We start from the raw sequence: 43,130 nt of genomic DNA, 5'->3' as shown, positions 1-43,130 counted from the left end.
CCAGGGCACGGACCGGCACCATCCGCCGCCACCTGATCAACATCCCCGCCCGGATCGCCACCGGCGCCCGCCGCCTCACCCTCCACCTGTCCCAACACTGGCCCTGGGAAGCCGACTTCGTCGACCTGTGGACGACGACCGGACAGCGCATGGTCACGTGAACCACACGCTCGACCTGACCGCCCACGACCCGAAAGAACCTTGGAGACCCCGCACCGGTCGGCCACCCGGCGATCACCGCTGCCTGCGTCCCGAAGAAACACCCGGAACCCGCCCGACGCCCGTGAGCAGAATTCACGCGGTGGATCGAGGTTCAGCGCTTGCTGCAACTGCGCCTCGGCTTCGGCAAGGCTTCCCTGTTGCAGCAGGAGCGTGCCCAGCGATGCTCGGACACTGGCGACGTTGCGGTGGGAGCTGCCAAGCACGGTCTCCTGGAGGGCCAGGACATTGCGCACCTCGGATATGGCTTCGTCCGTTCGCCCGACGCGTCCCAAGGCCATGGCCCACTCGTAGTGGGCGTTGAGCGTGATTGGGTGATGTTCGCCGTGGCGCGCAGTCGCCGAATCCAAGATCGACCTGTACTCCGATTCCGCCTCGGTCAGTTCGCCTAGAGAGCGGAGTGCCGCAGCACGGCTGTTACGACCTGCCAACACGTTGGGGTGGTCGTCGACGAGCTGCCTTTTCTGCGCGTCGGTCAGCTCCGCGAAGACCGCCGCAGCGCTCTTCGCGTCGAGCTCCCCTTGTTGTGTGAGCAGTATGGCCATGCTGTGACGCGCGTCGAGCGTCTCGGGATGATCGGGTCCCAGGATGCGTGTCCGAGCGTCCAGCACGGCCCGAATCTCGGCCTCCGCTGCGGTGAACTCCTGTCGCAGGACGAGGGTGATGGCCAGGTTCGCACGAGTGATCAGCGTGGATGGGTGCTCAGCTCCGAGAACCTCTTCTTCCAGTTCGAGAACCTGGCGGAAGACCTCCTCGGCACGCTGGTTCTCCCCCTGATCGCGCAGAGAGATCGCGAATTCGTGCTGGGCTTCAAGGACATCGGGGTGCTCTTCTCCCAGCTCGGCTCGCAGTCCTTCCAGCACCAGTCTTCCCTCGTCCGCAGCTTCACCGAGGCGGCCCATGCCTCTGATGCAGATGGCACGACCGTGCCGCGAGCGCAACGTGGTGGCGGCATCGGCGCCGAACAGTCGGGTCTCATGACGGATCACCTCGTCGTACTCGCGCTCCGCCTCCTCTAGCTTTCCTCGCTGACATGCCACTCTCGCCCGCTGGTAGCGCACGGTCAGGGTGGTGGAGTCTGCCTCCCCGAACTGCCTGACGCACTCCTCCGTAATGCGGTCAAGTTCGGACTCTGCCGCCGTCAGATCGCCCATCTCCTCGACTGCAATGGCCCGGTGCCTGCGGATATTCACCCTGACCCAGGGAGCGGCTTCTGTAGAATCAGCACGCTCCAACGCTTCGTCCGCCAGTTCGCAGGCCGCCGCGTACTCGCCTCGGAAGTGCAGGTAGGAAACAGCGACCCCGGCACCGATCAGCAGGCCGTTGAGACGGTCATCGGCCGTGGTGCCCCATTGAGGCAATCGTCGCAGCATCACCTGCCAGTGCGGGATGAGCCCCTGCCAAGCCGGCCAGGAACTCGGATCCCGCGGATTCTCCATGTAGGGAGTGGCTGTCACCAGCAGATCGGCGGCCGAATCCCATACCTTTCGGTAGGCCCCGGGCTCCGTGAGGAGTGGGGCGACCGACACCTCGGCCACGAGCCGGTGGATCTGGTAGACGGGTTCGGTCGAACCTGTGTTGACCCCGATGAGGCCGAACCTGCGAAGACCGCCCATGGCAGTTCTGATTGCCCGGGGCGGAAGTCTCGCGGGCCACATCGGCAGAGTGGCAATGGCGGAAAGGTTGAGCAGAGCGTTCGGCAGGGAGGCGGTCGGGGCGAAGCAGGACAGCAACTGCAGCAAGCTGCGGGCATGCTCTGTGCCCTGCCGTTCGAGGAGGGACAGGGACAGCTCCCACGTACCGGCAATGGTCCGGCGGGCCCGGTCTTCCTCGTTGCGTAGATCCCCGTGCACGCCCTCGGTCGCGTCGTCAAGGAACAGCGGGGAGCCGTCGAGCACGTCGGAGTATCCGGCGAAGGTCTGTGCTTCGGCCAGTGGATCGCCGTGTGCCATGGCCAGGTATGTGCCCGCCAAGTGCAGTGCAAGGGGCAGGGAGCCCAGCCGGTCGGCCAGAGCCCTGGCGGAGGCCGCGTCCCCTGCCTCACGAGCCAGTTCTTGGAGGACCTGGCCTGCGAATTCGAGTTCCAGGACCTCAAGTCGGTGGAAGCGTGCGATTCGGTCGCCCCAGGATCGCTTGTTGCCGTCGCGCGTGGTGACGAGGACGCCACGTGACATGCCGATCGGGGGCCTGACCCAGCCCGTGGCGTCGGCAAGCGCGGCGCCTGGGCAGGACAGTACGTTGAGATCGTCGGCATCGTCGAAGACAAGCAGCCAGGGGCGGTCCAGGTTCGCCAGATGGCGCCACACCAGATCGGCTGCAGGCCGTCCGCCCTTCTCCCAGGCATGGGCGACGTGCTCGGCCGGGGCTCCGGCGCGGAGAGCCGCCTGCTGCATCCCGTCGGCCACGGCAGCTGCGGATCCGGCCTGGATCCAGAAGACCTCGGCTCCGGCCTTCTTGGCACGCTCGGCTGCGCTCAGGGCGACCGTTGTCTTCCCCACCCCGCCCATCCCGGACAGGACTTGGATACGCGGACCTTCCACGGTCTGTGTGAGGGCCGTCAGGATGCTGTCACGCCCCAGCACGGCCTGCGGAAGCCTGCCGTAGGGAGCCTCTACCGAGCCGAGTGCGAGCAACTCCTGTAAGGATGGGGTGGGGGAGCTGAGGCCCGTGACGTTAACGGTGACCGAATCGTGGAAATGCGCCGCCGGAGCGTTGAGACCCGTGGAGCCTAGGACGCTGTTAGCTGTCGTGTCCCGAGCGGGTTCGGGGCTCGTCGTCATCGTGCTTGCTCGGACTGACCGAATGACATGTGCACCTCACCGTTGAAGGTTCCCCCAGGCGCATTGAGCCCCTGGGATCCGTGCACGGTGTTGGTAGTGGAGCCAACGGGCTTAGCGAGGAGTGACAACCACTCCTCCATCTCACGACGGAACTCAGGGTCGGCCGCGGCCTCACGACGTAGGGCCTCACCAAGTAGAGCGACGGCAGCTGGATCGTTGCTATTTCGCGCGTCTAGGACGGCGACAGCCTGGTCATTGCGCGAGAAGCGGCTCCGGAGACGCTGCCAGAGATCCGTTACGACTGCCTCGCTCAGGCTTCCGCTGGCACCACCCAGCGCCGCAAGTGCCAGCTCGGCCAACGCTAAGTCCATCTGAACCCCCAGGATGTCGATCACCTAATTGCGCTAGGCGCCATTTTAGTGATGAGAAGCCACTTGAGGCTGGTCTTGGCTAAACGGTCGGCCCACGTGCTTCAGCGACTGGTGCGCGTGATCTCGATGGCGGGGGCGCCGAGGGCTTCCTTTACCGCCGTTGGAAGACCGAGTGGAACGGCGCTCGCGGGGCACTTCAGGCGGCCGAGAACGAGGCTGTCGAGCGGGAAGGCCGCAAGCCCGTCGAGCTGCCGCACATGGTGACTCACGACCTGCGGCACTTTTACGCCTCCGCGCTGATTGCCGGCGGCGCGAGCGTCAAGCAGGTTCAGCTCGTCCTCGGGCACGCGTCCGCCGTCATCACGCTGCGGATCTACGCGCACCTGTGGCCGGGCGAAGAGGACCGCACCCGGACCGTCATGGACGCCGTGCTCGGCGGCCTGCGGACCGGGTGCGGACTCGGAGACACTGCAACCAAGAAAATCGCAGGTCAGAGGGCATGATCGAAGATCAAGCCTTCTTCGTCTCCCAGAAGATCTTGTCGATCTGGGCGATGTAGTCCAGAGCCTTCTGGCCGGTGGCCGGGTCGGTCGAGCCCTTGGCGGCCGACAGGGCCTTCAGGGTGTCGTTGACCAGCTGGTGCAGCTCCGGGTACTTCTCGAAGTGCGGGGGCTTGAAGTAGTCGCTCCACAGCACGGAGACGTGGTGCTTCGCCAGCTCGGCGCGCTGCTCCTTGATGACGGTGGCGCGGGCCTGGAAGTGCGGGTCGTCGTTGTCGGCCATCTTTTCCTGGACGGCCTTCACCGACTCCGCCTCGATACGGGCCTGGGCGGGGTCGTACACGCCGCAGGGCAGGTCGCAGTGGGCGCTGACCTTGACCTTGGGGGCAAACAGGCGGGAAAGCATGGAGCAATCCTTCCTCGTGATCGTCTTCTCACAGGGGACATTACTCCGTGGAGGAGTGGATTTGGCGAGTGCCCCCGGGGGCCTAGGACAAAAGTCGGGGGACAGACTGAGACTGGTGGAGGAAGAACCGGGGAGGTGCCGGGTGATGCCGGAGCTGTCGCAGGATGCCGAGCGGGTGGGGGCGCCGCTGCCCTTCGGGGTGGCCGAGGTGACGGGGCCGTCCATGGTGCCCACGCTGTACCACGGGGACCGGCTCCTGGTGCATTACGGGGCCCGGGTCAAGCCGGGCGACGTGGTGGTGCTGCGGCACCCGTTCCAGCAGGATCTGCTCGTGGTGAAGCGGGCCGCCGAACGGCGCGAGGGCGGCTGGTGGGTGCTGGGGGACAACACGTACGCCGGTGGTGACAGCACCGACTACGGGGTGGTGCCCGACGACCTGGTGCTCGGCCGGGTCCGTCTGCGCTACCGGCCGCGCAAACCGGGTCGACGGTCGCCGCTGGCGCTGGTGGGCTGGGCGCTGTCGGCGGTGCGGCCGGTCTTCTCCCCCCGCTCGGCCTCCAGGCGTTTGCGGGCGCGGTAGGCGGCCACGTTGGCCCGGGTGGCGCAGCGGTCGGAACAGTAGCGCCGGGAGCGGTTGGTCGAGGTGTCCAGGTAGGCGTTGCGGCAGGGCGGGGCCTCGCACAGACCGAGGCGGTCCACGCCGTACTCGGTGAGGTGGAAGGCGAGGCCCATCGCGGCGATGGCCGCGTAGCCGGCGGTCGCGTTGGACGGATGGTCGGCCAGGTGCATGTGCCACAGCGGTCGGCCGTCGTCGTCACGGAAGTCGTGCCCGGAGATCTGCGGGCTCACCGGGAACTCCAGCAGCAGCGAGTTCAGCAGGTCGACGGAGAGCGTCTCGTCGCCGCCGTCCGCCGCCTCGAAGACCGCACGCAGCCGGGCCCGGACCGAGCGGAACCGGGTCACGTCCGCATCGGTCGCGCGCCGCGCCGCGGACTGGTTGGCGCCGAACAGGGCGCGCACGGCCTCCACCGAGGTCAGGGTGTCCTTGCCCCGGGCCGGTTCCTCGGTGTTGACGAGGCGCACGGCGTAATCCGAGTAATAGGCCAGTTCCACTTGTAGTCCTTACGTGGTGGCTTTATGGTCGTGTCAGCGGTTGAGTAACAGGCGATCGCGCTTACAGGGTATTACGCGACGTGGGTGAAGGAGCGGGTTCATGACGGACGCGGACACCGGGACCACCACCACCGACTGGCCTGCCTGGCAGGAGAGCTGGGACCGGCAGCAGGAGTGGTACATGCCCGACCGCGAGGAGCGACTGCGGGTCATGCTCGACATGGTGGAGGCCGTCGTCGGCGCCTCCCCGCGCGTGCTGGACCTCGGGTGCGGCACGGGAACCATCACGGCCCGCCTGCTCGCCCGGTTCCCGGACGCCACCAGCACCGGCGTCGACCTGGACCCGGCGCTGCTCACCATCGCCGAGGGCACCTTCGCGGGCGATCCGCGGGCCACCTTCGTGACGGCCGACCTGAAGGACCCCGACTGGCCGGCGGGGCTCCCCCACGACTCCTACGACGCCGTGCTGACCGCGACCGCCCTCCACTGGCTGCACAACGAACCCCTCGCTGATCTCTACGGACAGGTCGCCGGCCTCGTCCGTGACGGCGGTGTCTTCATGAACGCGGACCACATGATCGACGAGACGACCCCCGGGATCAACGCGGCCGAGCGCGCCCTGCGCCACGCGCGCATGAATCAGGCCAAACGGGACGGCGCCCTCGACTGGGCCGAATGGTGGCAGCTCGCCGCCGAGGACCCCGTCCTCGCCGAGCCCACCGCCCGCCGCTTCGAGATCTACGGCGAGCACGCCGACGGCGACATGCCGTCCGCGGCGTGGCACGCGCGCGTGCTGCGCGAGAGGGGGTTCGCCGAGGCCCGCCCGGTGTGGTGCTCCCCCTCGGACACCTTGCTGCTGGCGCTCAAGTGAGACCCGCGGGTCCATGACGAAGGGGCGGTACGGAGATCCGTGCCGCCCCTTCGCCGTGGGCCGTCGCCCCGTGCGTACCCGTGCGGGGTGTCAGAGCACCTTGGACAGGAACGACTTCGTGCGCTCGTGCTGCGGGTCCGTCAGGACGTCGCGCGGGTGGCCGGACTCGACCACCACGCCGCCGTCCATGAAGACCAGGCTGTCGCCCACCTCGCGGGCGAAGCCCATCTCATGGGTGACGACGATCATGGTCATGCCCGACTCGGCCAGGTCGCGCATGACGTCGAGGACGTCGCCGACCAGCTCCGGGTCGAGCGCCGAGGTCGGCTCGTCGAACAGCATCAGCTTGGGGTCCATGGCGAGCGCCCGCGCGATCGCCACGCGCTGCTGCTGGCCGCCGGAGAGCTGGGAGGGGTAGTTCCCGGCCTTGTCGGCCAGGCCCACGCGCTCCAGCAGCTGCCCCGCGCGCTCCCGGGCCTGCCCCCTGCTCACGCCCTTCACCTGTACCGGCGCCTCGATGACGTTCTCCAGCGCCGTCATGTGCGGGAACAGGTTGAAGCGCTGGAAGACCATGCCGATGTCCCGGCGCTTCAGCGCGACCTCGCTGTCCTTGAGCTCGTACAGCTTGTCGCCCTTCTGGCGGTAGCCGACCAGCTCCCCGTCGACGTACAGACGCCCGGCGTTGATCTTCTCGAGGTGGTTGATACACCTCAGGAAGGTGGACTTGCCGGAGCCGGAGGGGCCGATGAGGCAGAACACCTCACCGGACCTGACCTCCAGGTCGATGCCCTTGAGGACGTCCACGGGGCCGAAGGACTTGCGAACACCCTCGGCCTTGACCATGGCGGGGGAGGGCTGCTTCATGCCGTGACTCCCTTCGGGCGGCGCGTGGGAAGGACCGCGGCCTTGAAACGCTGCAGCGGTGTCTGGGGCAGGGAACGACTCGAACCGCGGGCGTAGTACCGCTCGATGTAGTACTGCCCGACGCTCAGGATCGAGGTCATGATCAGATACCAGGCTGCGGCCAAGAAGTACATCTCGACCGGCGAGCCCGCGTTCTGGCCGATGTCCTGGGCCTCCTTGAAGAGGTCGTAGAACTGTACAGCTGAGACGAGCGAGGTCGTCTTCAGCATGTTGATCACTTCGTTGCCGGTCGGCGGCACGATGACGCGCATCGCCTGCGGGATGACGATCCGGCGGAGTGTCTTCGTGTGGCTCATTCCCAGGGCGTGCGACGCCTCGGTCTGTCCCTCGTCGACCGAGAGCAGACCGGCGCGGCAGATCTCGGCCATGTAGGCGGCCTCATTGAGGCCCAGGCCGAGCAGCGCCGCCAGCAGCGGCGTCATGAAGGACGACCAGTAGTCCTTGTAGACCGGACCCAGGTTGATGTACTCGAACACCAGGCCCAGGTTGAACCAGACGAAGAGCTGGACCAGGACCGGTGTGCCGCGGAAGAACCAGATGTAGAACCACGCGATCGACGAGGTCACCGGGTTCTTCGACAGGCGCATCACGGCGAGCAGGATGCCGCCGGCGATGCCGATCACCATCGACAGCACCGTGAGCAGCAGGGTGTTCAGGACACCGTCGATGATGCGGTCGTCGAAGAAGTACTCGGGGATCGCACCCCAGTTGATCTTGCCTTGGGCGAAGGCGTAGACGACCGCGCCCAGAAGGGCGAGCGCGACGACGGCGGACACGTACCGCCCCGGATGCCGGACCGGAACGGCCTTGATGGCCTCCGGCCCGGCGGGGGGCGTTACGTCGGGACCGGTCGTCTTGTTGACGTCAGCAGTCACAGATGGAGCCTTTCAGAGCCACGTCGAACGGGACGGTTCAGGAGCCGCCGTTGATCTTGGCCTCGGTGATCGCACCGTCTGCGACACCCCACTTCTCCACGATCTTCGTGTACTCGCCGCTGTCGATGACTGCCTGGACGGCCGCCTGCAGAGCGTCCCGCAGCTCGGTGTTGTCCTTGGCGACGGCGATGCCGTACGGGCCCGCCTCGACCTGGTCGCCGACGATCTCGAAGTACTTGCCCCCGCCGGAGTTCTTCACTGAGTACGCGGCGATCGGGAAGTCGGCGGAGACGACGTTCGCGCCCTTGGAGCGCATCCGGGTCTCGGCTTCGGGGTTGGTCGCGAAGTCCTCGATCTTCAGAGTCTTCTTGCCGCCCTTCTCGCACTTCTGCGCCTGCTCCTTGGCGAGGTCGTGGGAGAAGGTGTTGCGCTGGACCGCCATGGTCTTGCCGCACAGGTCGTCCCAGGTCTTGATGCCCTGGTCGTCGCCCTTGTTGGTGTAGAGCGAGACGCCCGCGGTGAAGTAGTCGACGAAGTCGACGCCGGCGCCGACCTTCTTGCCGGTGTCGGCGTCGATGCCCTCCTGCCGCTCCTTGGTGTCGGTCATGGCCGACATCGCGATGTCGTAGCGCTTGGATGCGAGACCGCCGATCAGGGTGTCGAACGTGCCGTTCTGGAACTCGAACGTCACGCCGAGCTGCTTGCCCATGGCGGCCGCGAGGTCGGGGTCGATGCCGACCACCTTGCCGGAGTCGTCCTTGAACTCGACCGGGGCGTACGCGATGTCCGAACCGACCTTGATGACGCCCTTGTCGCGGATCGACTGGGGGAGCTTGTCGGCCAGCGGGGCGGCGCTCGTCGACGCGGTGTCGCTGCTGCCCGAGCCGTTGTCCTTGGTCTGGTCACCGCAGCCGGTGATGAGCAGAGTGCCTGCGACCGCGATCGCGCCGACCGCTGCCAGTCGGGACTTGGCGGCGGGGGTACGACGGGTGGTGCGTGCGGCCATGGTGGTTCCTCCGGCGGATGAGTGGAATGCCGATGGGTTCGGCCACTGCCGATGGGGACCGGCAGTGCCGCGGGTCGCCGAGAGCACATGCCTTCGAGTGTCGCGACCTCGTGTGATTACCGCATCTTGCCATTCGGACTGCTCCATCCAGTGGGCTCGCCATGTCAAAATCAGGTAACGGGTGGCGCTCGAACCGCACTGATTCGTTCCATCAAGGCCGGACGGTCTGCGGGAATGCTCCGTTCCAGCCGGAAGATCTCCGGTTCAGGGTGGGGTATCGGTCGCCCGGCCATGGCATTTGCCAGGTCTCGAGCGTTTGTCAAGTGCTTGTCGGGGGCTTGTCCTGAAATTGGTCGATGAGTCCCGGCGCCCGCATGTGACCTTTGCGTTATGGACTCGTCGCCGAAGGCGTCAGTCCGGTAAGAAGGTGCTTTACACCCCTCATCCGGGGATCCAGGGCGCGTGTGCGGCGCGCCCGTCGTGTCTGTGCCCGACGTATCAACCCACCGGGCCCTGCGCGGTCCCGCCCGCTCCTCACCCGGAGCGGCAACCCTCAAACCAAGAACGATTAAGGGGTCAACCAAGTGGCAGCGGAGATTGTCAATCCTCGCAGCGACAGCGAAAGCCGGAACGGTCACACGGAACAGGACGGCGGGGCCGAGCCCCTCGACTCCATCGACCCGGCATTCGCGCTGCACCGCGGCGGCAAGATGGCTGTGCAGGCCACCGTGCCGCTCCGTGACAGGGACGATCTGTCCCTGGCGTACACGCCCGGCGTCGCGAAAGTGTGCAGCGCGATCGCCGAGCAGCCGGAACTCGTCCACGACTACACCTGGAAGTCCTCGGTCGTCGCCGTCGTCACCGACGGTACGGCCGTGCTGGGACTCGGTGACATCGGCCCCGAGGCCTCCCTCCCCGTGATGGAGGGCAAGGCGATCCTCTTCAAGCAGTTCGGCGGCGTGGACGCGGTTCCGCTCGCGCTGAACACCACCGACGTGGACGAGATCGTCGAGACCGTGGTCCGGCTCGCTCCGTCCTTCGGCGGGGTGAACCTGGAGGACATCTCGGCGCCCCGGTGCTTCGAGGTCGAGCGGCGGCTGCAGGAGCAGCTGGACATCCCGGTCTTCCACGACGACCAGCACGGCACGGCGATCGTGTCGCTGGCGGCACTGCGCAACGCGGCGCGGCTGAGCGGGCGGGCGCTGGGCGATCTGCGGGCCGTGATCTCGGGCGCCGGCGCGGCCGGTGTCGCGATCGCCAAGATGCTGGTCGAAGCCGGGATCGGCGATGTCGCGGTGACCGACCGCAAGGGCGTCGTCTCGCGCGAGCGTGACGACCTCACGCCGATCAAGCGGGAAGTGGCGGCGTTCACGAACAAGGCGGGCATCTCCGGTTCGCTGGAGACCGCGCTGGACGGGGCCGACGTCTTCATCGGCGTCTCCGGCGGCACGGTGCCGGAGTCGGCGGTGGCGTCGATGGCGAAGGGCGCCTTCGTCTTCGCCATGGCCAACCCCGACCCCGAGGTGCACCCGGAGATCGCGCACAAGTACGCGGCGGTCGTGGCCACCGGACGGTCGGACTTCCCGAACCAGATCAACAACGTGCTGGCGTTCCCGGGGATCTTCGCGGGGGCGCTGCAGGTGCGTGCCTCGCGGATCACCGAGGGGATGAAACTGGCGGCGGCCGAGGCGCTGGCGTCGGTGGTGGGGGACGACCTCTCCGCCGACTACGTCATTCCGTCCCCGTTCGACGAGCGGGTCGCTCCGGCGGTGACCGCGGCGGTGGCCGCTGCCGCCCGCGCGGAGGGCGTCGCCCGGCGCTGAGGCGCGCGGAGCTGTGTCGGCCCCGTCCTCGGGTGGACGGGGCCGACTGCTTTTCCCGGCGGCCGGGCACACCACGCGGGTCGGGCGCCGGGAGACGGGCGGGGTCTCCGGGGTGCGGTGCGGTGTGGTGGCAAGAAGGCGTGTCTCACAGCGCCGCGTTGTTCCGTCGGGGGGACGGGCGGCCTATCGTCAAGGTCATGTTCGCTGTCTACGCCGCCCGAATCGACCGTGACCAGCCGCTTTCCGGTCTGGAGCTGGGGGAGCGTCCGGCTCCCGAGGCCCGTCCCGGCTGGAGCACCGTGACCGTGAAGGCCGCCTCCCTCAACCATCATGACCTGTGGTCCCTGCGGGGCGTGGGCCTTGCGGAGGACAAGCTGCCCATGATCCTCGGCTGTGACGCCGCCGGCATCGACGAGGACGGCAACGAGGTCGTCCTGCACTCCGTGATCGGACAGACCGGCCATGGAGTGGGCCCGAACGAACCCCGGTCGATCCTGACGGAGCGTTACCCCGGCACCTTCGCCGAGCAGGTCGCCGTGCCCACCTGGAACGTCCTGCCCAAGCCGAAGGAACTGTCCTTCGAGGAGGCGGCCTGCCTGCCCACGGCCTGGCTGACCGCGTACCGGATGCTGTTCACCAACGCCGGGGTGCGGCCCGGTGACTCCGTCCTGGTGCAGGGGGCCGGCGGAGGCGTCGCCACCGCCGCGATCGTGCTGGGGAAGGCCGCGGGACTGCGGGTCTTCGCCACCAGCAGGGACGAGGCGAAGCGGAAGCGGGCCGTGGAACTGGGCGCGGTGGAGGCGCTGGAGCCCGGAGCCCGGCTGCCGCAGCGGGTCGACGCGGTCATCGAGACGGTGGGGGCCGCGACCTGGTCCCACTCGGTGAAGTCGCTGCGGCCCGGCGGCACGCTGGTGATCTCCGGCGCCACCAGTGGCGACCGGCCGTCGCACGCCGAGCTCACCCGGATCTTCTTCCTGGAGCTCAAGATCGTCGGGTCGACGATGGGGACCAAGGACGAGCTGGAGGACCTGCTCGCCTTCTGCGCCGCCACCGGGGTGCGGCCCGTCATCGACGAGGTACTGCCCATGGACCGGGCGCGGGAAGGCTTCGAACGGATGGAGACGGGCGGGCAGTTCGGGAAGATCGTGCTCACGGTTCCGTAGGTTCGCGGCTCTCGGTATGCGCGGTTCCTCTCCACGGCCGGTCCGGATTCCGGGCCGGCCGTCGGAAACGATCACGGGGCCACCCACGAGTCCCTGACGAGGGTCCTGTACGGGAGCGGGTCAGGGCTTCGGGGCGCGCAGGAGGGCTCCGATGTGGGCTGCCGCCGTGGACAGGTGGCGACGGGCCTCGCGGAGCTGGTCCGGGGTGATCCCGTGGTCGCGGGTCGCGTCGCGGATGTCGTCCCGGAACCTGTCCAGCAGCCGGTCCAGGTCCCGCGCGGGGTCGCCGGTGGAGTCCGTGGCGCCCTCGTGCGCCCAGGCCGGGGTGTAGTCGGCCGGGAAGTCCTCCGGGGTCTGGGAGTAAGACGGTCCGGGCGCCGGAGTGCCGCTCTCCGTACCGGTGCGGCCGAAGCCGAAGTCCTTGCCGAACTCGCCCACCTCCTTGACCAGTTCACCCAGCCCTTCGCGCAGGCCGGTCGGCCAGTCGCCGCGTGAGAAGTGGTCCTGCATCTGCTCCTGCACCCGCCGGGCGATGCGCTGCACCTCCTCCTGGGCCTGGGCGGTGGCCCGGTCCTGGGCCTCCTTGGCCTGGCGGCGGGCGCGCTGAGCCTCGTCACGGGCGCGGCGGCTCTCGTCCTTGGCGCGCCGGGCCTGCTCCTTCCACTCCTGCTTGGCGCGTCGCAGCTCCTCCTTGGCAGCCCGCCAGGCCTCCTTCTCACCGAGGCCCGTGAAGTCTCCGGAGCCGGGGCCGGGTTCGGCTCCCGTCCCCGCGTCCCGCCCCTGGCGGGCCTGGCCGGCGGCGGCCCGCATCTCGCGGCGCAGGTCGCCGGCCGCGCCGCGGACATCGGCCTGTATCTCGGCGGCGAGTTCGGCGACCGACTCCCGGATCTCCAGCTCCAGATCGGCCAGCTCACCACTGCGGTCGGTCAGTTCGGCACGGCCGGCGTCCGTGATGGAGTACACCTTGCGGCCGCCCTCGGTGGCGTGGGTGACCAGGCCCTCCGCCTCCAGCTTGGCCAGGCGCGGGTAGACCGTGCCCGCCGACGGTGCGTACAGCCCCTGGAAGCGCTCCTCGAGGAGGCGGATCACCTCGTAGCCGTGGCGCGGGGCCTCGTCCAGCAGCTTCAGCAGGTAGAGGCGGAGGCGTCCGTGAGCGAAGACGGGGGCCATGTCAGAGCACCTTCTTGTCGGTCGTGCCGTCGGTCGTGCCGTCAGCCGTGGTGTCGGCCGGTGCGTCCCACGGCTCGCTCTCCTCCTCGCGGGGCGGGCGGCGCAACAGGGCGATGGAACCGGAGACGGTGGTGGCCCGCAGCTTGCCGTTGCCCGCGCCCAGCCGACCGGTGATCTTGTGGGCGCCCCACTGGCCGTGCACCCGCAGGCCGTCGAAGGCGTTGGAGACGGCGCCGCTCGCCGTGTTGGCCTCGACCTCCGCGTCCGCCGGATCGGGCAGTCGGATCGCGATCTCCCCGGAGACGCTGGCCAGCCGGATGTCGGTGGGACCGTCGGGAGCGAGGTCCACGATCATGGAGCCGCTGACCGAGTCCGCCCGCACGGTGGACCCGGACCCGTCGACCACGGTGAGGTCCCCGGAGACCGAGTGGAACCGCAGGTCACCGGTGACGGACTGGGCCTCGACGTTCCCGGACACCGTGTCCGCGCGGACCGGGCCGGAGAGGGCGACCAGCGTCGTGTCGCCGGTGACTCCCCGCACCACCGACGGCCCTTTGACCCCGGAGACCACGGCCCCGGCACCGACCACCCCCACCTCGACCCGTGTCTGCGTCGGAACCGCCAGCGAGACCACCGCGCTGCGGTGCCGGCCCTTGCGGTCCAGCCACTTGAGGAAGTCCTTCCAGGGCAGGTCCTCGTAGGCCACCGTGAGGGTGCCGCCCTGCTGGGTGACCGTCAGGGGCGGTCCCTCGATCTCGGAGACCTCCAGGCGGGCGGAACCTTCGTCCGTGCCCACCACGTTCACCGTTCCGTTGACGATGCGTACGTGGAGCTCGCTCACCGGCTCGTCGAACGTGAGCTTCGCGGGCTCTGAGACGGACCTTTCGGGCATGGTGGAACCTCCTGGGCCGGACTGCCTGACTAGCCGGACGGCGAGGCGACGGGACGGTCGACCGAGGGTGGTGCCGGCGATGCACACCCGGCATGCGAGAACCCCGACGCGCCATATCGCGTCTCACGTAATTCACGATATATCGCGGCCGGGGAAAGTCAAGACACTCGTTCTGGTGATCAGTCCTCATGCAGGAGGGGCGAACCGCCCCGGTGTGTGGCCATGTCGACGGAACGACCCCAGGCCGGAGGCGGGGCCGGGAGTGGCGAGAGGAGCCGGAGCGGGCGGGGACGCCCCGGTCGGCTCATGGCGCCCTGCGCGACCGAATGTCCCCTGTCCGGCTACCCGGCTACCCGGCTACCCGGCTACCCGTGTACTCGCCTACTCGCCTACTCGCCTACTCGCCTACTCGTCGTCCTCGTCGTCGTCCAGCCGGGCCAGCCATGTCGCCAGGCGCTCCACCGGCACCTCGAAGTCGGGGTTGAGGTCGACGAACGTCCGCAGCTGCTCGGCGAGCCATTCGAAGGTGACCTCCTCCTCGCCGCGCCGCTTCTCCAGTTCCTCGATGCCACGGTCCGTGAAGTACATGAGGACAAGGATATGTGCGCGCAAACGGGCCGGGCCGCACCCCCCGAAGAGGGGGTGCGGCCCGGCCGGGAACGACCCGTGACGGCGTCGGTCAGGCGTCGAACACCTCACGCACCAGCTGCTCCTGCTCGGCCTGGTGCCGCTTCGCGGAACCGACGGCCGGGGACGAGCCGTGCGGACGCGAGATGCGGCGCAGACGCTCGTCGTGCGGGACGTCGGCACCGACGGCCAGGTCGAGGTGGTCGATCAGGTTGAGCGCGATGAACGGCCAGGCGCCCTGGTTCGCCGGCTCCTCCTGGGCCCACAGGTACTTCTCGGCGTTCGGGTACTTCTTGATCTCCGCCTGGAGTTCGGTACCCGGCAGCGGGTACAGGCGCTCGATGCGGATGATCGCCGTGTCCGTGATGCCGCGCTTCTGCCGCTCGGCATCCAGGTCGTAGTAGACCTTGCCGGCGGTGAAGACGACCTTCTTGACCGCGGCCGGGTCGACCGAGTCGTCGCCGATGACCGGGCGGAACTGGCCCGTGGTGAACTCCTCCGCCTTCGAGGCCGCCGCCTTCAGACGCAGCATCGACTTCGGGGTGAAGACGACCAGCGGCTTGTGGTGCGGGTTGTGCACCTGCCACCGCAGGAGGTGGAAGTAGTTCGACGGGACCGTCGGCATCGCGACCGTCATGTTGTTCTGCGCGCAGAGCTGCAGGAACCGCTCCGGGCGGGCCGAGGAGTGGTCCGGGCCCTGACCCTCGTAGCCGTGCGGCAGGAGCAGGGTCACGCCGGAGGTCTGGTTCCACTTCTGCTCGGCCGACGAGATGAACTCGTCCACGACCGTCTGCGCGCCGTTGGCGAAGTCGCCGAACTGCGCCTCCCACATCACGAGTGCGTCGGGGCGGGCCAGCGAGTAGCCGTACTCGAAGCCCATCACCGCGTACTCGGAGAGCAGGGAGTTGTAGACGTTGTACCGGGCCTGGTCCTCGGACAGGTACAGCAGCGGCGTGAACTCGGCACCCGTCTCGCGGTCGATGACGACCGCGTGGCGCTGGCCGAAGGTGCCGCGCTGCGAGTCCTGGCCGGAGAGCCGGACCGGGACGCCCTCCAGGAGCAGCGAGCCGACCGCGAGGGTCTCGCCCATGCCCCAGTCGATCGTGCCGTCCTCGACCATCGCCGCCCGGCGCTGCAGCTGCGGCAGCAGACGCGGGTGGATGGTGACGTGGTCGGGGATGTTGACCTGCGACTCGGCGATCCGCTTGACGACCTCGGAGCTGACCGCCGTGTTCACCGCCACCGGGAACTGGGCCTGCGGCTCCGAGGGCTCGGCGGCCGACGGCTGGGACGCCGCCTCGCGGACCTCGGTGAAGACCTTCTCCAGCTGGCCCTGGTAGTCCTGCAGCGCCTGCTCGGCCTCTTCCAGGGTGATGTCGCCGCGACCGATGAGGGACTCGGTGTACAGCTTGCGCACCGAGCGCTTCTTGTCGATCAGGTCGTACATCAGCGGCTGCGTGAAGGCCGGGTTGTCCGACTCGTTGTGACCGCGGCGGCGGTAGCAGATGAGGTCGATCACCACGTCCTTGTTGAACGCCTGGCGGAACTCGAAGGCCAGCCGCGCGACGCGGACCACGGCCTCCGGGTCGTCGCCGTTCACGTGGAAGATCGGGGCCTCGATCATGCGGGCCACGTCCGTCGCGTACATCGACGAGCGCGAGGACTCGGGAGCGGCGGTGAAGCCGACCTGGTTGTTGATGACGACGTGGACCGTGCCGCCGGTGCGGTAGCCGCGCAGCTGCGACATGTTCAGGGTCTCGGCCACCACGCCCTGGCCCGCGAAGGCCGCGTCGCCGTGGATCACCACCGGCAGGACGGTGAAGTCCGTGCCGCCCTTGCCGATGATGTCCTGCTTGGCGCGCACGACGCCTTCCAGGACCGGGTCCACCGCCTCCAGGTGGGACGGGTTGGCGACCAGGGAGACCCTGATCTGCTCGCCGTCGAGACCGGTGAAGGTGCCCTCGGCGCCCAGGTGGTACTTCACGTCGCCGGAGCCGTGCATCGACTTCGGGTCGAGGTTGCCCTCGAACTCGCGGAAGATCTGCGCGTACGACTTGCCCACGACGTTGGCCAGCACGTTCAGCCGGCCGCGGTGGGCCATGCCGATGACGACCTCGTCGAGACGGGACTCGGCGGCCGAGTCCAGAACGGCGTCCAGCAGCGGGATGACGGACTCGCCGCCCTCCAGGGAGAAGCGCTTCTGGCCGACGTACTTGGTCTGCAGGAAGGTTTCGAACGCCTCCGCGGCGTTCAGCCGGCGCAGGATGCGCAGCTGCTCCTCGCGCTCCAGGTTGGAGTGCGTGCGCTCCACGCGGTCCTGGATCCACTTGCGCTGCTTCGGGTCCTGGATATGCATGAACTCGATGCCGGTGGTGCGGCAGTACGAGTCGCGCAGCACACCCAGGATGTCGCGCAGCTTCATCAGGGTCTTGCCCGCGAAACCGCCGACCGCGAACTCGCGCTCCAGGTCCCAGAGGGTGAGCCCGTGCTCGGTGATGTCCAGGTCGGGGTGCTTGCGCTGGCGGTACTCCAGCGGGTCGGTGTCGGCCATGACGTGGCCGCGGACCCGGTAGGAGTGGATCAGCTCGAAGACGCGGGCGGCCTTCGTGACGTCGTCGTCGTGGGACGCGTCGATGTCCTTGAGCCAGCGGACCGGCTCGTAGGGGATGCGCAGCGCCTCGAAGATCTCGTCGTAGAAGTTGTTCTCGCCGAGGAGGAGGTTCGCGACCGCGCGCAGGAACTCGCCGGAGGCGGCACCCTGGATCACCCGGTGGTCGTAGGTCGACGTGAGCGTCATGACCTTCGAGATGCCGAGCTTGTTGAGGGTGTCCTGGCTGGTGCCCTGGAACTCGGCCGGGTAGTCCATGGAGCCGACGCCCAGGATCACCGACTGGTTCTGCATCAGGCGGGGCACGGAGTGGACGGTGCCCAGGCCGCCGGGGTTGGTCAGCGAGACGGTGACGCCGGTGAAGTCGTTCATCGTCAGCTTGTTGTCGCGGGCGCGACGGACGATGTCCTCGTAGGCCTGCCAGAACTCGAAGAAGTTCAGCGTCTCGGCCTTCTCGATGCCCGCGACGACCAGCTGGCGGTCGCCGTTCGGCTTGACCAGGTCGATGGCGAGGCCGAACTTGACGTGCTCCGGCTTCACCAGGGTGGGCTTGCCGTCCACCTTCGCGTAGTGCCAGTTCATCGACGGCATCGCCTTGATGGCCTGGACCATCGCGTAGCCGATGAGGTGCGTGAAGGAGATCTTCCCGCCGCGGGCACGCTTGAGGTGGTTGTTGATGACGATGCGGTTGTCGAACAGGAGCTTCACCGGGAGCGCGCGCACGGACGTGGCCGTGGGCACCTCCAGCGAGGCGTCCATGTTCTTCGCGACGGCCGCGGACGGGCCGCGCAGCGTCACCTGCTCGGGGCCCTGCTTGGCCTCGTCGGCGGGCTGGGCCTTGGCGGCCGGAGCCTTGGCTGCCGGTGCCTTCGCGGCGGCGGGCTTGGCGGGGGCGGCCTGGGCGGGGGCGGCCTGGGCGGGGGCCGGGGCGGCCTTCGCCGGAGCGGGCACCTGCGCCGGCGCCTTGGCGGCCGGTGCCGCGGCGGCGGGCTGCGGGGCGGAGGGCGGCGCGGGCGCGGCAGCGGGCTGGGCCGGAGTGGCCGGCGGAGCCGTCGTCGTGCCCGCGGTCCCCGTCGACGCGTTGCTCACCGGTGCAGAGGCCTGGGGCGCCCCAGGCTTGTAGTCGGCGAAGAAGTCCCACCAGGCCCGGTCGACCGAGTTCGGGTCCTGGAGGTACTGCTGGTAGATCTCGTCGACGAGCCATTCGTTGGCACCGAAGGCCGCAGCGGGGTTCTTGCCCGCTTGGTCGGTGTCGGTCGAGATGCTCGAGTTACTGGGGGACTGTGGCGACACGGCGTCAACCGCCCTCTTCCGCTTCACAAGATGATGGACAGCGGAAATTAAGGCTACGCCTCCAAGAGCGGGAAGGTCAGGTCGGGCCCGTTCAACGTCGCGTAAGTCACATCTCGGAGGGTGTTTCGGTGTGGGAAATGGCGGGAAACAAGCGTGGTTCCGCTTTTTCGGGCCGCATCAGTCATGCGTCGGGCACGACCCGGCGCACTCGCGACCCGGGTCTTTGCCTGATCACACGTGTCCGGCAGGGCGAACACACGTGGATCTTGTGACTCGACTTCGAACCTTACGTCAACCTGACGCGGGAGACGCTCCCGGAAGAGTGATAAGAATCCGGCAACCACGCTCGGATTCGGCCACCCCGATCCGTCCGCCGTGGAGATCGACGGCCCAGCGGGCGATCGCCAGACCGAGGCCGGTGCCGCCGTCGCTGCCCGGGCCGTGCGGCAGATTGACGCTGCCGCGGTTGAAGCGCTCGAAGACGCGGTGCCATTCGGTCCGCGGAATGCCGGGTCCCTCGTCCAGGATTTCCAGCCGCAGCGAATCCGGCTGCGTTCCGGGCCGTGCCCTGACCGTCACATGGCCGTGCGGCGGACTGTGCTTGACCGCGTTGTCGATGAGGTTGGCGACCACCTGGTGGATGCGCTCCGGGTCGACGTGCGCGGTGAGCTCCGGCGGCGAGACGTCGAGGCGCAGATAGACGTCCGTACGGGTGTGGCTGCCGGAGCCGGTGGCCATGCCCGCGCGCGCGGAGGCGACCATGTTGGCCTCCTTGAGCACGCCGGACAGATAGGGCCACACCTCGAACCGCTGCCGCTTCAGCGGGACGACACCGTTGTCCAGGCGGGACAGGTCGAGCAGCGTCTCCACCAGCCGGCCGAGCCGTTCGGTCTGCTTCAGCGCCGTGCGCATCGTCTCGGGGTCGGCCTCGGTGACGCCGTCGACGATGTTCTCCAGCACCGCGCGCAGCCCCGCGATCGGGGTGCGCAGCTCGTGCGAGACGTTGGCCACCAGCTCCTTGCGCTGGTGGTCCTGGGCCTCCAGCTCGTCGGCCATGACGTTGATGGTCTGGGCCAGATCGCCCAGCTCGTCCCGGCGGTTCTCCCGCACCCGGCGGGTGTAGTCGCCGTGCGAGATGGACCGGGCCACGGCGTTCATGTCGTCCAGCGGCGCGGTGAGCGAGTGCGCCACGAACTGGGTGATGAGCAGCGTGGCGATCATCGAGAAGACCGTGATGAAGCGCAGCTCGGTCTTGGTGTGCACCGCGATCATGGAGAGACCGGTGGTGATCAGCACCGATATGACGACCAGCGCGCCCAGCTTGGTCTTGATCGAGAACGGGCGGACACCGCCCCAGGGACCGTGGTCCCCGGGGCCTCTCCGTGTGGCCGACCGGTCGCTCACGGCGTCGGCGTCTCCAGGGCGTAGCCCACGCCGTGCACGGTACGGATGCGCTCGGCGCCGATCTTCCGGCGCAGCGCCTTGATGTGGCTGTCGACGGTACGGGTGCCGGAGGCGTCCGCCCAGTCCCAGACCTCGGCCAGCAGCTGCTCCCGGGAGAGCACCGCGCGGGGCGTGTTCGCCAGGCACACCAGCAGGTCGAACTCGGTGGGCGTCAGATGGACGTCCTCACTGCGCACCCGCACCCTGCGCTGCGCGTGGTCGATCTCCAGCTCGCCCAGGCGCAGGATGCCGCTGCGCGGTGTGGTGGCCGCCAGGGCCGCCCGCTCCATGCGGCGCAGCAGTACGTGCACGCGTGCCGCCAGTTCCCGCATGGAGAACGGCTTGGTCATGTAGTCGTCGGCGCCGACGCCCAGCCCGACCAGCATGTCGGTCTCGTCGTCGCGCGCGGTCAGCATCATGACCGGCACCGGCCGCTGGGCCTGCACGCGCCGGCAGACCTCCAGGCCGTCGAAGCCCGGCAGCATGATGTCGAGGATCAGCAGGTCGGGCTGCCATGCCTCCGCCGTGTCGACGGCGGACGGACCGTCGCCCGCCGTCTGCACCAGGAATCCCTCGGCACGAAGGCGGGTCGCGATGGCGTCCACGATCGTCGCGTCGTCCTCGACCACCAGGACCCGGCGTTGTGCGCCCGGGGTGGTCGCCGCCGTGCCGTTGTGGGAGGTGTGTGTCTGCTCCATCGCCCGCCCCTGAAGTGTGCTTTCGGGATCCGTGGGGTGATCCGTCCCTGCGCATGACTGCGATTGACGCTTGAATGATCGGCGCCAAGGCAGCAGCGTACGGGGAGCCACCGCGCCTTTGCTATCCAGGGCGGACACCGATGTGCACGACGTCCGGAACGCCCCGGGCAACCGGGACCTCTTCGGTACGCACCTGCTGGAACCCGGCATTACGCAAGGTTTCTTCAAAATCCGGAGACGGCTTGGCCGACCACACCGCGAGTACCCCGCCGGGCCTCAACACCCTTGCGCAGGCCAGGAGTCCGGTGGGGGAGTAGAGCCCTTCGTTGTCCTCGGTGACGGTCCAGTCGGGCCCGTTGTCGATGTCGAGACAGAGCGCGTCGAACGTGTCGGAAGTCTCATTGACGTACGCCACCAGGTCGGTCTCGACGATCGCCGTGCGGGGGTCGGCGAGGGCGCGCGCGGAGATCGCCGAGAACGCGGGCAGCGGGCCCGCGCGGTGCCAGTCGATGACGGCGGGTTCGCGCTCCACCACGGTGATGCGTCCCCAGCGGGGCTGGGCGGCGGCGTGGGCGAGCGAGAAGCCGACGCCGAGTCCGCCGATGAGGACGTGCGGGCCCGGCCGCGGGCCGTGTCCCGCGGGGGTGTCGGCGGCATCGAGTGCGGCCAGGGCGGCGTCGATCAGTCGCCGTTCCGAACGGCCGTCGGAGGTGTCCATCAGGAAGCAGCCGTTCGCGATGATCTGCAGCAGGCTGCCGTGCCGGCGGAGCACCACCTCCCCGTACGGGCCCTCGCGGCGGTCCAGGACTTCGGGAATGTCGTACGGGGTGGTCATGCGTTCATCCTGGCAGCACTTTCCGTTCAGCGGGCCGCAGGGCCATGGGGCCGTGCGGGCCATGTCGTGCGGGGTTCCTTTCTTCGCCCTCGCGAGTGATCGCTGAGAGCGAACGCGGCCCGGGGAACATTCGGTAGCTCACAAGCATTGAGTCGGCATAGCTCAACTTGACTGCCGAAAGGGAGATCATGGCTACTGAGTCCACATCGCTCGCCCTGCCTGTGCTGCCGCTCGACGACGAGGTCGTGCTGCCGGGGATGGTGGTTCCGCTGGACCTGAGCGACTCCGAGGTGCGCGCCGCGGTGGAGGCCGCCCAGGCCGCCGCCGCGTCCGCGCCGGGCAAGCCCCGGGTCCTGCTGGTACCGCGTCTCGACGGGACCTACGCCGGTACCGGCGTCCTGGGCACGGTCGAGCAGGTCGGCAGGCTGGCTGACGGCGACCCGGGCGCCCTGATCCGGGGCCGCAGCCGCGTGCGGATCGGCGCCGGGACCACCGGGCCGGGCGCGGCGCTGTGGGTGGAGGGCACCCGGATCGAGGAGACCGTGCCGGAGCCCCTGCCCGGCCAGGTCGGCGAACTGGTCACGGAGTACAAGGCGCTCGCCACCGCCTGGCTGCGCAAGCGCGGCGCCTGGCAGGTCGTCGACCGGGTCCAGGCCATCGACGACGTCGCCGCCCTCGCCGACAATTCCGGTTACTCGCCCTTCCTGACCACCGAACAGAAGGTGGCGCTGCTGGAGACCGCCGACCCGGTGGCCCGGCTGAAGCTCGCCACCCAGCAGCTCCGCGACCACCTCGCGGAGCAGGACGTCGCCGAGTCCATCGCCAAGGACGTCCAGGACGGCGTCGACAAGCAGCAGCGCGAGTTCCTGCTGCGGCGCCAGCTGGAGGCCGTACGCAAGGAACTGCGCGAGCTGAACGGAGAGGACGGCAAGGACTCCGCCGAGGAGTCCGACGACTACCGGGCCCGCGTCGAGGCCGCCGACCTGCCGGAGAAGGTGCGCGAGGCCGCGCTCAAGGAGGTCGACAAGCTGGAGCGCTCCTCCGACCAGTCGCCCGAGGGATCGTGGATCCGCACCTGGCTCGACACGGTCCTGGAGATGCCGTGGAACGAGCGGACCGATGACAGCGCCGCTTCGTACGACATCCGGGGCGCCCGGGCCGTGCTCGACGCCGAGCACGCGGGCCTGGAGGACGTGAAGGAACGCATCACCGAGTACCTGGCGGTGCGCAAGCGGCGCGCCGAGCGCGGACTCGGCGTGGTCGGGGGCCGCCGCGGCGGTGCCGTGCTCGCCCTGGTAGGGCCGCCCGGTGTCGGCAAGACGAGCCTCGGCGAGTCCGTCGCCCACGCGATGGGCCGGAAGTTCGTCCGGGTCGCCCTCGGCGGTGTCCGCGACGAGGCCGAGATCCGCGGCCACCGGCGTACGTACGTCGGCGCGCTGCCCGGCCGGATCGTGCGGGCCGTCAAGGAGGCCGGGTCGATGAACCCGGTGGTGCTGCTCGACGAGATCGACAAGGTGGGCTCGGACTTCCGGGGCGACCCGTCCGCCGCCCTCCTCGAAGTGCTGGACCCGGCGCAGAACCACACCTTCCGGGACCACTACCTGGAGGTCGAGCTGGACCTCTCGGACGTCGTCTTCCTCGCCACCGCCAACGTCCTGGAGGCCATTCCGGAGGCGCTGGCGGACCGGATGGAGATCGTCCGCCTGGACGGCTACACGGAGGACGAGAAGGTCGTCATCGCGCGCGACCACCTGCTCCCGCGTCAGCTGGAGCGGGCCGGACTCGCCGCGGACGAGGTCGACCTCGACGACGGCGCGCTGCGCAAGCTGGCCGGCGAGTACACCCGCGAGGCGGGCGTACGCACCCTGGAGCGGTCCATCGCGCGGCTGCTGCGCAAGGTCGCGGCCCAGCACGAACTGGGCGAGCGGGAGCTGCCGTTCACCGTCACGGAAAGCGATCTGCGAGGACTGATCGGCCGGCCGCACCACGTGCCCGAGTCCGCCCAGGACCCGGCCGAGCGCCGTACCGCCGTCCCCGGTGTCGCCACCGGGCTGGCGGTGACCGGCGCCGGCGGTGACGTCCTCTACGTGGAGGCGTCCCTGGCCGATCCGGAGACGGGCGCCGCCGGACTGACCCTGACCGGACAGCTGGGCGACGTGATGAAGGAGTCGGCGCAGATCGCGCTGAGCTTCCTGCGGTCGCACGGCGCCGAGCTGGAGCTGCCGGTGGCCGACCTGAAGGAACGGGGCGCGCACATCCACTTCCCGGCGGGTGCGGTGCCCAAGGACGGCCCCAGCGCCGGTGTCACGATGACCACCGCTCTGGCCTCGCTGCTCTCCGGGCGCCTGGTCCGTACGGATGTGGCGATGACCGGTGAGGTCTCGCTGACCGGGCGGGTGCTGCCGATCGGCGGGGTGAAGCAGAAGCTGCTCGCCGCGCACCGGGCGGGGATCACCACCGTGATCATCCCCAAGCGCAACGAGCCCGACCTGGACGACGTCCCCGCCGAGGTGCTGGACGGGCTCGACGTCCACGCCGTGACCGACGTCCGCCAGGTCCTGGAGCTGGCGCTCGCGCCGGCGACGAACGGCGCGGCGCCGGAGGTTCCGGTGGCGGCTTGATCGCCGTCCGCCGCCCGCCACCGGAAGGGCGACGGCCCGGGTCCCGTGAGGGAGGCCCGGGCCGTCACCGCGCGGGGCAGGGGCAGGGGCAGGGGCAGGGGCGGGGTGCGAGGCGGCGGCGTCAGCCGAGCGCCAGCGCCCGCACCCGGTCGACCGTGCCGTTGAAGAGGTCGTGGTCCCCGACCGTCGGCCCGGTCGAGGTGTACTGCCACATCGTGTAGAAGTCCCAGCCCGCGGGCAGCTCACCCGCGGTGGAGGCGTACCGGGCGATCCACAGGGGATTGTCGGCGGCGAACCCGGCGTGGTTCCCGGTGCACTGCTTCCACCAGCTGGTCGCCGTGTAGATCACGGCGTGCCGGCCGGTGCGCTCCCGGTACCGGTCCAGGAAGTCGCGGATCCAGCTCACCATGGCGCTCTGCGACTTGCCGTAGCAGGTGTCCCCGTAGGGGTTCCACTCCATGTCGAGCACGCCCGGCAGTGTCATGCCGTCGCGTGACCAGGCGCCGCCGTTGTCGACGAAGTAGTCGGCCTGGGCGGCGCCGCTCGTCCTGTCGGGGGTCGCGAAGTGGTACGCCCCGCGGATCATGCCGATGTCGTACGAACCGTTGTACTGCTGCGTGTAGTAGGGGTTCTTGTAGTACGTCCCCTCCGTGGCCTTCGCGTAGGCCCATCTGACCCCGCTGTTCCAGAGGGCCGACCAGGGCACGTCGCCCTGGTGGCTGGAGACGTCCACGCCCTCCGTCCAGGCGGTGCGGTGGGTGGGCGCGCCGTCCTGGCCGTCATGGGCGACGACGCCCATGCCCATGTGGGCGGAGCCGCGCGGCGGGACGTCGGGGGCGGCCGCCGTGGCCGCGGGCGTCGCGCGGGGAAGCGCGAGGATCGCGAGCAGGACCGCCGTGACGGTCGTGAACGCGCGTAGACGGGTGAAGCCGGATCTGTGCACGGGCATGACGTGTCTCCGAGGAACTTGGTGCGGGACCCTGAGAAGGGGAAGCAAGGGAGGCGACGCACGCGGACCGCGACGTGAGCCCCGGGGACCCCAGGGCTCCCCAGGGATTCGGAAACCGCCGCCGGGCCGCGTCTGCGAAATACTTGCGGAGCCGTAGCGGCGTCGCCACTCGGCGGGAACACGGACGACCGGGAAAACCGAGGCGGGAACTGACGTGCACGAAGGCGGAAACGGCGGCGCAGAGGACACCTCGTCCGAGGCGCCCGCGAGCGGTGTGGACCAGCCCGGATTCCTCGCTCTGGAAAGGGAGTTGACGGTGCTGCTGCGCCGCGCCAGGGCCAACCAGGGCGAGATGTCCCGCGAGGTCCATCCGGACCTGGAACCGTCCGCGTACGGTCTGCTCGTCCGTCTGGATGAGCGCGGCAAGCAGCGGGCCACCGAACTCGCCGCCTACATCGGCGTCGGCAAGGCGACGATGTCGCGTCAGCTGCACGCCCTGGAGGAACTCGGGCTCGTCACCCGCGAGCCGGACCCCGCCGACGGCCGCGCCTGGCTGGTCGCCCTCACCCCGGAGGGCCGGGACCGGATGAGCAGGGTCCGCGAGGCCCGCCGCGCGCGCTACGCCCGCCGCCTCGCCGACTGGGACACCGGCGAGGTCACGGAACTCGCCCGGCTGCTGCACCAGCTGAACCGCGGGACGGACAGGTGACCGGAGCGCCGTTCGGGGCAACTCGGCACCGTCCGGGGGATGTACGGCACTGTTCGGGGTAATCGGAGCAATCGGAGTGAGCGGGGTGCCGTTCGGGGGGAAGCGGGACACCGTTCGGCGTACCGGAGCGATCGAGTCCGGCGGTGTACGGGGGAGTCCGGCGGCGTACGGGTGAACAGGGTGGCGTACGGGGAGTCAGAACTCCACGTACACCACCGTCGCGTCGTCGTGCGTCTTGCTCCGGCCCAGCACCACCCGGTCCGTGTCCGCCCGCTCCAGGGCCCGTACGCGATCCACCAGCGCCCGCGGCCCCTCCTTGCGGACAAGGGCGAGACACTCCGTCCAGTCGCCCTCGCGGAACTTCTCCACCCAGCGCGCGGCCCCGTCCGTCAGGGCGGCCAGGGCGCGCACCTCGGCACGCGGAAGGGTTCCGGTGACCGCGCGCGCCGCGACCGACGGGTCGGCGGCCGCGGTGAAGAAGCCGCCCTCCTTGTTCCGCACCGTGGCGTCCACCAGTGCGTCCGTGGCCAGGGCCGAACGGGGCAGCAGGGCCAATCGGTCGTCCAGCAGCGGGGTGACCGCCCCGTCGGGGGACTCGACGAGCAGGACTGAGTCGGCCAGCACCAGGTACTCGACGAACTCTGGTGACCAGCGGGCCAGCACCACCGTCGCCTGAGGAGTGCGCGGGTGAGAAAGGTCACAGGTTTCGAGGTGTGCGCCGGCGGTACGCACAAGGGCCCGGGACAGCAGGTCGGCCAGGGGGACATCCGGGAGTGAAACGGTCAGTTCGGCGAGTGCTCCGCCGAGCCGCGCGGTGAACCAGGGGACGGAGTGCCGGCAGCCCGCCCCGTCCCGCGGGGGCGTGACGCCGTCCAGTACGACCAGTGAACCGCCCTGTCCGGAGGCCGGAAGTCCGACACTGGCGAAGTCCTCGTTGGGGCGGTCCGCGTCGCCGGGCTCCGAGGCGAGTTCAGTACGCATTCTCCCAGTCTGCACGAGGCCTCCACAAGGGCAGCCGGAGGTCGGACATGTTCGCTGATTTCCCGGGACCGTGCAGGTCAGTAGCCGATTTTGGGTGGGAATGCCGCGCTCCGGGCGCGCGTGGCGGCGAATCCTGCCATTGGCCGCCGCAGACGTCCAACCGGCCCGCCGCGCACGGCCGCTGCGGGACGTGGCGGGACTTGCCCCTCAACTCGCCTCCGATGTTCACTCCTTCGAGTGGCGGGTCAGGTGATGCGCATCCAGTGCCCAGAGGCGCTGGGAGGGTCGGGGAGCGATGGGGGCGTCTCACGGGCCCAGCGCGGTCGACAGTCCGGGCAGGACGCAGGTGCCTGTCACGAGCAGGGCGTAGACGCCTGATGACGGAGCGTCACCCGGACCCACGGGTACACGAGTCAGGAATGCGAGCACCGGTGCAGAAGACGCGGCCTCGTCGCACAGGCAAGCAGACGGCCCCCACGGGGGACGCCGACCAGAAGCCCACCGTCGGCAAGGGCCGCCCCACCCATGTGCGCAACCGGCTCATCGTGGCCGTCGCGGTGGTGGCCGCCGCGATCGCGGGCGCCGGAACACCGTCCGTGCTGGCGGCCTCCGGGCAACTGAACGACTCCCAGAGCCTGGTGACCCTCGCCGAGCGGACCCAGGACGCCCTGACGCTCGCGCACTCCCTCGCCGACGAACGGGACGAGGTCACGTCCTACATCGCGGCCGGCCGCCCCAAGTCCAAGGCACCCGCCGAACAGGACAGCGCCCGCGTCGACCGCCAGGTCGAGGAGCTGCGCGCCGACACCGGCACCTCCAAAGCCATGCGCGACGACCTCGACGCCATCGCGGCCGTGCGCAGGGCGGCGCTCACCGGCAAGAGCGGCGCGCTCGAGGCGCACCAGGCGTACTCCACCGCCATCACCCAGCTGCACCGGCTCGCCGAGCAGCTCGCGGAGCGGACCCCGCCCCGTGCGGGCTCCGGAGCCTACGCGCTCGCCGAACTGGATTCCGCCGTCCAGCAGGCAGCCGCCACCCGCGGGCTGCTGCTCGCCGCACTCAACGTGCCGAGCACCACCCAGACCGTCATCGACCCGATCACCGGTCTGCCCACCACGTCCACCGCCTCCTCGGACGCCGACACCGAGCGGCGCGACGAGCTGACCGCCGCGGCCCTCCAGGCCCGCCTGCGCTCCGACGCCGCCCTCGCCGACTTCCGCGACACGGCGCCCAAGGCGGCCCGCGCGTCCTACGACTCCACGGTGACCGGACCCGAGGTCGACTCCGCCGAGAAGTACCTCGCGAGCCTCACCGACCAGCCGTCCCTCTCCGGCGACGAACTCGCCACCGACGCCAAGAAACTGGAGGCTGCGCTCACCGCCCGCGTCGAGACGATGCGCGGAGTGGAGTCCGCCCTCTTCGAGAAGCGCACCAAGGACCTCGCCCAGCTGCGCGACGACGACGTCACCGCGCTGGAGATCCACGTCGCCGTCCTCGGCGCTCTCATGCTGCTCGCGGTCGGCGTCGCCACCGCCATGGCCCGCACCCTCACCCGCCCGCTGTCCGTGCTGCGCCGCGGTTCGGCCCGCCTCGCCGGGGCCGAGGACCCGAGCGTCGAAGAGCCGGTCACCTTCACCGGACGCAACGACGAGTTCGCCCAGGTCGTCCGCTCCGTCAACGCCCTGCACGCGCACGCCGCGCAGCTCGCCACGCGGATCGCCACCCTCGAGGCCGACCGCAAGCACCTCGTCGCGCAGCGGCAGCGGATGGCCGATGCCCGCGAGGAGCTGCGCACCGAGCTCACCGAGTCCGCCGCCCGTCTGGAGCAGCTGCGCACCAGCATCGGCGGCACCTTCGTCAACCTGGCGCTGCGCACCCTCGGCCTGGTCGAACGGCAGCTCGGCGTCATCGAGGGCCTGGAGGAGCGCGAGGACGACCCGGACCGCCTGGCCACCCTGTTCAAGCTCGACCACTTCGCCACGGTGATGCGCCGGCACAGCGAGAACCTCCTCGTCCTCGCCGGCGCCGAACACGTCCAGCACGCGGCGGGCCCGGTGCCGCTCGTCGACGTCGTACGGGCCGCGGTCAGCGAGATCGAGCGGTACGAGCGGGTCAGGATCGGCTCGCTGCCGCCGCACGCGCACATCGCCGGGTTCGCCGCCGACGACCTCAGCCATCTGCTGGCCGAACTCCTGGAGAACGCCACCTCGTTCTGCCCGCCCGACCTGCCCGTCGAGATCTCCGGCTGGCTGATGGAGAGCGGCGAGGTCATGCTCTCCGTGCAGGACGAGGGCATCGGCATGGACGGGGAGCGGTTGGAGCGGCTCAACGCCCGCCTGTCCGACTCCGACCCGGAGGCGCACTACAAGCACGAGGGCGAGGACGGCCTCGGACTCGGCCTGTACGTCGTGGCCCGGCTCGCCCAGCGGCACGGGGTGCGGGTGCGGCTGCGGGAGCAGAAGCAGGGCGGTGTCGCCGCGGTCGTGGTCCTTCCCACGACCCTGCTGGCCGCCAAGCCCGCCCCGCCCACCGCCGTACCCGCCTCCGGTTCCGGCGCCGCCGGTGCGGAGCGCGTCTCCCTGCCGGGCGCGGATGCCGAGGCCAACGCCAACGTCCTGCACGGCCGTACGGAGAGCGACGACCCGCTGGTCGCCCTGGCGGAACAGGCCGTACAGCAGCAGCAACCCGCCGCGAAGGCACCGGCCGCGGAGGCACCCGCCGAGCAGGAGCCAACAGGCGACGCGCCGAAGGAGCCCGCGGAGAACGCCCCTGCCGAGGCCGCCGCCGAGCCCCTCGCCGGAGCCGGTGACAGCGACGGCGACGGTGGCCCCGAGGCTGTGGACGGGACGCATCAGCGGCCCGCCGAGACCACCATGGAACTGCTGATCCCGTCGCCCGCGCCCGCGCCCGACGCGACCGCGGCGGCGGACGCGAAGGCCCCGGATGCCCAGCCGGACACCAGGCCCGAGCCTCCGGCCTCACCGCCGACCCGGTCGGTGCCCGCCCCCGCCCCCGGCGCCGAGCACACGCGCGTGCCCGACGGTCCGGCGGTGGAGGAGGAGCCGGTCACCGCCAAGGGCCTGCCCAAACGCACACCGAAGATCGCCGCGCGCGCCGAGGCCCCCAGGCAGCGCACCGGCTCGGTGGACGCCGACGCCCTGCGGCGCCGCCTCGGCGGCTTCCGCCGGGGGGCGGAGGCCGGACGCCGGGACGTCGAAGTGGAGATCGCCGAGGAGACGGGACCGCACCGCCCGCCGTCCACCGCGGCCGCACCATCCGAAGAAGCCACGGGGGGCACCGTCGAGGAGGCAAGCAGTTGACCACGCCCAGTACCTTCGGACTGAGCAGTGAGGCCCGCAACCTGCACTGGCTGCTGACCAACCTCGTCGAGGAGGTGCCCGGCATCCTCTCGGTCGCCGTGGTCTCCTCCGACGGGCTGCTGCTGCTCTCCTCCGACCCCGATCTCGTGCCCGCCCGGACGAACCGGGGCGAGGCCGCCGCCGGGGCACTCGAGGCGCGGACCGGGAAACGCGCCGGCCCGCGAGGCTCCGCCGCCGATCTGGCCACCGTCGTCTCCGGCATCGGCAGCCTGACCGTCGGCGCCGCCAAGCTGATGGACTACGGCCAGGTCAAGCACACCATGGTGGCGATGGACGAGGGCAGTCTGTTCGTGATGTCGATCAGCGACGGCTCGCTGCTCGGGGTGCACGGCTCCGCGGAGTGCGACATGAGCGTGGTGGCGTACCACATGGCCCTGTTCGTGGGCCGGGCCGGCCATGTCCTGACCCCCGAACTCCGCAGCGAACTGCGCAAGTCCATGGAGAACAAGACCCTGGAGAACGAGTCCACCGGGAGCCCCTGTTGAGCGGTAAAACCAGGAAGAACCTCCCGATCCGCGGCGGGGACCGTAAACCCGCCCGGGTCCGCCCCTACTCGCTCACGGGCGGCCGTACCCGCTTCGGCCATGTGCTCCTCGTCGAGACGTTCGTGGCGGCCACCGCCGAACTGGAGGCCGCCGAGCAGCGCAAGGAGCTGACGCAGGGCTCGCTGAAGTCGACGATCATGCCGGAGATGCGGGCCATCGTCGAACTGTGCCGCCGGATGCGCACGGTGGCCGAGATCGCCGCGCTGCTGAGGATGCCGCTCGGCGTGGTCCGGGTGCTCCTGAGCGACCTCGCGGACCAGGGAAAGATCCGTGTCTACGGAACGGGAACCGGCCACGGCACGGGCCGCCCGGACCGCGTGCTGCTGGAAAGGGTGCTGAGTGGACTCCGCCGTCTCTGACGCAGTTCAAGGCGTCTCCCCGCTCGTCGAGGACGACGAGCAGTTGCTGCCCTGGCAGACGGACCGCACCCGCGCCCCGATCGCCACGAAGATAGTGGTGGCCGGCGGCTTCGGAGTCGGCAAGACCACGCTGGTCAGCACCGTCTCGGAGATCAAGCCTCTGGAGACCGAGGCGCTGATGACCGAGGCGAGCGCCGAGACCGACGACCTCACCGCCACGCCGGACAAGCTGACCACCACCGTGGCCATGGACTTCGGCCGCATCACGCTCGACGACGACCTGGTGCTCTACGTCTTCGGCACGCCGGGGCAGCAGCGGTTCTGGTTCATGTGGGACGACCTGGTGCGCGGTGCGATCGGCGCGGTCGTCATGGCCGACACCCGCCGGCTCAAGGACTGCTTCCCGGCGCTCGACTACTTCGAGAGCTGCGGACTGCCGTACATCGTCGCGGTCAACCACTTCGACGAGACCGAGCTGTTCGAGCCGGACGACGTGCGGGAGGCGCTCACCATCCCGGCCCACATACCTGTCATGATCATGGACGCCCGGAGCCGGATCTCGGTCGTCGAGACCCTCCTGTCCCTGGTGGGTCACGCGCTCGAGGAAACCCCGGAGTAGCCCGGAAGCCCCGCTCGGCTGCCGGAAGCCCCCGTCCCCTAGGAGAACTCCCCGTATGCGGAAAATACTCGTCGTCGGAGCCGGCCAGTCCGGTCTCCAGCTCGCCCTCGGTCTTCAGTCGCACGGGTACGAGGTCACCCTGATGTCCAACCGGACCGCGGACGAGATCCGCACCGGACGGGTGATGTCGACGCAGTGCATGTTCCACACGGCCCTGCAGCACGAGCGCGATCTCCAGCTGAACTTCTGGGAGTCCCAGGCCCCGAAGATCCAGGGGCTCGGTGTCTCGGTCGCGGCCCCCGGCTCGCACGACCCGGGCCCGACGCAGCGCGCGATCAACTGGCTGGGCCTGCTCGACGGGTTCGCGCAGTCGGTCGACCAGCGGGTGAAGATGGCGGGCTGGATGGACACGTTCGCGCAGCGCGGCGGCCAGCTGGTCATCCACGGCGCGGCCGTCGGCGACCTGGACTACTTCTCCCGTACGTACGACCTCGTGCTCGTCGCCGCGGGCAAGGGCGAACTCGTGCAGATGTTCGGCCGCGACGCCTCGCGCTCCCCGTACGCCGAGCCGCAGCGGGCGCTCGCGGTGGCCTACGTCCACGGGCTGGAGCCGCGTCCGGAGCACCCGGACACCGAGGCGGTCCGCTGCAACATCGTCCCCGGCGTCGGCGAGATGTTCATCATGCCGACCCTCACCACCTCGGGCCGCGCCGACATCCTGTTCTGGGAGGGCATACCCGGCGGCCCGCTGGACGCCTTCAAGGACGTCAAGGACCCGGCGGAGCACCTCTCCCTGACCCTGGAACTCATGGAGAAGTTCCTCCCCTGGGAGCACGCGCGGACCGGCAAGGTCGAACTGACCGACGCCGGCGGCACCCTCGCCGGCCGCTACGCCCCGACCGTCCGCAACCCCGTCGGCCGGCTGCCCGGCGGCGGCCTGGTCCTCGGCGTCGCGGACGTGGTCGTGGCCAACGACCCGATCACCGGCCAGGGCTCCAACTCGGCCTCCAAGTGCGCCGCCTCCTACCTCGCCTCGATCGTCGAGCACGGTGAGCAGCCGTTCGACGAGGCGTGGATGCGGCAGACCTTCGACCGCTACTGGGACACGGCCCAGCACGTCACCAAGTGGACCAACGCCATGCTGGCCCCGCCGCCCGCGCACGTCCTCGAGGTGCTCGGCGCCGCGGGCAGCCTCCAGCCCGTCGCCGACCGGTTCGTCAACTGCTTCGACAACCCGGCCGACCTCGAGAACTTCTTCTACGACCCGGAGAAGGCCGGGGCCTACCTGGCGGAGGTCTCAACAGCGGCGGGCGGCGCGTAGGCGCGCGCGTAGCCCTGGTCGGGTCCCTCCGTGGCCCCCTCGGGGAGCTCCGGCGGCACATAGCGCCGCAGGGGCTCCCCGCCCGGGTCGGGGCGTACGGCGCCCAGGACCGGGTTGGCCGCGATCGGGGAGACCTTGACCCGCGCGCCGGGCCGGGGTGCCTGCACCACCATGCCGTCACCCAGGTAGAGGGCGACATGCGTGGCCTCGGGGAAGTACACGACGAGGTCACCCGGCCGCAGTTCGTCCAGCGCGACCCGCTCCAGCCGCGCCCACTGCTCCTGACTGGTCCGGGGGACGGGTGTTCCGGCGGCACCCCACGCCTCGGACGTCAGTCCCGAACAGTCGTACGCCCCGGGGCCTTCCGCGCCCCACTCGTACGGCTTCCCGATCTGCTCCACCGCGTACCGCACGGCCTGTTCGCCCGCCGCGGAGGGGGTGCGCCCGCCGCCGGGAGCACCGGGTGCGCCCAGGGCGCCGGAGGCCAGGAACTCCGCTTGGTCCCGGGCCACTTCGGCCCGTTCCCGCTCGGCGAGGGCGGCCAGCTCCTCGGGGCTGAGCGAGGCGAGCAGTTCCTCGACCTCGCCGAGCCGCTCACGCACCGCGTCCCGCTCCTTCCCGCGCCGTTCGGTGAGGGCGAGCCGGTCGTCGAGCGCCCTGCGGGCCCGCCGGGCGAGCTCGTCGGCCCGCTTCTCACTGCCGGTCAGCCGGCCCACCGCGTCCGCCCGGTTGCGCGCCAGCCGCCCGATCACATGCCCCTGGTCGAGAGCGTGCTGCGGATCGCGTGCCAGCAGCAGCCGTACGTACGGGGAGATCCCGGTGCTGTTCTGGTACTGGTGCCGGGCCAGCCGCCCGGCCGTGCCCCGGCTGTGGTGCAGGGAGAGCCGGGCGCGGGCGAGGGCGCTCTCCAGCCGTCGGGTCTCGGCGCGCTGCCTCGTCAGCCGTTCCCTGGTGGCCTCGTAGGCCGCGGTGGCCTTCCCCACCGCGTGGTACAGCCGCTGAAGGTCCGTCAGCAACTCGGCGACGGACCGCTTGCGGGGTTCGGCTGCGGTGCCCGCAGGCGGTTCGAGAGCTCCGTCGTCGCCCCTGGGGAGCCGAACCGCGGTGCTCCCCGGCGGCTTCGGAACGGCCGTCGCGGGCACCGGTGCGAGAACGGTCCCGGCCGCGACCGCCGCCGTACACACCAGACACAGAAGCATTCCTGACATGCCATCACCTCCGACGCGGGCGGATCCTCCGCTCCGCATCGTGAGCATCCGGCGGCCTGGCCGGGCCCGCTCGCCGGGTGTGCGCGGTTCGGCGCAACGGCGTCACCCGTCGGCGTCGTCCGGCTTGCCACCCGGCGTGGCGTCTGGATCGGCGGCGGGCTTTCGGGTGCGCCCCGGCCACGGCCACCTCGGCCGGCCGGTCGCCGCCCCGCTCGGGTCGTACAGGTACTTCCACCCCCGCGTCAGCCCGATCCGCCCGCTCTGCTCCCGGGGCACCCGCCGGTAGATCAGCACGGTGGCCGGGCCGCCGTCCGGGGCCGGGACGGGAATGCGGTACGTCTTGGGCGGGTGCCCGGTGATGCCCAGCAGCACGGGCAGGACGCGCCCGTCCATGGGCCCGCCCTCGAAGGGGGTGTCCTGACTCTTCACGCCTCCAGTGTCGGCCATGCCCCGCGCGGGCCGTCCGCCGCCGGCGGCAGTACGTCAGCCGTCCGCCAGCAGGGTCCGGACGAGTGCCTCGGTCTGCGCGTCGCGCCGCGCGGTCACCTCCAGGGCGGCCAGGAACTGCTCCACCAGCCAGTCCCGCAGCTCGTCGACCGGCGGGAGCCTGTCCTCGTCGAGCCAGATCAGCGAGGCCGCCTCCACGGCGGTGATCCACATCCGGATGGTCATCCGCAGCCGGAGCCCCGGCTCGGTGACTTTGAGATGGCTGAGGATGTGCTCGGCGGCGGACCGGCGCACACCGTCGACGACGGCGGTCGTACGGGAGGTCTCCACGACGCTTCCGCCCTGCAGCAGCGCGCTGAACCCGGGGCCGTGCCCGTCGACGAAGGCGAGATAGCGGTCGAGGGCCCTGGACAGCCGGGGCAGCAGCGGACCCTCGCGCGGCTCGTCGAAGCAGTGCCGCAGCTCGTCGGCGGCGGACCTGAGCGCCGCCTCGTACAGTTGCTGCTTGCCGCCCGGGAAGTACCGGTACACCAGGGGGCGCGACACCCCGGCCGCCTCCGCCACGTCGTCCAGCGACACCTCGTCGGGCGCGCGGTGAGCGAAGAGGGACAGCGCGGCGTCGAGCAGCTGACTGCGCCGCTCCTCGACGCCGAGGCGCCGATAGGCGGGGGTGGGAGCCTGCGGGGTCATGCCCCGCAGCGTAACCAACCGCTTCCGGTGGCCGCCTATGCCAACAGCCCGGACGACTTCCACAGCCGCCGTCCGACCCCGCGCAGCACGCCGATGTCGTCCAGGAAGCCCGTCAGCCGCTTCGACCCCTGCTGCATCACGTCCCGCCGGTGCCCGCTCGCCCTGACCTGGGCGACGGCCTCGCGCTTGTCCAGCCCGACGTTCGGGTACACCTCGGGGTTCACGAACGCCACCGAGAAGACGCGGGCGAACTCGCCGGAGGTGATCCGGGTGAACTCCTGCGACCACTTCGGCGCGGTCACCATCTGGCGCCGCAGCTCCTCACGGGCGTAGCGGACGTGCCGGGCCTCCTCGACGACATGGATGCGCGTGACGCCCCGGATCAGCGGCTGGACGCGCTCGTCCGGGAAGGTCAGCCGCTGCATCCAGTCCAGGACCTCCTCGCCGAGCAGGGTCGCCGTGAAGGAGCCGGGCGTGGTGGAGATCGTCTTGAACAGCCGGCCGAGCTGCTGATGGGACCGGCTCACCGGGTACCACGGGGTGCCGCCACGCGTGATCACCCGGGCGAACATCCTGGAGTGCCGGCACTCGTCCTCGATCTCGGTGAGCGCGTACCGCACATGCGCGCTCGTGGCGGCCTTGTCGTAGACGTGCCGCACCAGCAGCTGCATCAGGATCAGCTCGAACCAGATGCCGAGCGAGGCGAGCGCCGCGGCCTCGTGCCGGGAGAGCGCGATGCGCTGCTCCTCGCTCATCCGCTTCCACAGTGGGGTGCCGTACAGGGACACCAGCTCCGGCGGCCAGAACCACTTGCCCTCCTCGAACGGAGCGTCCCAGTCCAGCTCCTCGTCCGGGTCGAAGGAGTGCTTGGCGGAGGCGTCGAGCAGCCGCTGGGCCACCTCTTCCCGGTCCTTGAGCAGACCGAGCGCGTCGCGCAGCCCGTCGAGCGCGTCGGCTTCCGTCAGGGTCCGGTTCTGGCTCGTCATGGCGGCTCCACCTCGAGGGCACATCGGGTTACCGGCGGTTCACCCCACTTATGAGACTGCTTGTCAGCAAGCCCGTCAATCCCCTGTGCGGGACTTGTCGACGGCCAGTCCCCATGTGTGGGTGTCAACGGCACGCTCTCCGGATCACCTCATGGAGTGCCGTATCGGAGTTCGCCCTGGGTACGCTGACAGTGCCGGTCAGACTCCAGCGCATGGGAGCAATCATGAGCGCCGTACGCGACTCCGAGTTGGACGACGACTACCAGTGGCCGCGTCCGCCGCAGGACGGCTGGACCGCGGACGACCTCGACGAGCTTCCCAACCTGCCTCCGCACACGGAGCTGATCGACGGGAGCCTTGTCTTGATGAGTCCGCAGACCACTTTTCACATGTGCACGATCCGTCTGCTGGACAATTCACTCTTCGAGCAGGCACCGGGCGAATTCGAGGTCTACCGCGAATTCACAGTGACGCTCGGCAAGCGGAACCGTCCGGAGCCCGATGTGCTGGTGGCCCGTGCCGGTGCCGACACCGGGCCCAAACGGACCCGGCTCCTACCCGAGGAGGTCATCCTGGCAGTCGAGGTGGTCTCCGAGGACTCGGTCGACCGTGATCGCGAGACCAAGCCCCGCAAGTACGCCGCCGCAGGGATCAGGCACTTCTGGCGTGTCGAGGAGAACGGCGGGCTTCCCGTGGTCTACGTCTACGAGCTGGACCCGGCGACCGAGGCGTACGTACCCATGGGCATCTTCCACAATCGCCTCAAGCTCGCCGTCCCCTTCCCCATCGACATCGACCTCACCGCCGTCGACCGCCGCCGCTAGACCGAGCCCTCCGGGAACGACGTCCGGAGCGTGAACGCGTAGGGCGTCGGGCCGTGGGCGCGCAGGTGCAGCAGGCGCGCCTCCGCCTCCGCCACCGTGGGGCGGTGGCCCTTCGGGACCCACCACAGGGCCGTCATCGCCTCCCGCACCCGCTCGAACCACTCTGTGCGCCGACCCAGCATCTCCCGGTGCCGTCCCTGGTACATGTACGCGGTCAGGGCGTCGGTGTCCCGCCACACCGACAGGTTGACGATCAGCCACGCGTCGCCGAAGACCGACACGTCGGTGGCGTTCCCTTCCTCGCTCTGCAGGCGCCAGACGAAGCCGTCGGCGGCCTCGGCGTCCGCGTTCACCGGGTCGAGGTGGTCGACGAAGTCCTTCAACTGCGGCGAGTCCAGCGGGGCCTTGAGGCGGGAGATGTTCACCTGGGCGAGTTCACGGGTGGTGCCGGCTTCGGTCATGCACCGGACGGTAAGCCGGGAGCGGAACGCTTCGGTAGCCCCCGTCTCACCAAGCGGGCTTCTCTGCCTACGAGTTCAGCACCGCCTCCATCACCGCCCGCGCGATCGGTGCCGCTGTTCCGCCGCCGCTGATCTCCCGGCGGTTCGCCGCCGCGTCCTCCACCACCACCGCCACCGCGACCTTCGCCTCCGCGTCCCCGTCGCCCTGCGCCCAGGACACGAACCAGGCGTACGGCGTACCGGAGTTGCCGATACCGTGCTGGGCGGTGCCGGTCTTGCCGCCGACCACGGCACCCCGGATGGCGGCGTTCCCGCCGGTGCCCCCCTCCACCACCCCCCGCATCAGCTCCCGCATCCGCAGCGCCGTCGACGGGTACATGGCAAGCCGCGTCGGACGCGAGCCGGCCGTCGAGACAGTGCCGCCGCCCGCCCGGGTCGTCCGCTCCACCAGATATGGCTCCCGTACCTGCCCGTTGTTGACGACGGCCGCCGCGACCATCGCCATCTGCAGCGGGGTGGCCCGCGTGTTGTACTGCCCGATCGACGACAGCGCGAGCTGAGCCCGGTCCATCGTGGTGTCGAAGGTGCTGCGCGCCACCGGGAACGGCACCCGCAGCCCGCCGTCGTTGAAGCCGAAGTCCTCGGCCGTGGTCGTCAGGTCCGCCAGGCCCGTGGCCACGCCCAGCTTGGCGAACACGGTGTTGCAGGACCAGGTGAACGCCTCCCGCACCGAGGCGTCCGCACAGCCCCGGGACTCGTTCGTCAGCCGTGTCGTCGTCCCTGGCAGGATGTACGGGTCGGGGGAGTCGGTCGGTGCGTCGAGGTCGGTGACCGCGCCCGCGTCCAGCGCCGCCGCCGCGGTGACCACCTTGAACGTCGACCCCGGCGGATACGTCTGCCGCACCGCCCGGTTCAGCATCGGCTTGTCCGGATCGGCGTTCAGCCGCTCCCAGGCGCCGCGCGCCGCCGCCCCGTTCCCGGACAGCAGCTCCGGGTCGTACGACGGGACGGACACCAGCGCCAGGATCCGTCCGGTCGACGGCTCCACCGCCGCCACCGCGCCCTTGCGCGAGCGCAGCCCCTCGTACGCGGCCCGCTGCGCGGCCGGGTCGATCGTCGTGACGACGTTTCCGCCCGCGTTGCGCGAGCGCGTGAAGTCGTTCCACAAAGGCAACGGCTGGAGCACCGGGTCGGTGCCGGACAACAGCCCGTCCTCCGTGTCCTCCAGCAGGGTCGTCCCGTACTCCTGCGAGGCGTACCCGGTCACCGGCGCGTACAACGGCCCGGCGCCATAGGTCCGTTCGTAGCGCAGATGCTCCCCGGTGTCCCGCGAACCGGTGACCGGTCGGCCGTCGACCAGGATGTCGCCGCGCGGCTGGCCGTAGCGGGCGATGTCGTCACGGCGGTTGGCCGGGTTGTCGTCGTAGGCGTCGGCCCGCAGCACCTGCACGCGCGTGGCGTTCAGCAGCAGGGCGAGCAGCAGCAGTGCGCAGAAGACGGCGGCGTGCCGGATGTACCGCGTCACGACCCGGCACCTCCGTTCTCCGGACGGCCCCCGTCCCCCTGGCGCCGTGCCGAATCGCTCAGCCGGGCCAGCAGCGCCACGATCGCCCAGTTGGTGACCACCGACGAACCGCCCTGCGCCAGGAACGGCATCGCCATCCCGGTCAGCGGGATCAGCCCGGTCACCCCGCCCGCGATGACGAACACCTGGAGTGCCACGATCGCGGCGAGCCCCACGGCGAGCAGTCGGCCGAACGGGTCGCGCAGCACCAGCCCCGTGCGGTAGCCGCGCTCCACCAGCAGTCCGTACAGCAGGAAGATCGCGCAGAGACCGGCCAGTCCCAGTTCCTCGCCCGCCGTGGCCAGGATGAAGTCGGACTTGACCGCGAAGCCGATGAGTACGGAGTTCCCGAGCCCCAGCCCGGTACCGAGCAGCCCGCCCTCCGCGAAGGCGAACAGGGACTGCGCGAGCTGGTTCGGGCCCTCGCCCGCCTCGATCGAGGCGAACGGATGCAGCCAGGTCTCGATCCTGCTGTGCACATGCGGCTCCAGCCGGCCCACGGCCACCGCGCCCAGCGAGGCCAGCAGCAGGCCGACGGCGAGCCAGCCGGTGCGGCCGGTGGCGACGTACAGCAGGACGACGAACAGGCCGAAGAACAGCAGTGACGTGCCGAGATCCCGCTCCAGTACCAGCACGCCCACGCTCACCAGCCACACCGCGACGATCGGTCCGAGCACCCGGCCGGTGGGCAGCTGGAGCCCCCAGACCCTGCGGCCGGCGTAGGTGAGCGCGGCCCGGTTCTGAGCCAGGTACGCGGCGAAGAACACCGCGAGCAGTACCTTCGCGAACTCGCCCGGCTGGATGGAGAATCCGGAGACCCGGATCCAGATACGGGCCCCGTTCACCGCCGGGAAGAGGATCGGCACCGTGAGCAGGACGAGCGCGGAGGCGGCACAGGCACGGGTGAAGCGCTGGAGCATCCGGTGGTCGCGCAGCAGAAGGACGACCGCGATGAACAGCGCCACCCCCAGCGTCGACCACACCAGTTGGGTCGGGGCGGCCCGGTCGCCGGGTGTCTCCAGATCGAGCCGGTAGATCAGCACCAGACCGAGCCCGTTGAGCAGGACGGCGATGGGCAGCAGCAGCGGGTCGGCCCAGGGGGCCCGGAAGCGCATCGCGAGATGCGCGACCAGGGCGAGCACGCCGAGCCCGGCGCCGTAACCGGCGGCGCCGGGCGGGACGGAGCCGTTCCTGGCGAGCCCGACGGCGCAGTAGCCGAACACCGACAGCAGGACGGCCAGGACGATGAGGGCGAGTTCGATGCCACGGCGCCGGGGGAGGGGAGCGGCGGGCGTGGGCGGATCAGCCGTCGCCAGGGAGATTCCGGCCTTGCTCATGTGCGGAACCTACCTATATGTGGCGGCTCAGGTGGTTTGCGCGTCAGCACCAGCGTGGCGCGGGCCCGATGTTGTCGATGTGTCGGGCGGGGCCCCAGGCCCAGGTGCCGTCGGTGAGGAGGTACCAGAGCGAATTGCCCTGCACGGAGTCCCCGCCGGCCTTGCAGTAGATCGAGAGGACTTCGCCCTTGTGGGCGTAGCGGATGACGCGGGAGCCGCGGTGCGGCGAGCTGCGCAGGGCCAGCGAGTGGGCTGTGACGACGCCCTTGAACTTGCCCCGGTCGCCGTGGTTGCCGCCGGCCTGGTTGTCTCCGTCGTGGTTGCCGTTGCCGCCGCCCTGCTGGTTGTTGCCGTGGCCGTTCCCGTTGCCGCCGCCCTGCTGGTTGTTGCCGTGGCCGTTCCCGTTGCCGCCGCCTTGCTGGTTGCCGTAGCCGTTGCCGCCGCCTTGCTGGTTGCCTCCGTGGCCGTTCCCGTTCCCGTTCCCGTTTCCGTCCCCGTTGTTGTGGCCGTTGCCGCCCTGCTGGCTCCAGTTCGCTTGGCCGCCGTCGTCCCCTCTGTCGCTCGCGACGGCGGGGGTGACGGCGGTCGCGAGGGCGAGGGCGCCGACGGCCAGGGATATGGGCAGTCGGCGGATGAAAGGAGAACGCGCCGAACGCGGGGAGTGCGAGGACATGTAGTACCTCCATATGGGGGCGAAAGAGTCGAAGATGACCAATCGCCACACTAGGAGCAGCCCTCCACACCCGCCTGCCTTGGTGCGCCATCGGGGACGGCGTTGCTACTCGGTGAGTTCCTCCAGCAGTCGGGCCGTCGTCAGCCCCGCTCGCAGGTAGTCGGCGAACAGCTCGTTGTGCAGGGCCCAGCCCGAACGGCGGGCCCGGATCAGCCGGATGGCCGCATCGGCGGAGCTGCCCCGGCGCATCAGCGCGTGTGCGACGACCAGGCCGGAGCGGTTGTACCCGTGGTAGCAACGCACGAGGACCTTGCGGCCGTCGTCCAGCGCCTCGCACGCCGCCTCGGCGAGCCGCATGACCCCCAGGAGCTGCGTTCCGTCGAGCGGCCCGTCCGGGATGGGCCAGACATGGTGCTCGACCCCGGGACCGGGCCCGTGCCCCGGCAGCCGCAGCAGCGTCTGCACAAGATCGAACTCCTGCCGGACCACTGCGAGCTCCAGCTGCCCCGACCGGCCCCTGAACTCGTGCCCGCCCATCCACAGGCCGGGCGCGATCTCGTTCCACGGACTGTCCGGTGCCGGTACATCGGATTGGTTCCTGCGGGTATGCAACAGTGCCTCCCCAACATCACCGACATCACCGCTCGAGTCCTCTCAAAGGTATCCGTGTTCTTGCCCCGGGAGCACCCGCCTGTTCCCATGGAACATGGGGTGATGGTGCATGAACGGTCTGCGCGTCATACCGGCCTGGCGGCACGGCCAGGAGCGGCTGTACGTCTGTCTCCCGGACGGCAGGAACCTCGCCTGGTACGACCGTGAGTCGGCCAGGGTCAACGTGCTCGGCGAGGAGCACGAGGCGGATGTGCTCGAAGCACTCGGCCCCTTCCTCACCAGCCCGGTCTCGGTCGGCCCGCCCCCCGTCCCCACCCCCGCCGAGCTGGCCCGACTCTCCCTGCACCCCGACGACGATCTCGCGCCGAACCGCCCGGGCGAGGCCCTGCTGATCGCCCTCGACCGCGACCCCGGCCCGGCCCACCGCTTCCGCGCCGACCCGCGCCGGCAGGCGCTCACGGCGGAGCGGGCGGTGGGCGAGACCCTGGACCGCATGGACGGCCTGGGCGTACGCACCCTGCACTCGGTGCCGCTTCCCGGCGGCGACCGCGTCCACCACCTGCTCATCGGCCCCGGCGGGCTGTACGCCGTCCACGCCCTGTACGCCCACAAGCAGCGGGTGACGGTCGCCGACCCCGAGGTGGCCCTCGGCCGCCGCGAGCCGCGCCCGCTGCTGCGCCGCCTCCGCGCCGACGCCGACCGGGTCTCGTACGCCCTGACTGCGGAGGTCCGTCCGGTGCTGGTCCTGGTCGGCGCGTCCCACGTGACGGTGGCGACTCCGCCGCGCGAGGTGCGCGTCCTGACGGACGGCGACGTGGAGAGTCTGGGCCGTCTGGGGGGAGTGCTGAAACCGGCCGACGTGGAGGCCCTGCACGCGATGGCACGGGACCGGAACACGTGGGCCCGGCTGTGAACGGGGCGGGCGGAACCGGCCGAGCGGGCTGACCTGCCGGGCCTGTCGCGGTGCGGGCTCACCCGTACGGTGGTCGATGGATCCTCGGACCCGTGTTCGGCGTCTTCTCTCAGGGCTGTGCTTCCATGTGCGTGATCTGTGGGACCTGTGCACATGTGACAGGGACGGCCCGGGTCGCAAGGGACATTCAAGGACACCGGCGGAGGGCATGACCGAGGACGAGTTCGACGCTTTCTACGCGGCCGCGTTCCCCCGTCTGACCGGGCAGCTCTTCGCCTTCACCGGGGATCTGGGCGAGGCCCAGGACGTGGTCC

The 43,130-nt window shown here is 70.2% G+C and carries 38 protein-coding genes and 3 pseudogenes (1 of these 41 cut by a window edge); 16 read left to right on the top strand and 25 right to left on the bottom strand.

Annotated elements, in window-relative coordinates:
• Positions 1-161, top strand: a pseudogene (locus DIZ27_RS46955) (IS1380 family transposase); the annotation flags it as partial.
• 207 nt (positions 162-368) lie between these two features.
• On the opposite strand, the pseudogene fxsT reads toward DIZ27_RS46955, so the two are convergent.
• A pseudogene (gene fxsT / locus DIZ27_RS45130) lies at positions 369-2,999 on the bottom strand (FxSxx-COOH system tetratricopeptide repeat protein); the annotation flags it as partial.
• Entirely contained in the window at positions 2,996-3,394 is a 399-nt protein-coding gene (locus tag DIZ27_RS45125) for a hypothetical protein (protein ID WP_146228926.1), read from the bottom strand. The gene DIZ27_RS45125 and the pseudogene fxsT, both read right to left, overlap by 4 nt.
• A gap of 128 nt (positions 3,395-3,522) precedes the next feature.
• Here DIZ27_RS45125 and DIZ27_RS10595 point away from each other — a divergent pair.
• A pseudogene (locus DIZ27_RS10595) lies at positions 3,523-3,873 on the top strand (tyrosine-type recombinase/integrase); the annotation flags it as partial.
• Between the two features lie 7 nt (positions 3,874-3,880).
• Here the strand turns inward: DIZ27_RS10595 and sodN are convergent.
• A complete protein-coding gene (gene sodN / locus DIZ27_RS10590) occupies positions 3,881-4,276 on the bottom strand; it encodes a superoxide dismutase, Ni (protein ID WP_109378085.1) in 396 nt (131 codons plus the stop codon).
• A 145-nt stretch (positions 4,277-4,421) separates the two neighbouring features.
• On the opposite strand from sodN, the gene sodX reads away from it, so the two are divergent.
• Positions 4,422-4,856: a nickel-type superoxide dismutase maturation protease gene (sodX, locus tag DIZ27_RS10585; RefSeq protein WP_146228925.1), complete on the top strand. Its 435-nt coding sequence runs from the start codon at positions 4,422-4,424 to the stop codon at positions 4,854-4,856.
• Here the strand turns inward: sodX and DIZ27_RS10580 are convergent.
• On the bottom strand, positions 4,739-5,389 hold the full coding sequence (locus DIZ27_RS10580) for an ABATE domain-containing protein (protein ID WP_109378083.1): 651 nt from the start codon (positions 5,387-5,389) through the stop codon (positions 4,739-4,741). The two genes, sodX and DIZ27_RS10580, sit on opposite strands and share 118 nt — an antisense overlap.
• Positions 5,390-5,489: 100 nt before the next feature.
• Here DIZ27_RS10580 and DIZ27_RS10575 point away from each other — a divergent pair, with 100 nt between their 5' ends.
• Complete coding sequence (locus DIZ27_RS10575; protein ID WP_109378082.1) at positions 5,490-6,260, top strand: trans-aconitate 2-methyltransferase; 771 nt, start codon at positions 5,490-5,492, stop codon at positions 6,258-6,260.
• Between the two features lie 90 nt (positions 6,261-6,350).
• Here DIZ27_RS10575 and DIZ27_RS10570 read toward each other — a convergent pair whose 3' ends face one another.
• From DIZ27_RS10570 to DIZ27_RS10560, 3 genes are read right to left on the bottom strand one after another with little or no spacing between them, the layout of a single operon-like run.
• Positions 6,351-7,124 (bottom strand): amino acid ABC transporter ATP-binding protein, encoded by a 774-nt coding sequence (locus DIZ27_RS10570; protein ID WP_109378081.1) that lies wholly within the window; start codon positions 7,122-7,124, stop codon positions 6,351-6,353.
• Positions 7,121-8,059: an amino acid ABC transporter permease gene (locus tag DIZ27_RS10565; protein WP_109378080.1), complete on the bottom strand. Its 939-nt coding sequence runs from the start codon at positions 8,057-8,059 to the stop codon at positions 7,121-7,123. Before DIZ27_RS10565 ends, DIZ27_RS10570 begins: the two co-directional genes overlap by 4 nt.
• 37 nt (positions 8,060-8,096) lie before the next feature.
• Positions 8,097-9,065: an ABC transporter substrate-binding protein gene (locus DIZ27_RS10560; RefSeq protein WP_109378079.1), complete on the bottom strand. Its 969-nt coding sequence runs from the start codon at positions 9,063-9,065 to the stop codon at positions 8,097-8,099.
• Positions 9,066-9,649: 584 nt separating this feature from the next.
• On the opposite strand from DIZ27_RS10560, the gene DIZ27_RS10550 reads away from it, so the two are divergent.
• Together DIZ27_RS10550 and DIZ27_RS10545 are read left to right on the top strand one after the other, a co-directional pair.
• A complete protein-coding gene (locus tag DIZ27_RS10550) occupies positions 9,650-10,888 on the top strand; it encodes an NADP-dependent malic enzyme (RefSeq protein ID WP_109378078.1) in 1,239 nt (412 codons plus the stop codon).
• 197 nt (positions 10,889-11,085) lie between these two features.
• On the top strand, positions 11,086-12,051 hold the full coding sequence (locus DIZ27_RS10545) for a zinc-binding dehydrogenase (RefSeq protein WP_109378077.1): 966 nt from the start codon (positions 11,086-11,088) through the stop codon (positions 12,049-12,051).
• Positions 12,052-12,171: 120 nt separating this feature from the next.
• On the opposite strand, the gene DIZ27_RS10540 is transcribed toward DIZ27_RS10545, so the two are convergent.
• The 7 genes from DIZ27_RS10540 to DIZ27_RS10510 form a co-directional block, all read right to left on the bottom strand.
• Complete coding sequence (locus tag DIZ27_RS10540; protein WP_109378076.1) at positions 12,172-13,221, bottom strand: PadR family transcriptional regulator; 1,050 nt, start codon at positions 13,219-13,221, stop codon at positions 12,172-12,174.
• 1 nt (position 13,222) lies between these two features.
• Positions 13,223-14,113, bottom strand: a complete 891-nt coding sequence (locus DIZ27_RS10535; protein WP_109378075.1) for a DUF4097 family beta strand repeat-containing protein — start codon at positions 14,111-14,113, stop codon at positions 13,223-13,225.
• A gap of 405 nt (positions 14,114-14,518) precedes the next feature.
• A complete protein-coding gene (locus DIZ27_RS10530; protein WP_019058231.1) occupies positions 14,519-14,701 on the bottom strand; it encodes a DUF6104 family protein in 183 nt (60 codons plus the stop codon).
• Positions 14,702-14,792: 91 nt separating this feature from the next.
• Positions 14,793-18,641 carry a multifunctional oxoglutarate decarboxylase/oxoglutarate dehydrogenase thiamine pyrophosphate-binding subunit/dihydrolipoyllysine-residue succinyltransferase subunit gene (locus DIZ27_RS10525; protein ID WP_109378074.1) on the bottom strand — a complete coding sequence of 1,283 codons (3,849 nt, stop codon included), beginning with the start codon at positions 18,639-18,641 and terminating at the stop codon, positions 14,793-14,795.
• Positions 18,642-18,932: 291 nt separating this feature from the next.
• Positions 18,933-20,045, bottom strand: coding sequence for a HAMP domain-containing sensor histidine kinase (locus DIZ27_RS10520; protein WP_109378073.1), 1,113 nt, complete (start codon positions 20,043-20,045; stop codon positions 18,933-18,935).
• Positions 20,042-20,782, bottom strand: a complete 741-nt coding sequence (locus DIZ27_RS10515; RefSeq protein ID WP_109378072.1) for a response regulator transcription factor — start codon at positions 20,780-20,782, stop codon at positions 20,042-20,044. The genes DIZ27_RS10520 and DIZ27_RS10515 overlap by 4 nt, the downstream gene beginning before the upstream one ends.
• A 121-nt stretch (positions 20,783-20,903) precedes the next feature.
• On the bottom strand, positions 20,904-21,617 hold the full coding sequence (locus DIZ27_RS10510) for a spermidine synthase (protein ID WP_109378071.1): 714 nt from the start codon (positions 21,615-21,617) through the stop codon (positions 20,904-20,906).
• Positions 21,618-21,805: 188 nt separating this feature from the next.
• Here DIZ27_RS10510 and lon point away from each other — a divergent pair, with 188 nt between their 5' ends.
• Positions 21,806-24,238: an endopeptidase La gene (lon, locus tag DIZ27_RS10505; protein WP_109378070.1), complete on the top strand. Its 2,433-nt coding sequence runs from the start codon at positions 21,806-21,808 to the stop codon at positions 24,236-24,238.
• 121 nt (positions 24,239-24,359) lie between these two features.
• Here the strand turns inward: lon and DIZ27_RS10500 are convergent, their stop codons facing one another.
• The gene (locus DIZ27_RS10500; RefSeq protein WP_109378069.1) at positions 24,360-25,187 is read right to left on the bottom strand and encodes a lysozyme; all 828 of its coding nucleotides are present in this window, start codon (positions 25,185-25,187) and stop codon (positions 24,360-24,362) included.
• A 214-nt stretch (positions 25,188-25,401) separates the two neighbouring features.
• On the opposite strand from DIZ27_RS10500, the gene DIZ27_RS10495 reads away from it, so the two are divergent.
• Positions 25,402-25,896, top strand: a complete 495-nt coding sequence (locus DIZ27_RS10495) for a MarR family winged helix-turn-helix transcriptional regulator (RefSeq protein WP_109378068.1) — start codon at positions 25,402-25,404, stop codon at positions 25,894-25,896.
• A gap of 195 nt (positions 25,897-26,091) precedes the next feature.
• On the opposite strand, the gene DIZ27_RS10490 is transcribed toward DIZ27_RS10495, so the two are convergent.
• The gene (locus DIZ27_RS10490) at positions 26,092-26,877 is read right to left on the bottom strand and encodes a protein phosphatase 2C domain-containing protein (RefSeq protein ID WP_109378067.1); all 786 of its coding nucleotides are present in this window, start codon (positions 26,875-26,877) and stop codon (positions 26,092-26,094) included.
• Positions 26,878-27,308: 431 nt separating this feature from the next.
• Here DIZ27_RS10490 and DIZ27_RS10485 point away from each other — a divergent pair, with 431 nt between their 5' ends.
• The 5 genes from DIZ27_RS10485 to DIZ27_RS10465 are packed head-to-tail and all read left to right on the top strand — an operon-like array spanning position 27,309 to position 33,101.
• Positions 27,309-30,197 carry a nitrate- and nitrite sensing domain-containing protein gene (locus DIZ27_RS10485; protein ID WP_258308320.1) on the top strand — a complete coding sequence of 963 codons (2,889 nt, stop codon included), beginning with the start codon at positions 27,309-27,311 and terminating at the stop codon, positions 30,195-30,197.
• Positions 30,194-30,742 carry a roadblock/LC7 domain-containing protein gene (locus tag DIZ27_RS10480; protein WP_109378065.1) on the top strand — a complete coding sequence of 183 codons (549 nt, stop codon included), beginning with the start codon at positions 30,194-30,196 and terminating at the stop codon, positions 30,740-30,742. Before DIZ27_RS10485 ends, DIZ27_RS10480 begins: the two co-directional genes overlap by 4 nt.
• A complete protein-coding gene (locus DIZ27_RS10475; protein ID WP_109378064.1) occupies positions 30,739-31,161 on the top strand; it encodes a DUF742 domain-containing protein in 423 nt (140 codons plus the stop codon). The genes DIZ27_RS10480 and DIZ27_RS10475 overlap by 4 nt, the downstream gene beginning before the upstream one ends.
• Positions 31,142-31,780, top strand: a complete 639-nt coding sequence (locus DIZ27_RS10470) for an ATP/GTP-binding protein (protein ID WP_109378063.1) — start codon at positions 31,142-31,144, stop codon at positions 31,778-31,780. The genes DIZ27_RS10475 and DIZ27_RS10470 overlap by 20 nt, the downstream gene beginning before the upstream one ends.
• 55 nt (positions 31,781-31,835) lie before the next feature.
• Positions 31,836-33,101, top strand: coding sequence for a styrene monooxygenase/indole monooxygenase family protein (locus DIZ27_RS10465; RefSeq protein WP_109378062.1), 1,266 nt, complete (start codon positions 31,836-31,838; stop codon positions 33,099-33,101).
• Here DIZ27_RS10465 and DIZ27_RS10460 read toward each other — a convergent pair.
• The 4 genes from DIZ27_RS10460 to DIZ27_RS10445 all read right to left on the bottom strand — a co-directional run bounded on the left by DIZ27_RS10460 (position 33,062) and on the right by DIZ27_RS10445 (position 36,432).
• The gene (locus DIZ27_RS10460) at positions 33,062-34,309 is read right to left on the bottom strand and encodes a C40 family peptidase (protein WP_109378061.1); all 1,248 of its coding nucleotides are present in this window, start codon (positions 34,307-34,309) and stop codon (positions 33,062-33,064) included. The genes DIZ27_RS10465 and DIZ27_RS10460 overlap by 40 nt on opposite strands.
• 102 nt (positions 34,310-34,411) lie before the next feature.
• Complete coding sequence (locus DIZ27_RS10455) at positions 34,412-34,738, bottom strand: hypothetical protein (RefSeq protein WP_109378060.1); 327 nt, start codon at positions 34,736-34,738, stop codon at positions 34,412-34,414.
• A 54-nt stretch (positions 34,739-34,792) separates the two neighbouring features.
• Positions 34,793-35,446, bottom strand: coding sequence for a TetR/AcrR family transcriptional regulator (locus DIZ27_RS10450; protein ID WP_109378059.1), 654 nt, complete (start codon positions 35,444-35,446; stop codon positions 34,793-34,795).
• A 35-nt stretch (positions 35,447-35,481) separates the two neighbouring features.
• Positions 35,482-36,432, bottom strand: a complete 951-nt coding sequence (locus DIZ27_RS10445) for a diiron oxygenase (protein ID WP_109378058.1) — start codon at positions 36,430-36,432, stop codon at positions 35,482-35,484.
• Positions 36,433-36,644: 212 nt separating this feature from the next.
• On the opposite strand from DIZ27_RS10445, the gene DIZ27_RS10440 reads away from it, so the two are divergent.
• Complete coding sequence (locus tag DIZ27_RS10440) at positions 36,645-37,256, top strand: Uma2 family endonuclease (RefSeq protein WP_375231948.1); 612 nt, start codon at positions 36,645-36,647, stop codon at positions 37,254-37,256.
• On the opposite strand, the gene DIZ27_RS10435 is transcribed toward DIZ27_RS10440, so the two are convergent.
• From DIZ27_RS10435 to DIZ27_RS10415, 5 genes are all read right to left on the bottom strand, one after another.
• Positions 37,253-37,717 (bottom strand): DUF3291 domain-containing protein, encoded by a 465-nt coding sequence (locus DIZ27_RS10435; RefSeq protein ID WP_109378056.1) that lies wholly within the window; start codon positions 37,715-37,717, stop codon positions 37,253-37,255. The genes DIZ27_RS10440 and DIZ27_RS10435 overlap by 4 nt on opposite strands.
• A 67-nt stretch (positions 37,718-37,784) precedes the next feature.
• The gene (locus DIZ27_RS10430; protein WP_109378055.1) at positions 37,785-39,242 is read right to left on the bottom strand and encodes a penicillin-binding transpeptidase domain-containing protein; all 1,458 of its coding nucleotides are present in this window, start codon (positions 39,240-39,242) and stop codon (positions 37,785-37,787) included.
• Entirely contained in the window at positions 39,239-40,618 is a 1,380-nt protein-coding gene (locus DIZ27_RS10425; protein WP_181383465.1) for an FtsW/RodA/SpoVE family cell cycle protein, read from the bottom strand. The genes DIZ27_RS10430 and DIZ27_RS10425 overlap by 4 nt, the downstream gene beginning before the upstream one ends.
• Before the next feature lie 43 nt (positions 40,619-40,661).
• Complete coding sequence (locus tag DIZ27_RS10420) at positions 40,662-41,291, bottom strand: hypothetical protein (protein WP_109378054.1); 630 nt, start codon at positions 41,289-41,291, stop codon at positions 40,662-40,664.
• A 105-nt stretch (positions 41,292-41,396) separates the two neighbouring features.
• A complete protein-coding gene (locus DIZ27_RS10415; RefSeq protein ID WP_109378053.1) occupies positions 41,397-41,903 on the bottom strand; it encodes a dual specificity protein phosphatase family protein in 507 nt (168 codons plus the stop codon).
• 109 nt (positions 41,904-42,012) lie between these two features.
• Here DIZ27_RS10415 and DIZ27_RS10410 point away from each other — a divergent pair, with 109 nt between their 5' ends.
• Together DIZ27_RS10410 and DIZ27_RS10405 are read left to right on the top strand one after the other, a co-directional pair.
• Positions 42,013-42,816, top strand: coding sequence for an NERD domain-containing protein (locus DIZ27_RS10410; RefSeq protein WP_109378052.1), 804 nt, complete (start codon positions 42,013-42,015; stop codon positions 42,814-42,816).
• A 208-nt stretch (positions 42,817-43,024) separates the two neighbouring features.
• A protein-coding gene (locus DIZ27_RS10405) for a SigE family RNA polymerase sigma factor (protein WP_109378051.1) crosses the window boundary here: on the top strand, positions 43,025-43,130 show its 5' end (the start). The gene runs 410 nt beyond the window's last position; only the first 106 of its 516 coding nucleotides appear in the window; the start codon lies at positions 43,025-43,027; its stop codon lies off the right edge, out of view.

Source organism: Streptomyces sp. NWU339 (assembly GCF_003143855.1).
Taxonomy (GTDB): domain Bacteria; phylum Actinomycetota; class Actinomycetes; order Streptomycetales; family Streptomycetaceae; genus Streptomyces.
The sequence above is the reverse complement of the archived record's forward strand: the minus strand, read 5'-3'. Positions and strand labels throughout refer to the sequence as shown.

Coding starts and splice junctions, on each gene's coding strand:
- lon (WP_109378070.1), top strand. CDS start 21,806: ATGGCTACTGAGTCCACATCGCTCGCCCTGCCTGTGCTGCCGCTCGAC.
- DIZ27_RS10545 (WP_109378077.1), top strand. CDS start 11,086: ATGTTCGCTGTCTACGCCGCCCGAATCGACCGTGACCAGCCGCTTTCC.
- DIZ27_RS10445 (WP_109378058.1), bottom strand. CDS start 36,432: ATGACGAGCCAGAACCGGACCCTGACGGAAGCCGACGCGCTCGACGGG.
- DIZ27_RS10420 (WP_109378054.1), bottom strand. CDS start 41,291: ATGTCCTCGCACTCCCCGCGTTCGGCGCGTTCTCCTTTCATCCGCCGA.
- DIZ27_RS10570 (WP_109378081.1), bottom strand. CDS start 7,124: ATGAAGCAGCCCTCCCCCGCCATGGTCAAGGCCGAGGGTGTTCGCAAG.
- DIZ27_RS10425 (WP_181383465.1), bottom strand. CDS start 40,618: ATGAGCAAGGCCGGAATCTCCCTGGCGACGGCTGATCCGCCCACGCCC.
- DIZ27_RS10540 (WP_109378076.1), bottom strand. CDS start 13,221: ATGGCCCCCGTCTTCGCTCACGGACGCCTCCGCCTCTACCTGCTGAAG.
- DIZ27_RS10465 (WP_109378062.1), top strand. CDS start 31,836: ATGCGGAAAATACTCGTCGTCGGAGCCGGCCAGTCCGGTCTCCAGCTC.
- DIZ27_RS10500 (WP_109378069.1), bottom strand. CDS start 25,187: ATGCCCGTGCACAGATCCGGCTTCACCCGTCTACGCGCGTTCACGACC.
- DIZ27_RS10410 (WP_109378052.1), top strand. CDS start 42,013: ATGAACGGTCTGCGCGTCATACCGGCCTGGCGGCACGGCCAGGAGCGG.
- sodX (WP_146228925.1), top strand. CDS start 4,422: ATGCCGGAGCTGTCGCAGGATGCCGAGCGGGTGGGGGCGCCGCTGCCC.
- sodN (WP_109378085.1), bottom strand. CDS start 4,276: ATGCTTTCCCGCCTGTTTGCCCCCAAGGTCAAGGTCAGCGCCCACTGC.
- DIZ27_RS10515 (WP_109378072.1), bottom strand. CDS start 20,782: ATGGAGCAGACACACACCTCCCACAACGGCACGGCGGCGACCACCCCG.
- DIZ27_RS10490 (WP_109378067.1), bottom strand. CDS start 26,877: ATGCGTACTGAACTCGCCTCGGAGCCCGGCGACGCGGACCGCCCCAAC.
- DIZ27_RS10435 (WP_109378056.1), bottom strand. CDS start 37,717: ATGACCGAAGCCGGCACCACCCGTGAACTCGCCCAGGTGAACATCTCC.
- DIZ27_RS10560 (WP_109378079.1), bottom strand. CDS start 9,065: ATGGCCGCACGCACCACCCGTCGTACCCCCGCCGCCAAGTCCCGACTG.
- DIZ27_RS10510 (WP_109378071.1), bottom strand. CDS start 21,617: ATGACCACCCCGTACGACATTCCCGAAGTCCTGGACCGCCGCGAGGGC.
- DIZ27_RS10575 (WP_109378082.1), top strand. CDS start 5,490: ATGACGGACGCGGACACCGGGACCACCACCACCGACTGGCCTGCCTGG.
- DIZ27_RS10440 (WP_375231948.1), top strand. CDS start 36,645: ATGGGAGCAATCATGAGCGCCGTACGCGACTCCGAGTTGGACGACGAC.
- DIZ27_RS10535 (WP_109378075.1), bottom strand. CDS start 14,113: ATGCCCGAAAGGTCCGTCTCAGAGCCCGCGAAGCTCACGTTCGACGAG.
- DIZ27_RS10450 (WP_109378059.1), bottom strand. CDS start 35,446: ATGACCCCGCAGGCTCCCACCCCCGCCTATCGGCGCCTCGGCGTCGAG.
- DIZ27_RS10530 (WP_019058231.1), bottom strand. CDS start 14,701: ATGTACTTCACGGACCGTGGCATCGAGGAACTGGAGAAGCGGCGCGGC.
- DIZ27_RS10460 (WP_109378061.1), bottom strand. CDS start 34,309: ATGTCAGGAATGCTTCTGTGTCTGGTGTGTACGGCGGCGGTCGCGGCC.